The 57671-nt window shown below is 26.7% G+C and carries 50 protein-coding genes, 1 tRNA gene and 1 pseudogene (1 of these 52 running past the window's edge); 22 read left to right on the top strand and 30 right to left on the bottom strand.

The window, feature by feature from the left end; genetic code table 11:
* The 5 genes in view from Q0087_RS03060 to Q0087_RS03040 are tightly spaced (at most 15 nt apart) and all read left to right on the top strand, a layout consistent with a single transcriptional unit that may run on beyond the window.
* On the top strand, positions 1-126 hold the end of the coding sequence (locus tag Q0087_RS03060; RefSeq protein WP_297898205.1) for a head-tail adaptor protein. 222 nt of this gene lie to the left of the window's left edge; 126 of the gene's 348 nt are visible here — the last part of the coding sequence; its start codon lies beyond the left edge, outside the window; the stop codon is at positions 124-126.
* Between the two features lie 6 nt (positions 127-132).
* Positions 133-567 carry an HK97 gp10 family phage protein gene (locus Q0087_RS03055; RefSeq protein ID WP_297898204.1) on the top strand — a complete coding sequence of 145 codons (435 nt, stop codon included), beginning with the start codon at positions 133-135 and terminating at the stop codon, positions 565-567.
* The gene (locus Q0087_RS03050; RefSeq protein ID WP_297898203.1) at positions 564-1151 is read left to right on the top strand and encodes a hypothetical protein; all 588 of its coding nucleotides are present in this window, start codon (positions 564-566) and stop codon (positions 1149-1151) included. The genes Q0087_RS03055 and Q0087_RS03050 overlap by 4 nt, the downstream gene beginning before the upstream one ends.
* Entirely contained in the window at positions 1148-2320 is a 1173-nt protein-coding gene (locus tag Q0087_RS03045; RefSeq protein ID WP_297898202.1) for a hypothetical protein, read from the top strand. The genes Q0087_RS03050 and Q0087_RS03045 overlap by 4 nt, the downstream gene beginning before the upstream one ends.
* Positions 2321-2335: 15 nt before the next feature.
* Complete coding sequence (locus Q0087_RS03040) at positions 2336-2785, top strand: hypothetical protein (RefSeq protein ID WP_297898201.1); 450 nt, start codon at positions 2336-2338, stop codon at positions 2783-2785.
* Positions 2786-2949: 164 nt separating this feature from the next.
* Here the strand turns inward: Q0087_RS03040 and Q0087_RS03035 are convergent, their stop codons facing one another.
* Together Q0087_RS03035 and Q0087_RS03030 are read right to left on the bottom strand one after the other, a co-directional pair.
* Complete coding sequence (locus Q0087_RS03035; RefSeq protein WP_297898200.1) at positions 2950-3207, bottom strand: hypothetical protein; 258 nt, start codon at positions 3205-3207, stop codon at positions 2950-2952.
* A 44-nt stretch (positions 3208-3251) separates the two neighbouring features.
* The gene (locus tag Q0087_RS03030; RefSeq protein WP_297898199.1) at positions 3252-3506 is read right to left on the bottom strand and encodes a hypothetical protein; all 255 of its coding nucleotides are present in this window, start codon (positions 3504-3506) and stop codon (positions 3252-3254) included.
* Between the two features lie 76 nt (positions 3507-3582).
* Between Q0087_RS03030 and Q0087_RS03025 the strand changes: the two genes are divergently transcribed.
* From Q0087_RS03025 to Q0087_RS02955, 15 genes are all read left to right on the top strand, one after another.
* On the top strand, positions 3583-4227 hold the full coding sequence (locus tag Q0087_RS03025; RefSeq protein WP_297898198.1) for a hypothetical protein: 645 nt from the start codon (positions 3583-3585) through the stop codon (positions 4225-4227).
* Positions 4211-4405: a hypothetical protein gene (locus tag Q0087_RS03020; RefSeq protein ID WP_297898197.1), complete on the top strand. Its 195-nt coding sequence runs from the start codon at positions 4211-4213 to the stop codon at positions 4403-4405. Before Q0087_RS03025 ends, Q0087_RS03020 begins: the two co-directional genes overlap by 17 nt.
* Before the next feature lie 12 nt (positions 4406-4417).
* Positions 4418-6886, top strand: a complete 2469-nt coding sequence (locus tag Q0087_RS03015) for a hypothetical protein (protein ID WP_297898196.1) — start codon at positions 4418-4420, stop codon at positions 6884-6886.
* Positions 6887-6903: 17 nt separating this feature from the next.
* Entirely contained in the window at positions 6904-7608 is a 705-nt protein-coding gene (locus Q0087_RS03010; protein WP_297898195.1) for a hypothetical protein, read from the top strand.
* A gap of 4 nt (positions 7609-7612) precedes the next feature.
* Positions 7613-9895: a transglutaminase domain-containing protein gene (locus Q0087_RS03005; RefSeq protein ID WP_297898194.1), complete on the top strand. Its 2283-nt coding sequence runs from the start codon at positions 7613-7615 to the stop codon at positions 9893-9895.
* Positions 9892-10299, top strand: a complete 408-nt coding sequence (locus Q0087_RS03000; protein WP_297898193.1) for a hypothetical protein — start codon at positions 9892-9894, stop codon at positions 10297-10299. The genes Q0087_RS03005 and Q0087_RS03000 overlap by 4 nt, the downstream gene beginning before the upstream one ends.
* 24 nt (positions 10300-10323) lie before the next feature.
* Positions 10324-10749: a hypothetical protein gene (locus Q0087_RS02995; protein ID WP_297898192.1), complete on the top strand. Its 426-nt coding sequence runs from the start codon at positions 10324-10326 to the stop codon at positions 10747-10749.
* Positions 10736-11962, top strand: coding sequence for a baseplate J/gp47 family protein (locus tag Q0087_RS02990; RefSeq protein ID WP_297898191.1), 1227 nt, complete (start codon positions 10736-10738; stop codon positions 11960-11962). Before Q0087_RS02995 ends, Q0087_RS02990 begins: the two co-directional genes overlap by 14 nt.
* Before the next feature lie 17 nt (positions 11963-11979).
* The gene (locus Q0087_RS02985; RefSeq protein ID WP_297898190.1) at positions 11980-14802 is read left to right on the top strand and encodes a hypothetical protein; all 2823 of its coding nucleotides are present in this window, start codon (positions 11980-11982) and stop codon (positions 14800-14802) included.
* A 37-nt stretch (positions 14803-14839) separates the two neighbouring features.
* On the top strand, positions 14840-16204 hold the full coding sequence (locus Q0087_RS02980; RefSeq protein ID WP_297898189.1) for a hypothetical protein: 1365 nt from the start codon (positions 14840-14842) through the stop codon (positions 16202-16204).
* On the top strand, positions 16204-16548 hold the full coding sequence (locus Q0087_RS02975; protein WP_297898188.1) for a hypothetical protein: 345 nt from the start codon (positions 16204-16206) through the stop codon (positions 16546-16548). The genes Q0087_RS02980 and Q0087_RS02975 overlap by 1 nt, the downstream gene beginning before the upstream one ends.
* 100 nt (positions 16549-16648) lie before the next feature.
* Positions 16649-16816: a hypothetical protein gene (locus Q0087_RS02970; RefSeq protein WP_297898187.1), complete on the top strand. Its 168-nt coding sequence runs from the start codon at positions 16649-16651 to the stop codon at positions 16814-16816.
* The gene (locus Q0087_RS02965) at positions 16809-17543 is read left to right on the top strand and encodes a hypothetical protein (RefSeq protein ID WP_297898186.1); all 735 of its coding nucleotides are present in this window, start codon (positions 16809-16811) and stop codon (positions 17541-17543) included. The genes Q0087_RS02970 and Q0087_RS02965 overlap by 8 nt, the downstream gene beginning before the upstream one ends.
* A 232-nt stretch (positions 17544-17775) precedes the next feature.
* Positions 17776-18294: a hypothetical protein gene (locus tag Q0087_RS02960; protein WP_297898185.1), complete on the top strand. Its 519-nt coding sequence runs from the start codon at positions 17776-17778 to the stop codon at positions 18292-18294.
* A 141-nt stretch (positions 18295-18435) separates the two neighbouring features.
* Positions 18436-19032: a hypothetical protein gene (locus Q0087_RS02955; protein WP_297898184.1), complete on the top strand. Its 597-nt coding sequence runs from the start codon at positions 18436-18438 to the stop codon at positions 19030-19032.
* Between the two features lie 217 nt (positions 19033-19249).
* Here the strand turns inward: Q0087_RS02955 and Q0087_RS02950 are convergent, their stop codons facing one another.
* The 14 genes and pseudogenes from Q0087_RS02950 to polC form a co-directional block, all read right to left on the bottom strand.
* Complete coding sequence (locus Q0087_RS02950; RefSeq protein ID WP_297898183.1) at positions 19250-21100, bottom strand: AlwI family type II restriction endonuclease; 1851 nt, start codon at positions 21098-21100, stop codon at positions 19250-19252.
* Between the two features lie 10 nt (positions 21101-21110).
* Positions 21111-22016: a DNA adenine methylase gene (locus Q0087_RS02945; RefSeq protein WP_297898182.1), complete on the bottom strand. Its 906-nt coding sequence runs from the start codon at positions 22014-22016 to the stop codon at positions 21111-21113.
* A gap of 11 nt (positions 22017-22027) precedes the next feature.
* On the bottom strand, positions 22028-23167 hold the full coding sequence (locus Q0087_RS02940) for a DNA adenine methylase (RefSeq protein WP_297898181.1): 1140 nt from the start codon (positions 23165-23167) through the stop codon (positions 22028-22030).
* Positions 23168-23588: 421 nt separating this feature from the next.
* Positions 23589-24032, bottom strand: a complete 444-nt coding sequence (locus Q0087_RS02935; RefSeq protein WP_297898180.1) for a GNAT family N-acetyltransferase — start codon at positions 24030-24032, stop codon at positions 23589-23591.
* A 33-nt stretch (positions 24033-24065) separates the two neighbouring features.
* Positions 24066-24560 (bottom strand): nucleoside deaminase, encoded by a 495-nt coding sequence (locus tag Q0087_RS02930; RefSeq protein ID WP_297898179.1) that lies wholly within the window; start codon positions 24558-24560, stop codon positions 24066-24068.
* A 325-nt stretch (positions 24561-24885) separates the two neighbouring features.
* A complete protein-coding gene (gene trpA / locus Q0087_RS02925) occupies positions 24886-25659 on the bottom strand; it encodes a tryptophan synthase subunit alpha (protein WP_297898178.1) in 774 nt (257 codons plus the stop codon).
* A gap of 41 nt (positions 25660-25700) precedes the next feature.
* A complete protein-coding gene (gene trpB, locus Q0087_RS02920; protein WP_297898307.1) occupies positions 25701-26909 on the bottom strand; it encodes a tryptophan synthase subunit beta in 1209 nt (402 codons plus the stop codon).
* 57 nt (positions 26910-26966) lie between these two features.
* Positions 26967-27578: pseudogene (locus tag Q0087_RS02915) on the bottom strand (phosphoribosylanthranilate isomerase); the annotation flags it as partial.
* A gap of 101 nt (positions 27579-27679) precedes the next feature.
* Positions 27680-28483 (bottom strand): indole-3-glycerol phosphate synthase TrpC, encoded by an 804-nt coding sequence (gene trpC, locus Q0087_RS02910; protein ID WP_297898177.1) that lies wholly within the window; start codon positions 28481-28483, stop codon positions 27680-27682.
* 160 nt (positions 28484-28643) lie between these two features.
* Positions 28644-29654: an anthranilate phosphoribosyltransferase gene (gene trpD, locus Q0087_RS02905; protein ID WP_297898176.1), complete on the bottom strand. Its 1011-nt coding sequence runs from the start codon at positions 29652-29654 to the stop codon at positions 28644-28646.
* A 97-nt stretch (positions 29655-29751) separates the two neighbouring features.
* Positions 29752-30327, bottom strand: a complete 576-nt coding sequence (locus tag Q0087_RS02900) for an aminodeoxychorismate/anthranilate synthase component II (RefSeq protein ID WP_297898175.1) — start codon at positions 30325-30327, stop codon at positions 29752-29754.
* A gap of 51 nt (positions 30328-30378) precedes the next feature.
* Entirely contained in the window at positions 30379-31875 is a 1497-nt protein-coding gene (locus tag Q0087_RS02895; RefSeq protein ID WP_297898174.1) for an anthranilate synthase component I family protein, read from the bottom strand.
* A gap of 671 nt (positions 31876-32546) precedes the next feature.
* Positions 32547-34865, bottom strand: coding sequence for an anaerobic ribonucleoside-triphosphate reductase (gene nrdD / locus Q0087_RS02890; RefSeq protein ID WP_297898173.1), 2319 nt, complete (start codon positions 34863-34865; stop codon positions 32547-32549).
* Between the two features lie 797 nt (positions 34866-35662).
* Positions 35663-39196 (bottom strand): DNA polymerase II large subunit, encoded by a 3534-nt coding sequence (gene polC / locus Q0087_RS02885; RefSeq protein WP_297898306.1) that lies wholly within the window; start codon positions 39194-39196, stop codon positions 35663-35665.
* Positions 39197-39683: 487 nt separating this feature from the next.
* On the opposite strand from polC, the gene Q0087_RS02880 reads away from it, so the two are divergent.
* Positions 39684-39845, top strand: a complete 162-nt coding sequence (locus tag Q0087_RS02880) for a preprotein translocase subunit Sec61beta (protein ID WP_297898172.1) — start codon at positions 39684-39686, stop codon at positions 39843-39845.
* A 361-nt stretch (positions 39846-40206) separates the two neighbouring features.
* Here Q0087_RS02880 and Q0087_RS02875 read toward each other — a convergent pair whose 3' ends face one another.
* The 5 genes from Q0087_RS02875 to purB all read right to left on the bottom strand — a co-directional run bounded on the left by Q0087_RS02875 (position 40207) and on the right by purB (position 45688).
* On the bottom strand, positions 40207-41409 hold the full coding sequence (locus Q0087_RS02875; protein ID WP_297898171.1) for a potassium/proton antiporter: 1203 nt from the start codon (positions 41407-41409) through the stop codon (positions 40207-40209).
* 241 nt (positions 41410-41650) lie between these two features.
* Positions 41651-41914, bottom strand: coding sequence for a hypothetical protein (locus Q0087_RS02870; protein WP_297898170.1), 264 nt, complete (start codon positions 41912-41914; stop codon positions 41651-41653).
* Between the two features lie 86 nt (positions 41915-42000).
* On the bottom strand, positions 42001-42678 hold the full coding sequence (locus Q0087_RS02865; protein WP_297898169.1) for a DUF998 domain-containing protein: 678 nt from the start codon (positions 42676-42678) through the stop codon (positions 42001-42003).
* Between the two features lie 504 nt (positions 42679-43182).
* Complete coding sequence (locus Q0087_RS02860) at positions 43183-44025, bottom strand: pirin family protein (protein WP_297898168.1); 843 nt, start codon at positions 44023-44025, stop codon at positions 43183-43185.
* 313 nt (positions 44026-44338) lie between these two features.
* Positions 44339-45688 carry an adenylosuccinate lyase gene (gene purB, locus Q0087_RS02855; protein WP_297898167.1) on the bottom strand — a complete coding sequence of 450 codons (1350 nt, stop codon included), beginning with the start codon at positions 45686-45688 and terminating at the stop codon, positions 44339-44341.
* 499 nt (positions 45689-46187) lie between these two features.
* On the opposite strand from purB, the gene Q0087_RS02850 reads away from it, so the two are divergent.
* Positions 46188-47030: a hypothetical protein gene (locus Q0087_RS02850; protein WP_297898166.1), complete on the top strand. Its 843-nt coding sequence runs from the start codon at positions 46188-46190 to the stop codon at positions 47028-47030.
* Between the two features lie 140 nt (positions 47031-47170).
* On the opposite strand, the gene Q0087_RS02845 is transcribed toward Q0087_RS02850, so the two are convergent.
* From Q0087_RS02845 to Q0087_RS02805, 9 genes are all read right to left on the bottom strand, one after another.
* Positions 47171-49948 (bottom strand): HAD-IC family P-type ATPase, encoded by a 2778-nt coding sequence (locus Q0087_RS02845; RefSeq protein ID WP_297898165.1) that lies wholly within the window; start codon positions 49946-49948, stop codon positions 47171-47173.
* Between the two features lie 145 nt (positions 49949-50093).
* The gene (locus Q0087_RS02840; protein WP_297898164.1) at positions 50094-50540 is read right to left on the bottom strand and encodes a MarR family winged helix-turn-helix transcriptional regulator; all 447 of its coding nucleotides are present in this window, start codon (positions 50538-50540) and stop codon (positions 50094-50096) included.
* 192 nt (positions 50541-50732) lie between these two features.
* Entirely contained in the window at positions 50733-51965 is a 1233-nt protein-coding gene (locus tag Q0087_RS02835; protein ID WP_297898163.1) for an amidohydrolase family protein, read from the bottom strand.
* Between the two features lie 251 nt (positions 51966-52216).
* Entirely contained in the window at positions 52217-52609 is a 393-nt protein-coding gene (locus Q0087_RS02830) for a DUF126 domain-containing protein (RefSeq protein WP_297898162.1), read from the bottom strand.
* A gap of 31 nt (positions 52610-52640) precedes the next feature.
* On the bottom strand, positions 52641-53990 hold the full coding sequence (truD, locus tag Q0087_RS02825; RefSeq protein WP_297898161.1) for a tRNA pseudouridine(13) synthase TruD: 1350 nt from the start codon (positions 53988-53990) through the stop codon (positions 52641-52643).
* Positions 53991-54220: 230 nt separating this feature from the next.
* Positions 54221-54293 (bottom strand) — tRNA-Arg (locus Q0087_RS02820).
* A gap of 388 nt (positions 54294-54681) precedes the next feature.
* Entirely contained in the window at positions 54682-55143 is a 462-nt protein-coding gene (locus Q0087_RS02815; RefSeq protein WP_297898160.1) for a hypothetical protein, read from the bottom strand.
* 158 nt (positions 55144-55301) lie between these two features.
* Positions 55302-56708 (bottom strand): AIR synthase-related protein, encoded by a 1407-nt coding sequence (locus tag Q0087_RS02810; RefSeq protein ID WP_297898159.1) that lies wholly within the window; start codon positions 56706-56708, stop codon positions 55302-55304.
* Positions 56709-56966: 258 nt separating this feature from the next.
* A partial coding sequence (locus tag Q0087_RS02805; protein WP_297898158.1) for a DUF11 domain-containing protein occupies positions 56967-57671 on the bottom strand: 705 nt, incomplete at its 5' end.

Below are 57671 nucleotides of genomic sequence, written 5' to 3'. Positions count from 1 at the left end.
ACATCTAAGTTGAAGATTGATGGATATACTCGTTATTTTAGTGTTAATGGTGTTCCAGAAATTAGAAATACTCTTATTCCTCATATAAAATGTTATCTTGTTATTGAAGATCAAATTATGGATTGATTTATTTTGCCTACTGAATCTAGTGGTTGGGAAATATTTGAAGAATTAGAAGCAATTATTCCCAAAGCAATTAATTTAGCAATGAAAGAATTCGGCATAATATTACTCACTGAAATTAAAAAAGAAGCACCAGTTGGTGAAACAGGTTTTCTTAGAGCTGGTCATGGTATGAATATTCAAGATAATGTAGGGGAGATATTATGTAATGTTTTTTATTGGAGGCATGTAGTTTATGGACATCGTGTTTTAACAACTGATAAATCTCGTAAATGGTGGTTTTGGTATTTAAAAAATATTCTTGGAGGATCTTATCAAAGAAAAACTGATGGTCCTGCAGGTTATGTACCTCCTAATGATTATATTTTAAGAGCTTCTGTTAATGTTATGTCAAAGATTGATATGGAAGCTGTTTTTATGAAGTATTTAAGGAGTCTTTTATGAAATCTAAGATAAAAGCTTTAATGGTTGATTTATTTAAGGATAAAATAATCATAAATGGTGAAAAAGTTAAAATAGTAACTGAATTTCCACCTTCCACCAAATATCCATGTATTAGTATGAATAATAATGGTGGAAAAGGAGATATTGAAACATATAGAACTCCTAATGGTATATGGAAAGTTACTAATAAATCATTCATGCTCCATATATGGAGTAATTCTAATGAAGAAAGAGATGATATTGTATCTTTTGTTAAAAGAACATTTGAATTAGCTGAAATAAACCATTTTTCAACTTGTTCTAACTTTAATGAGAACATTTGTTCAATTAATAATAATATTTGTAAAGCTAAAGAATTAGAGATTACAAGATGTCCAATTAACTCATATAATGATCCATTTAATAATTATAATATTCGTAGAAATGAATTTGAAGTTAATGGAGAATCGGAACAAGATCAAATCGATTTAGAACCTCCAATTTATAGGACAGTTTTCACAATTGACTATAAAGAAGATAATATAGTTAAAATTAGGGAGAATAATTTTAAATTTAATGGCTTAAATATTGAGGTTGAAAAATGACTGATGAAAATGAACCTGGAGTAGAAAATGGTGAAGGATCTACTCAAGAAGAACAAGAAGAAAATGAAGGTGTAAATATGACTGAGGAATATACAAAAAGAAAAACTCCTACTTTCACAGTAAATGAATCTGCTGAACCAATGCCTCAAAGAAATACTGGTGGTAGAGATATTGTAATTTATGGAGATTCTGGGAAAACTAAAGATTTAACCACTGTTCATAATTTTAATAATTATGATGAAGCATTAATAGCTTTAGGTCCAGAAGATGAAGATAATAAATTATTAAATAGTATAAAAGAAGTATTAACTGAGGGCAGTACTTCAAGTGTTGATTCCAACATGGGAATAGGGATAATATATGCAATAAATGTAGGAACTAATCCTACTTTAGAGGATTATAAAACAGCTATTGAATCAACAAAAAGATTCAAAAGCATTAGACATGAATTATATCTTGATTTCTATGTATCAACAGAAACAAAAGAACTATTAGAAAACATATCTTCCATTATAGAAGAGTTAGAAGATAAAGGATTATATAGAATTGCAGGATTTACTATTGATAATTCAGCAGAAGATTTAAAAACAGCTGATGAAATAAAATTGTTAAATTCTGATGTTAAAAATTCAAGAGTTTATATTCATGTAGATCCTAAAATGCAATCAAAATTCATAGCTAAAACAGCTAGCTGTCCTTTCTTTATAAGCCCTGCATATGGAACATATAATTCTGTTACTAGTGAGGAAATTTTACCATATAATGATGATGATAGAGAGATTTTAGCTCAAAATGGATTTATATCTGATATGGAAGGTATAACTGATAGTAATAAGGCAGAACCTTGTATGGATTGGAGTACTAGTAGTTCTCTAAATGAAGCAGACAGTCGTTTACATGCAAGAATATTAGCTGATGAACATGCCTCTGCAGTTGATAAAATAATTCAAAGATATATAAAAGCTAATAATGAAGAGAATAATTTAATCTTAATTGAAGAATATTCTAAATCATACTTAGATACTCAAGTTGAGGATAAAAAATTAAAAGGTTATGGTTTTGAATTAACTCAAGATCCTAATGATTCTGATGGAATCATAGTTAAATTAAGTTTAAATGTTCTTGGAGCAATTATCAATGTTACTATAAATAGGAGAATTGAATACTAGAAGGAGGTTTAAAATATGGTAGATGTTGATTACAGTCAATTAAATGAAAATCCGATTAAAGCTGATTTAGTTTATATTGATGTTTTAGGTTCACCACTTCTTACAGCAGGATTTAAAATCACTGATCAATTTGAAGAAAAAACTGTTTATCATGGTGCAAGTACTGAAATGTTAGGCTCAATTATGGGTAATCATAAGGTTAGTTTTGAATTTACTGATGCTAAAGACCAACCCTACTTATGGGATTTATATGAAATGTCAAGAAAAGGCTTGAGATTCCCAATACTTATAATGGGTAAACTTGGTAATGATGGACAGCCATTTAGCTTACATCGTCTTGATGGTTGCAGTATTACTGAATGTAGTAGGGATTTGAAAGCTAAAGATGAATTTAAACCTACAGCTAAAGGTAGTGCTAGATTCAGTAAAGCATTAGGATTCCAAATAAAAGATAATATTTTATAAAAATATTATCTATAAAATCCTATTATTATATAAAAATTAATAAAAAAAAGAGTATAAATTCAATTAAATTTTTTTCTTTTAAAAAACTACTCTAAATAAGAATTATCTAGTGTAAAACCCTCAAAAAAGTATAAAAATAATAAATATTATTTATGATAAAAAATTCATATTGGCAAAAATTGTGCTAAATATATGAATGGAAGCCATAAAACAGCAAATATTAACCATTTTATTTTAGTAGGATTCCACACTAAGTACAAATCCATTAATAAAAAAGCAATGAAGTATATACCCCCGATAGTATGGGTTATATCTCTATAGCCAGCAATGGTAATTAATACCCCAATTAGTAAAATTATTATTATTACTCTTATGGTTTGTGTTCCATCACTATCTATTTTTACATCATTTACTTTTTCCAATGATATCCCTCACCAAGTTTTCTTATTATTTGTTTTATCTATAATTATAGAAACATAAATGCTATAAAAATAAAAAGAAGGAATTTAGCAAAAACTATCCCCCATATTAATAAACTAGGGTTTCTAAGAAGATATAAATCAATCAAAACAAAAATAATGAGGAGAATACAACCAAAAACAGCTTTTGGATCTGTATAATTTGTAGCTATAACAAAAACTGCACTTACAATTAAGATTAATAGAATAATCCTAAATATATCAGTTCCACTTACTACCTTTACATCTTTTAATTCTTCCATATTATTCTCTTATTATTTATATTATTTTTTATATTTAAAATTTTTTATTTAAAATTAATTATTGAGAGGAAATTTCATGACAGACACTAAAAATCCTAAAAATAAAGAAGAATCCGACATGATTGAAAATATGAGTGCTCCAGATATAAATATAGAAAAAGCTATTGAAATGGGAAAAGAGCACCATAAGGAAGAAATTAAATCAGAAATAGAAAATCAAGTACAAGAAGACCCTGAATTCGTTGAAATGATAGAAAATGAAGAAGAATTTCTAGATTTTTTCAATGAAGATAGATACAATATTGAATTCCAATATGACCGTGGTGATGGTAATAAAAAAATAATTAAGTGCAAAGTTAGACCAATAGAACCAGGAGACCAACTGGAATACACTAATTTATCAACTCTCCCCTATCAAGATTTCACCAAATACGAAAAAGGAATACTCGAAAAAGTAGAAAAGGACACAATTCTTAATAAAAGAGAAAAAAAAGCTTTAGAAAAACTCAATGAAAAGACAATTAAATATATGAAACCTCAATTGGATAATATGATTATTGAATTATTAGCTGATTTTGTAACTCCTCCAGACTTCAATGGAGATAAAAATAAAAGAAGAGAATTTTGGAAAAAAGCTGATTATGTAATGAGAACTGAGCTAGGCGATAAAGTCATGCACGTTTTAGGAATCGACCACAAGTCGAATGTATCCTTTCTTTAAGTTTTGTGAATCAATAGAAGCAGAAATAATAATGAGGATATGGGAAAAATCAGGAGGAAAATACACTCCTGAAGAAATAATAAAAAGAAAGTACACACCAAATTTCAGATTTCTTTTTAGAATGGAATATATCCGACTAAAAAGAAAATCTGATGAAATTGAAGATCTAAATAATTAAGGATGTTTTTTTATGGGAAAAATGGATATTTTAATAAAATTTGTAGGTAATGATTTAGTTACTGATATCCTGAAACAGATGAAAAATCAGGCTTCTGAAACTAAAAAAGCTAATGAAGAAGTAACTCAACCCTTAGAAAAATTCAATCCTACAGGGCTTAATAAAATAAATGAAATGTTAAAAGGTGTTTCTGAAAAAGCTTCTCAAACATCTTCAAATGTTACAAATAGCTTAGACAAAATAAACAATTTAGATTTTACTAAAATTTATTCTAAATATAAATCAGCCACAGATAAAATTGTCAGTGATGCAAAAAGTGGAGCAGATGGAGTTTTAACTAATCTTAATAAAATTAATATTCTTAGTTTTGATGGAATTGTTAATAAATTTAAATCTGCTATTGGACAAATGACCAATGATGCTAAGTCAGGAACCAGTAGTATAAGTAGTTCTTTTAGTAATATGGATTCTATTACTGCATTAGCTAGTGCTACTGGTGGGTATATGGGACTTAATCAATTATTTGAAGAAGGCCATCAAAAAACAATGCTACAATGGAGATTAGGAAATACTAATTCTCAAGGAGAAGCTTCCGCAATAACCAATGCATTTAAAAATTATGATATTAGTTCTGCTAGATCTGATTCAGATTTAACAACTATGATGAATTTATTAACTAATTCTAGAGACTTAAATAGTAGTAATACTTCAAGATCTTTAGCTGTTTTAGATGCAATAAGTGCAGATGCAGACCCATTAAGACAAAGAGGATCTATGTATGGATTTGGATCATACTTATCTTCGGGTTATGATTCAGCAGCAGGTAAATTAAGAGATGAAGGTTTATCTGAATCTCAAATAGATAGATTAAAATCTGCCAAGACATATCAAGAGAGACTTAATGCTGTTCAAGAAATAGGAATAGAAAAAGGAAAATTGCAAGTTGATGCTGCTGGCAATGTCACTGGTGCTTATAATACTATGGAAGGAGAACTTGGAGGATATAATAGGGCTTTAGCAATATTTGACCAGATTTTACAATCAGCAACAGATGGTTTTATGGGGTTAATGAATTTTATAAATCCTATTTTAACTGCAATTCAAGGAGCTCCACAATGGATGTGGGATTTTGCAGGAAAAGGAGTAGTTCTAGTAGGTATATTGGCTGCTTTAGGAGGAGGATTCCAAATATTAATGGCTGCATTATCTCCTGTTCGAAGTGTTCTTTCAAAGATTCCAGGATTAGGTAAATTAATGCCTAATAAAAATATTGCTGCTAATCATGTTACTGTAAATGGTAAAACTGTTAATGATGGAGGATCAAAAGGAAATAAAAAAACTCCTGAAAATTATGACCCTAACTCAAAAAAAGATAAATGGAATAGATCCAATTCTGGAGGTAGTGTTGGTGAACCAATGAAAAATAAAAAAGGTGTGGGGGCTAGGATTAAACAAAAAGTTAAAAGTATAACTGGAACTATAACTACTGGAGCAAATAATGCCTCTAAAAAAGTCAAAAACACTGCAAATAGTGCTAGTAGTTTTATAACTTCAAAATTTACTAGTGCTGGAGGTCGTGTTAAAAATACTTTAACTAGTGTAGGTACAACAGCAGGAGCTATGGGTAATAAAATTAAAAGTGGAGCTACTCGAGGCATTGGTGGATTGAAAAATTTAGGAGGTACTCTTAAAACTCAAATTATAGGGGGTTTTAAAAGTGCTGGAGGAGTTATTAAAACAGCTATCTCAAATTTAAGAAACTTTTCAGGTGCAGCTGTAACAGCTCGTGCCAGATCAATAGCATTAGGAACAGCTGAAAAATTAAGAGGAGTATGGACTGCAATAACAACAGGAATAACAAAAGGAGCCACAATAGCTCAAAGAGCTTTAAATCTTGCATTATCAGCTAACCCTATTGGTGCAGTTATAACTGTTGTAATGATACTTGTAGGAGCATTAATCTATCTTTGGACTACTAATGAAGGATTTAGAAAAGCAGTTATTAATGGATGGAATGCTATACGAAATGGTGTTCAATCGGCCATACATATAATTATGGGTGGACTAGACTGGCTAATCGGTGGTTTAAATGCAGTTTTAACTCCACTTAGGCAAATATGGTGTATGGTAATGGGCTGCAGTCCAGGACTTATTCCTGCATTTAAAAAATTTGGAAATGTTGTTCCTGGAGATATAAATAAAGTTGGATCTTCACTTAAAGGATTACATAATAAAATGAGTAAAATGCCTGAAAGCTTAGAAATGAATGCAACAGCTTCATCCAAAATTGATAAAAGTGTCATGAAAAATAAAAATAAGAAAGGAGGTCGTGGTGGAGGTTCAGGTGATTCTAAAGATGGCGGAGATGTTCACTATCATAAACATGAAAATACTTTTGAATTTAAAGATAAAAGCAAAGAAGAAGTAAAAAAGATTTTAATTGAAATATTTGAAGATGGAGATAAAACTCCAATGCTCTAATAAAGAGGTTGAAGATTATGGTAAAAATTCTTTCAATTAAACAACAACAAACTTGGCTCAAATCTATTAAAAATAAAAAAGGCAAAGCTTATTTTTCAGGTAAAATCACAGGTAAAACTAGTAAAGATTTTAAATCTGCTGTTAAATCTTATCAATCATATTTAAAATCCAAAGGTTGGTATAATAAAAATCTTGATGGTGATTGGCAGAAATATACTCAGGCAGGATATTTAAAAGATAAAGCTTACAGAGCTAAACTTAAAAAAACTAATTCTAAAAATGCAAGTAAAAACACTACTAAATCCACTACTTCTACAATTAAGCCTGCAACTTCTTATATCCCTCCTGTTGTTGCAGATATTAATAACCCAGTTGTTATTAATAAAAAAGGTTTATATGCTTTTGACATTGATTTAGAAACTCCTACAAAAGAACAACAATATGCAGAAATAGAGATAGAATCAGAAATGACTAGATATTACAAAACAAATATTAAAGGTAGGGCAATGAGTTTTAAAGCCCCTATATTTTTGACTTCTACTTTAACTAGACAATCAACAATATCTTGGATAAATTCAATAAATGGAAAACCTATTGATTTTAGCAGTATCTATATTGGGTCTTTTAAAGCTTTATGTAAAGCTAAACCTATTTTTGAAGATGGATTTCCAGATTTTATTTCAGTCGAGATTAGTGTAATTGAAATTACCGAGGTGTATTAGTCTTATGGTTTATAATTCTAAAATATGGAATAACGACTCTAATTTAATAAATCTTGTTAATAAACAGAGAGCTAAATTCGCTCCACCTAATGGATCAGAGTTTCATGTTAGGTTATCTATAAGGCCTTATAAATCAACTAATCCTGTTATTTATATTAATGATTTTAATTATTCTAAAGATACTTCTGATATTACATCTTCTGGAACTTTTATCACGGATTATAGTAAAACTAAATGGAAAGCTTTAAAAAAATGGACTAAGTTATTAATTCAGTGTTCATGGGTTAAACCAGGAGGGAAAATTGAATGGGTGGATTATGATACAGTTTATGTTAAAGATATTAATTCACAAAGAACTAATATTGAGATTACTTTTGTTGGTGAGGGAGTTTTATTAGAACATGAAGCTGATGCAGGAATTAATCTTAAAGGATATAGTGTTAAAAATGCAGCTGAAATTATTATAGCTAAAGCAGGACTTATTCCAGATGTTCATCTTCCTAAATGGCTTAATAAAGTTAAATTAGATTTTAATCCTATTTTAGAAACAGAAGCTCAAGAAGAATCAAGTGAAGATCAATTAAATACAAGTAATTCGAGTTCATCATCAAATAGTAATACTGATGACGTTGTTTCTGGTAGGTGGAAACCTACTTGTAGTTATCATTGTGGTTCATGGAAGTATTATAGTAGAAGCTGGAAAAATTACTGCCCTCTTTGTGGAGCTTCTGGAAAATTAGACGGAAGTAATCCTAAAGGTGCAGATGGTGGAGAGATAACTTGTACTGCATGTGATGCTGATTATTGTGGTAATTGTGGCCGTGACAAAAATGGAGGAGGTTCCAGAGGAAGATTGACTAAGGCCAATGCAGTTTCAAATACTAATAATACCAATACTTCAACTAATAGTAAAACTCCTTCAGTTAGTAAATCACTTAAAACTAATTATGGTCCAGTCACTGGTGCAGGTTATCCTGCTACTAATGACAAAAATAAGGTTTATGAATACAGAATTTATAAATCAACAGCTAAAAATAAATGCCCTGTTTGTGGTAAAAAAGGGCATATTGTATGGATTCGTGGTAAAAATAATGCTAAAAAATATGGTAAAAAAATATCATCAGCACTATATAAAAAAGGAATTTTTGTTTGTTCTAAACAATCTGGAGGATGCAATAGTCAATTTAGTATTGATGGTAATAATGTAAATCCTAAGAAGAAATCAAAAAAATTGACTTTATTATCTCCTCCAGTTTTTTATCCTAAAACAATTAATTTAGGATTGCCTTCTGATTATTCTCCAGATACTTTAGTTGTTACTTCTCAAGGTAAATATAGTAGTGATAGTGATGCTAATTCTTGGTATGATGCTTTATATGCAACAATACTTCAAAGAAATTTTAAAGAAGTTTTAGTTGATGTTAGATTAGGGGTTTGCACTATTACAGAACCTCCTGATAGGAAAACAGTTAAATGTTTAGCTGATGATCAAATTAATATTAAAAAAGAAGGAATAACTCTTAAAGAACCAGAACCTCGGACAGTAAACACTATTGTTGTGTTTTATGGTAGTAAAAACAAGCCTAAAAAATTTAAAGCTAGACTTGAAGAAGAGGTTAGTAAATATGGGGAGATTAGAGGAGCTAATATTTATAAATATAAATATAATTCAGTTGCAGCAAGACAGTTAGCATTTGAAGAATTGTATAAAAATGTTTTAGATAATGGTTTTCAGATTGAAGTTACTTGTATAGGAACACATTATTTTTATACTGGAGAATGGTGTGGTGTAAAACATGTGGGGATGAATATTCATACAAATATGTTTATAAATTCACTTAATTTGAAATATACTGTGGGAGAGGTTCCTACAATTGATTTGGTTGTAGATAGGTATATGAATATTGCACAAGTAGCTAATGAAAATGATAATGGTGAAGAAAATCCTGGTTCTACTAGTGGTTTTACAACAGCTAAAGCACTAGGAAAAGCATTAAAAACTCCGCATGCTTGTTTTATGTGGGTTAGGAATAATATTTCTTATACTAAATATTATGATCATAAAACTGGTCGCGAACCAGATAATCTTGTTAAAAACCCTCAACCTGCTAATTGTTATGATCAAGCAGGATTATTAATTGCTTTACTTCAAGGAGCAGGTTATAAAGCTTCAAGAAGATGCGGTATAACATGTGGAATCACTGCGCATTGTGATGTTCGTGTTACTATTAATGGAAAAGTAAAATATGCAGATACTAGCTGTCCAAAAAGGGGATTGACATTATGACTGGAAAAAATGTCACAACAGTTACAGATAAAAGATTAGCAAAATCAATGAATAATTTTTTAAAGATAAATATTGACTCGAAAGTGGGATTTGCAGGAGGAGGACCTACTAATGATTATAATCTTAAAATGGTTATAATAAAAGAATTTAGGATTAAAGATAAAACTGTGATTGTATACTTACGTGATACTTATGTTGAAGATCCAAACAATAATAATGGGAAAATGCAGGAAGTAATAGCTTATTTAACTAAATCTGCATTACCTTATCCAGAAGGGGAATTAATCAATGATTATGATAAAGGTCCTACATTAATTCCCAACAATGATATATTGGGAGTTATTCAAGCTATTGATGGATCTCCTCAAGATAAAGGGTACATTTTTGTTGATTATTTATTATAAAACTATTAATAATGGAGTTTTTAAATGAGTGATGATGAAACTATTGGAATGGATTTTACAAGCTTAAATAAAGACATTAATATGAAAAAAACCATTAAAGGAACATATGATAGAGAAATCATTAATAATGATTATGTTATTATTGAAGGTCCTGCATGTGTTGAACAAGCCACTACTATTAAATTATTAACTATTTATGGTGAATTAAAGAACAATCCTATTTTTAAGGTTTTTGGAGATAAAATATTTATGCTTTTTAAAACAACTGAAAGTGAATTATTAAACATGACTGCAAAAGAATATATTCAAGAATTATTACTAGAAATTAGGAGAATTAGTGAAGTGAAATCAATAAATATTCTAAGAAATAATAATGATTCTTTAAATATTTTTTTTATAGCTACTTTAATAGATGGCTCAGAAATTTCAAGTTCAATTGAAGGAGGTTGATTTTCCAATGATTATTGATGAAATCGATGATACAATTAACATACAATTTAAAAGTTTTGAAGATATTTTTTTATCATTACTTACCAATTTATATAATTCTGGAGCTTTAAGTGATGATAGTAAATTTTTAGAATATGTCCAATCAGATCAAGATCTTGAAAGTATTTTAATAATTGAGGCAAGTGTTTTAGCTATTGAAATTTCAGAATCTTATGACTCAATGAAAAAAGTGTATGATTCAAAGAGTATTAAAACAGCTGTTGATGAAGATTTAGATGAATTAGGAGCTATGTTTTTTGAAAGAGAATCTGCTGAAGCTTCGGTTGTTCTTATTGAATTTGAACCTGAGGGTGATGTTGAATTTCCAATAATAGTTCCAGAAGACTTTTATGCAAGCACTGATTCAGGAGTTAGTTTTAGAACAGTTGAGTCTGCTATAATTAATGATTCTGATTCAAGAGTAGAATTAAAGTCTGAATGTACAGAAGTAGGGGCAATAGGTAATGTTCTAGAAGGAACTATTATAAACATGGAAGAAGAACTTCATGGAATTGCTAGTATTATTAATCAATCCAAAGCTTATGGGGGTAAAGATGAGGAAACTGATGAAAATTATCGTAAGAGACTTCTTAATTGGAAATATTCATTAGAAAAAGGCACTTCTGATGCAATCACTAATGCAATTTTAACAGTTAAAGAGGTTGATTCATATTATCTTGAGCCATATTGGCAAGGACCAGGAACAGGTAGAATTATTATTGATCCTCCTTTTGATGAAGTTATTAATAATGTTGCAGAAGTAGTTGAAGATGTAAAAATATTAAATGAAGATATAACAATTGAAGGAGTGAATTATCTTAATTTCACCATGGAAATAGTTTTAAATGTTTTATTTGTTAATGAGTTAAGCTTAACTGATAATGAAAAAGAATTATTACTGCAAAAAATTATTAATTATATTCTTGTTTATTTTAATGGGGGTTTTAATTTTGATGGTTCAACTAACAAAGGACTTGGTTTAGGGGTGGATTTTATTCCTTTTGAATTGGCTTATTATGTTCGTTCACAAGTAGAAGAATTAAGATCATTAAAAATTGAGAGTTTGACTGTTGATAATGAAGAAATTCATATAAATGAAGATAATAGTGTGATTATTCCTCCATCAATGAAAGCTCATTTATCTAAAGAAAATATTAATCTTGTTTTATCCTAATCACAGGAGGTTATTATTTGAATATTTTAGACAAAATGCTTAAAAATTATCCTCACTTTATGGATAAATCAGTTGGAAGTAACAATTATAAAGTAGTATCTAGTTTTTCTAAAACAATCCAATCATTAAAAAAGGATATTCTAAAATTACAATTAAGTTATATCTTAGAAAGGCCTTTGAAACTTTGGAGGGTACAATCAAATCCTTATGAATATTCTATTAATTTTCATGTAAAAATTCCAGACATTAAAAAAATCAGCATATATTCTCAAAGGAATAATGAAGAACTAATTACTATTTATAATGAAGAATTTGAAAGTGGAATAGATGAATTTAATGATTCTATTTTGTTAAATGTAAATGAAGATAATGAAGCGGTTATTCCTAAGACAAAATTCATTTTAGAGATAATTGATTTTAATGATAATCATTTTTTAAAGGGTATTCCTGAAAATGATCTTATTGAGAATAATATTTTTGATCATGATAATAATCTTGATAATATTGGTTCCAATCTTGGTGTTAATAGAAGATTATTAGAAATTTTTAATGATCCCTTAGAAAAAGATAAATTTTATAATACAATACCTACTTTTTTTAATCAAGCAACTGAATCGGATTATGATTATGAAAATAGATTAAAAAAGATAATTCAAATGAGAATAAGTGAACAATTTGTTCAAGTTGAATTATTTGAGCATTTTAATGTTAATTCTGAATTAAAAAGAAAAGATAGAAATGAGATAGAAATTATTGAAGAAGATAATTCTGAATTAATTAACCCTCATGATTCAAATATTTCATTAATTTTCAAATTACCTTCTTCTAAAAATAATGTTCGAGATTTTATATTTGTTATAAAAGACTTTCCTTTTAAATCTATTAAAAATATTAGGGATGATTTTAAAAATCTTGAATTTTATTCTAATAGTTCCTGTAATCTTAAAGATAAATTAAGTCATAAAATAATTAGTAAGGTAGGTTATAATCTATTATTGCTTAAAATACCTTATCTTAAAAAAGATGAGCGATTTACAGTTTATTCAAAAATAAGTAGTACTGTTAATAATGGTGATAGCAGTTTATATCTTAATCGATTTGACTTTACTGGGCATGATGAAACTATCTATTTTGTACCTGATGATATTAATAACCTTAATGGGAATCATCATTTTAGTAATTGTATTGATTTAATCCTTAAGGATAATGTTAAAGTTACTAAAATCACAGTTAGGATAGTTAATACTTTAAATTATCCTTTTTCTGAAAATGTTAAGATAATATTTAATAATAAAGAAGATTTTAGTTCAGCTGAATCATCTCAATCTGAGTTTGCAGGAAAAATTAGTCATTTTTTTGTTTTTGATGTGGATATATCTTCAAATGAAGTTAAAAAAGGAATTGATGTTATATTTGATAATATTGATATATCTCTTATTGATGAAATGTTTCTTAAATTAGAATATGAAACTGAGGAATATAATAATCCTTACAGATTATTAGATGAAACTAATTTTACAGATAATTCGAAAGTTATTGTGAATAATGCTAGTATAAGAAATTCTAATAATGAACCTATTCTTGAGATTAATAGTGAAGGATCTTCAGGATTTCCAATTAAAAATAAAGATCATCAGATTTATACAATATTTAGAACTAGCTCTTTTAATAATTATTTCTTATCTGATTATAGTAATGAAATGGATATTAAACTTAACAATATTAGTTTAAATAATATTGAAATGAATAAAGAAGATCTAAAATACACATTAGGAAAACAAGGAGATTTAGCTAACAGAACAATATTAGATAATCTCGGTTTAAATGAATGGGAATTAGTTAAATTACAATCATTTGAAGATTTTTATTTTTATAATGATAAAAAATATAATGGAAATTATAATAAATTAGGGAAATATTTGCAATTTCTTAAAACTAAATATGGTCATTTGGATGTTGCATTAGTATTAGAGTTAGCTAATAATGTGTTTTGTGAATTTGAGAATAAGGTTATAAGCTATCTTAATCTCAATCCTGCTTCAAATAGCACAAATTTCATAATTGAAGATTCAACACTATATAAAACTAATAATAACAACATGATTATTAGTCCTATTTTAGTAGATTTTTATAATAATCCTTTAGCTAATAAAAACATTAATATAGAAATTCCATTACTTGATATAAATCTTAATCTTTTAACTAATAGTTTAGGAAGAGTCTATCTAAATTTAGATGAGAATATAGCAGATGGTACTTATTATGCGATTGTAACATTTTCTGGGGATTCTATATATAGTAGTGTTTCAAAAAGTTTCACAATTAATATTGAAAGTGGAAATATTGCTAGTATGTATGAAATATTAATAGATAAGGATTTAATTCCAGCTAATATTAAGTATGTTAGTGAAAATAATATTCAAAAGACTATTAATAAGATTTTCCCTTTTTGTAGTCTAGTAGATGTTATATTCTATGAAAAAGAAGAGTATATTTCTAATAATATTGAAGAAAATTCAAATAATATTAGTATAGATAAAATTAAAAATTCTCTCCTTTCATTTGGAGTAAAATATGAGGAAATTAATTTTTATTTGAAAGAACAAACTGTTAAAGATTATCTTTCTTTTAATGATACAATTTATTCAAGATTTAATGATAATAATAATTCTCTGCCTTTAACTTCAAGGTTGAAACAAAAAATTGATGGGTATTTTTTAATTGAGATTAAAATAAAAGATGAAGATCTGATTTTAGCTTATAATAAAATATTAAATATAATTTCTAATGATATTAGTTTTAAAATTACAAATGGGAATTTAACTTATCCTTTAGAATAATAAATGAGTGAATTTTTTTTAAATAATGGGTGTAATTATGGTTATTTCAAAAGATCCTAAAGAAAGTTTTTATAAAGATGACTTTGATATAAGTAGGGAAGCAATCAATGGCATAATGGCTATGATAATAGCAGGAGATAGTATTTACAATATAAAACTTCCTGAACAATATCCTCATAGCATATTTCCTAATAGTGATAATGAAGAATTAGTTAATGGTAGTTTAATAAGTTTAAGTGGGCAGTTTATTAATAATAATCAAACTATTTTAATGGATGCTGGAGAAGAATTAATATTTAATGTTAATCCTAACATGGAGCCATTTAAAAAATGGTGTATAATTAAAGTTAAAACTAGTGTGATTAATAAAAGTTTAAATTTATCAATAAAAAAGGCTATTGATGGAACAGAAATTTTTAATCAAACATTAAATACTTCTGGAGACAATGAAGCTATTTTTGATTTGAATGAATATAATATTGAATTAGAACCAATTTTGATTAATATAACTGCAAATACAAGCAATACAGAAATTACAAATATCATTTTCACTTATGATTTAACTCCTGATGAAACAGATAAGATATTTAAAGGATTAGCTACAGCTATTCAAGGGTTAAAAGCAGATAGTGCAATTCAATCTGGAAAAATAGGAGATATTTCTTTTACAAAACAAGATACAGAATTATCACTATCTGCTCAACAATTATTAAATGTTATTAAAACTGTTGATGGAGTAAGTTCTGGCTTAGACAGTGAATATCTAGGGGGACAGAGATATGATAAATTTGCTTCAAGAATTCAATCAGACACTAAAAAATTTTCAGAACTTCATAATGGAGATTATATTGTTGGATATAATCATATCGGTTCAATAAGTGGAAAATTTGTTACTATAAATCTTGGAAGTGGAGATTGGATTAGTCTTGATGGTTATGATTTTTCAAGTTCTGAAAATTTTGAAGGAGCGTTTAATGGTTCTTATGTTAGTTCAGGCATGAGTACTTCTGAAATTGATTCTTGTTTCACTTTTGAAGTTCAAAGACAAACTCCTCAAGACTTGATTGATGTTAAAAAAGAAATTTTTGATAATATTGATAAAATAAAAATAGAAACTTACAATAATGGGTTTAGAATTAAAAAAAATGGAGTATATATTTATAGTAGATGTTTTGGTAGTGTAGAAATGACAACAACAGGTAGTAATGGAAGTACATATACAACAGTTAACTATCCGTTCACTATGACAGGATCTATTAGAGTAAGTATGGCTAATGCTATGGGTGATCCTTTGAATGTTGGGGCAAGTACAGATCAGACAGATGTTGATTCTGTACGACTTACGCTAAAAAGAGTTTCTGCAGGATCTTCTTCTGTTAGGTGGTCTGTGGAGTCAATATAATGGTTAAGTTAAGTTATAATATAAGTAACATTGAGAAAAAAGAGATTTTTTTATGCCATGAGCCAACAAGTGGAGAAATAGAAATTGAATTAACAGAAGAAGAATATAATGAGATCGTTCAAGATCCACCAGTACCACTGAAATTAAATGATGACGGTAAAATAATTGTAGATGAAACTAGATTAAGAATAGCTGAAATATATCAAGAATTAGAATCTACAAAGTGGGTTGTTGATGAAGTAAATGAGTATCATGCTAATCAAGAAGAAGTTCCAAGCGAATTATTAGATATTTTAGCTCAAAGGAAAATTTTGAAAGATGAGTTAATTGAGTTAGAAAATTAAAATTTTAAATATTTTTTTTATTATATTACTATTTTTTTTATTAAATTTGAATAAGTCTTAGCGTTAGCTATCAACTATTTCTTTTTTTGGGAGGAGGCTTATGAGTTTAGAATCTGAAATAAGTAAATATAAAACTGAATATAACCGATTAAAAATAGATAAATTTTGTAATAATAATTTTAAAGATCATGAAAGATTAAAGATTGTTGAAAAAAGATTAGATGAATTAAGAGAAAAAGAAAAGAAGGAGATGATTAATTATGGTTGATTGGACTAAAAAAGAAATATTACTACCTATCCTTAACCTTGAGGATATGTACAAAAGAGGAGTTAAATATTCAAAAGAACACCCTAAAGAAAAAGAATTCAAAGTATATGTAAATTTCAAAACTAAAAAAGATTACATACTATGGTCTAAAGTCAAAGAACTTAAAAAAGACTTAGCTACAAGAATAGAAAAATATAGAAAAAATAATAAAGAAGAGCCTCATAGTGTTTGGGTTAATAAACCTAAAACTACAGCTACTGTTAAAAAAGATCCTGAATGGATGAAAAATAAATATATATTACAAGTAGCTAAAAATATTGGTTCTTGGAGAAATGGTAAAGAATTTGTTGAAAAAATAAGGGCCTATGCTAAGAAAAAAGGAGGACTATACAAATACTACCTAGACAGCAAACTTTTAGGCACTCAAAAAGAAATAGACGGCCTAACAAATGGTTTACTTGGTAATTGTGTAGACTGGTCACAATTAGGTTATGCAATGTTTAAAATCATGGGTTATATAGCTAGATATGCTCAATGGGCATGTACAAATGTAACACACTTAACTGTTGAAGTTTATAAGCTAATATCTAATAATTATAATGTAGTTGATTTAGCTGCTATTGTTGATGCAAATTCTAGAAGATATGAAATAGGGGAACATTGGTGTTCTAATAAGAGAGTAGCTACTAATCCTAACTGGATGTTTGAAAAAGGAGCAGTAGTCTAAAAAAGGATTATATGTTATTTTTTTTGGGCTATGACCTGAAACTTGAAAAATAGATAGTAAGAGAGCTGATTAAAATATAAATTATAAATTCGTAAGTTAAAAAAAAATTTAGGGAGGAATCTTTGTTGATCTGCTCTCTATTTTTTTTCTAAAAATTTTAAAATATAATTATTAATCATTATATTTATATATTAATAATATCTAATATACTCTTAATGGAGGTTGTTTTTTTATGAAAAATAGGAATTTAGCTATTTTAATAATATTGGTGATTATTGTTTTTGCAGGAGTTATTGGTGGTTTATTTTATATGTTTAATTCATCATTAAACTCTTTAGTAAGTGTTAGTTCTGAGTTTGATACTTTAGCTGATAGTGCTATGAAGAATGAAACTTTTGGGGATGTTAAAATTTCTGTTCCTGAAAATATTACTTTTAGATTATCTAATGATTCTACTGAGTCTAGTGTTCCAAGGGGTTATGAGTCTGATATTGGGATTTATATTCTGATATATAGTGATTATATTACTAAAGATAATATTAATTATATGACTCAAAGTTATGTTGAGGCGAATAATTTATCTGAAATTAAATTAAATGGTCTTTCTGCAAATGCAAAAGCCTATAAAAGTCCTTATGGTACTATCGATGTTATTGTTACTAATGATGAAGGAAATAAGGTAGTTATTTTAACTGTTCCTGTGAGTGATATTTTAGCTGTTAAAATGGCTAATAGTGTCACTTTCACATAACCTAAATTCTTTTAATTATGTCATATATCTCTGAATAATTATTTTCCCCCTTGAATGACTATGTTGTTGTTGAGGGGATTTTTTTTATTTAAATATTTAATAATTAAATTTACTAATATAACAATCTAAGGTACTATTATAATGTCTGAAAAAAATAATATAATTATTCCAAAACCTTCTGAAAATGAATTAAAACGATATTTAGTGAAATGGAATACACTAAAGAATTATGTTGAGCAGGAAAAGGCACTCAACAAATTATTTTTAGAAACATATCCAAAAAACACAGATAAAAGAGATATTTTAATTAAAACAAGCTCTTTAAATGATTTTTATAGTACAAATATATTTTCAATTTTTCCTGTTGCAGAAAATATATTCTCATTAGAAATCGACTCAAGATTAGAAAATAAAGATTTAACTTTAGTAAATGATATTGCAAAAGTTAATATAAATGGAAAAGAAAAAAATTTCTATTCTTTTGCTTCAAAATATTGTTCACATCATTTCCCTTATATATATCCTATTTACGATTCTTATGTTGATAAGGTACTAATACATTTTAGAGATACAGATGAATTCCTGAAATTTAAAAATAAAGATTTAAGAGATTATGAAGAATTTTTTCATATTTTATGTGAATTTAAAGAATTTTATTCAATAAAATCTAATTTAAAAGATTTAGATAAATATTTATGGTTGTTAGGAAAGGATTTTTTCACTAAAAAATATAAATGAAACATTTGAGAAATTAATTTAACCCCTTGACAACTATATTATTGTTAAGGGGACTTTTTTTATTTTAATTAAAAGTTAATTTTAGAAGTTTATTTTAATAGATTTATATTAAATTTTTAATAAATTTATTAGAATTTATATTAATTTTTTTATATATTATTAATAGATTTAAGAGGTAGGTCTTCTTTAGACATATATCTGTTTTTTAGGTGTTATATTAAATTAAAGAAGAATCCCAACTATTAAGACATTCATTAATTGTATCCATCCATTGTGGGGATTCAACTTCTGGGTTATGAGGTACTTGAGATAACTTTTCGAATAAATTCTCTAAATCATTACTATCAATAATTTTTCCATCAATCCTATACTTATCAATAATGTTTAAAATGTTTATGTATTGATTTAAAGTTAAAGGAATAATATTTTGTTTTCGTCCCTCATAACCATAAAGAACAAAAGGCCAAAAAGTATTTAAGGTATCTCTGTGTATAACAGGAGCAATAAACAAACAATAAAATTTTTTATCATATTTATCTTCTAAGCTTCTTAGGTGTCTCATAACTGGCTGAACTTCAGCTTCTGTTTGACTTCTATTTTTCATCATTGTAACTTCTACAGATAAATTAAAATTTTCATAAAAACATTCAATATCTGCTTTGTTTCCAGGGGCAGTAAAAGTAGGCTCGCCATCATCTCCTATTTTTAAGTTAGGTTTTATTTTTTCAGCGTCATCTATAGACATTAAGCTTAGGGAAGTATACCATTCCAATTCAATCGGTTCTTTAAAATTTGATTTAGAAGGTTTTAATCCACCTAACCTTCTAAGTTCTTCTTTATATTCGTTTAAATTGTTTTTATTTTTCTCTCTAATAAAAATAAATTGTTTATTTATATTTTCCACATTGTTTCTTAAATTATTAATGATTTTTTTAAGATCAATAGTATTAATGTTTGTAATGTTAATATCCAATGAATAATCATTTAAAGAAACATTGGGGTATTGATTAATAATATCAGCTTGTTTATTCTTAATATTAGTGTTTAATTGTGAAAATATTTTCTCTAAAGTTTCTCTACTTTCCCATGGCAATTCTGGAGAATGAATATCTGACAAATAACTAATATATTCTTTTTTATTCTCATAATGTGATGAGCTTACACCTATTTGAGATATTATATCCTTCGATTCTTCTAAACGATTAGGATTAATATCAATAAATCGTTTATATCCTCTGAAATTTATGTAACCAGTAATTCTGAAATAACGAATTGCAGAATCAGCATAATCTCTTAAATTATTTAATGATTTAGTAATCTCATATTCTTCAGAAGGATTAATCTCAAATGTTTTACATATACTTTCGATCATTGATTTTTCTTTAAAAGATGATTTATTTTCAGATTTTTTCAAACAATCTCTGTAATTAATTATATCTGAAACTGCACCTTCAATATCGAGATAATGTTTAATAGGAATAACATATTGCTTAAATTCTTCTATACTAATTCCTTTTTCTTTATTACCTCTATTTTTTTCTACCTCATTAACTTCATAGATAACTTTTAAAGTAGCAATGAATGGCTTTATATCAAAATCTTTCATACCTTTATCTATAGGATTTGGCAGTTCCCATTTTAAACAAAATTTGAACATGAATTCTTCAAAACTAACATCTCCATTTAATAATAATCTTCCGAGTTTTGTGATTTGAAGTTTTTCATTTTTCCCCCATATTATAAGGCCTGTTTTTCTTAAAGGAGCTAAAGCAGTCCGACCTCTGCCACTCTTATCGAACTTTTTGCCAACATAAGAATCATATATTCTATCTGTGCTGCTGTCATCAAAGACACCATCGAATTCATATTCCATTATAAGGTCTTTTGGAGTATTTCTAGGTTTATAAAACTTATTTTTTATCAAGGTCCAAAAATATTTAGCTTGATTTTCAGCAGTATTTTCCATTCCTTCAAATTTTTCAATAGCTTTTAAATTATTTAATATCCTAATAGGATTTCTCACTGAAGTATTAAAACTCCATACTTTTCCCTTAGTTCTTTTTGCCATAGTATCTACTCTAATAATTGCATATTAAAACTTCAGTAGTTTTATTCTTTTTTTTAATTTGATAATTTGAATTTGAATAATTATAATTTAAGTGATTAACATTATATTTTTTAGACCATCTTAATAAAATTTCATTAGTTTTTCCCTTACTTTCTATAACATTAGAAAGTGCAAATTTTATATTTTCTGAATCAACCCAGTCAAGCAATTTTAATAAGTCTTTTTCATTTTGTTCAGACCAACCATTTTGCTCATTATAAGAAGCTAATGTTATTAGATATGGTGGATCCAGATACAAAAAATCATTTTCATCAAAGTTGTTTAATTTAATTTTTTTAAAATCGGATGAATTAAATTGAATATCTTTATCTTTAATTTGTTTGGAGAAATTCATTAAATTATTTCTAGAATTTTTGTTAAAATCTCTTTTTCCCACAGGAACATTGAAAAGACCTTTCTTGTTAAACCTAATTTGATTGTTAAAAGAGAAAATAATCAATGTGTAAAAATATAAGTATTTATCAGACCCTTTTAAAAAATTTTCTTTATTAAAATCATCACGCAACTTATTATAAGATTTTTTGTTGTATTGAGCAAGACCTTGATTAGAATTACATTTATAAAAACCATAACCATTCACATAAGTATTTGATAATTCATATTCTTCAATTATATCTGTAATTTCATCAGCTAAAACATCATGGTTCGTATTTTTAATGAATTTAAATAAATTTATTATTTCTTTTTCTATGTCATAACAATAAATTTTTTTTGCATTAATATTTAAAGAAACATTACATCCTCCACAAAATAAGTCAATGAAATTATTTATATTTTTAGGAAATAGGGGTAATAATTGGTTTAATAATTTATATTTCCCTCCAGTATAATTAATGCATGATTTGATTAGTTCCATATTTATCCCAATTATATTTCACAAAGATATAATAATTCTTTATGATCTGATATATCACTTTTACCAGTAGTATATGCTTTATAATCACAATCAAAGATTTTCACGTTTCCTTTATTCTGTAATATTTCTAAGATTTCATTATAACTTATTTTTGCATTTGATCTACCTACACCTTTTTCTCCCATATTACTATATGAAACTAAGATATATTTAGAATCAATATTCGCAATTAGCTCTTCAAATGCCGATGGAGCTTTTACTGTACAGTATTTACTTTTTGTCTTAGATCTATCTTTCATTTTTTTAGCAATGCCTACAACTTCTGGTTTTTTCCATTCAGCTAAGTTTTCTAATAAGTGATATGTATCTCCATATTGTCTAGAATTATAAGGAGGGTCTATATAAACTAAATCTGCATTGATAGATTTTACTAAATCGTTTGAATCCATACAATATATTTCATTTGCATTGTTATTTTGATTTAGATTAGGAATCATTAATTCAATTTTTTTTTTAGTATCTAATATTCTTCTGTAAGCGTCATAATGTCCACAAGTATTGGCTACTTTATCTGTAGCGTATATTAAACTTGTGATTAATATGCATCTTTCTCTAAAATTTAAACCAGCAATACTTTCTATTTTTTCCCTAATATATCCTATTTTTCTAGCATTTTCATTAGTAAAAAATGAGTCACCAAATTTTTCTGAAAAATAGTTATCTTCTTGCACAGCAGTACTATTAAAATGTTCAATGAGGTTTTCTAATTTACCCATATTAATTTCATCATTAGAAAAAAAGGTATTATATATCAAATAATTAGATTTTAGAATATCATTTACAATTATTTTTTTATCATTATTAAAGTAATCAGCTACTATTCCAGTTCCTGCAAAGATATCTGCTATAGTTTCAATTTTTGAGGGTATATTAGAAGTAACATAGTGAATAAATTGTAAAAGTTTATATTTACTTCCCAAATAACGTCTGTTTTGTATATGGAATTTATTTTGAGAATTATTCTTATAATTAAACTCATACTTATTTAAGTTAAAATGAATAGTTTTTTTATTATCCTTATTAATATTACCTATATTCCTAGGAGATATTTCATTATTAATCATTTTCAAGCTAGCTTGCCTTTGATTCATCATAAATAATCCTCAATATATAATTAGCTTATCCAAAATATGTTATCTAATTTAATATTTTATTTTTAATATTATATAAGTATTATCTTATATGAGTATATTTTGGAGAAATACATTATATTCTTTAATTTTCGAGAGAAAATAATTCTTTAATAAGTTATTTCTTAATTTTTTATATCTATTTTTTTCATTTGAAATTATTAGTCTTGTAGCTGCAAGTAGTGTTTTTTCAAGTGTAAATACTATTTTTTATATATTTTTTATATTTACTTTATAAGCTATTTTTCCAACTGTACGATATTTCCGAGCAGTTGATTTTTTTTATTATAATATTTTGTTGATAGTTATTGAAAAGTAATGTTTAATAGGTTAGTTCAATATATTTATTAAAAAATAGTATTTTGTTCAATATAGTTATGTTTCAATTTTTTTTTCCAAAAAAGTAAAATTTATTAGTATGGCTTAACATATTTCTATTTGTATTTTTTCTAAAAGTGATGAAAAATACACTTACTCCTGTCACTAATACCGCAAAATCATGATTTTGTTTTTTAGCTTCTTTTTCTAATTTATTCATTATGAAAGTAGCTAAACCATTATTTCTATATATTTTTTTGACAAAAACCCTCTTAATTTCTACAGTATCATTAGATAATTCTTTAAAACTTCCACAAGCTATTGGAGTATTACAATCATCATCCTCATCAAAAATAAGAACTACAAAATGTTCTCCTTCGAGATTATTAACTTTTTGATATTTATCTACATTACATCCCGCATTTTCATAATATTCCTCCCAAAGCTCTTTAGATAGATTGATAAAATCTTGGTTTTTCTCATTGGTGCAAAAATTACTAAATTTCATGATAAAACCCAAAATAAAAAATATAATGGTAATTTAATTTGTACTAGTGTTATTATCTACTTTTTCTAATTCTTTTTTCCATTCTTCTGAATTTTCATTTATATATGTTTGTAAAAGTTCCTTACATTCAGGATTATTTAAACTAACGACCTTTACGCCATTACTCATAAGTAGATTTTCTGCACCAAGAAGTGTTTTATTTTCACCAATAACCACTTTTGGAATTTTATAAAGAATTACTGCTCCAGAACACATAGGACAGGGAGATAAAGTAGTGTAAAGAGTAGATTTTTTATAATCTTCTCCATTCAACCTACCCTCTTTATTAGCATTTTCAATAGCATCTAATTCTCCATGCAAAATAGCTGAATTATTTTGAATGAGTTTATTATGGCCCCTACCTATAATTTCGCCATCTTTAACTAAAACAGCCCCAATAGGTATTCCACCATCATTAAAAGACTTTTTAGCCTCCTTAATAGCTTCATTTATAAAATAATTATCATTGACTTTATTTATTTCATCCATTAAAACACCCAATACAAATGATGATGATTAATCCCATATATTGTTCTTACATATAATATTTAACTATTTAAAAATTTATATATTATTTTATTTATTGTTTTGTATATTATTTTGATAATGTAAATAATTACTAATATTATTTATATATATATAGTAAATCATTAAAAAAAAAATGAATGAAAAAAATATATGAATAAAAAATAATAAAGTAAAAAATAATAAAGTAGAAAATAATAAAGTAGAAAATATAAAAATAATAAATAAAATTAAAAATATAAAAATTAGAAAATAAAAGATAGAATTAATAAAAAATAAGTATTACTAATTAAATTATAGTTGAATTCTTCATAGCTGTTACATATTTTTCTATATGTGGTCTTGCATTATCTCCATGTTCTTCTATGATTTTAACAATAGCACTACCAACTATCACACCATCAGCAATTTTAGATATATTTTTAGATTGTTCCGGTGTATTGATTCCAAAGCCAACAGCTACTGGAATGTCAGTCTCGCTTTTTATTTCAGAGATAATTTCATTTAAATCAGTTTTAATTTCACTTCTAACCCCTGTTACTCCCATTGATGAAACAAGGTAAATAAAACCTGTAGCATCTTTAGCTATCATCCTTATTCTATCTTTTGAAGTTGGAGCTATCAAAGAAATTATATCCACTTCATAATTTTTTGCAATATCTGATATTTCGCCTTTCTCTTCATAAGGTAAATCAGGAATAACAATACCATTTATTCCAACATCTTTACATTTTTTAAAGAATTTTTCATACCCATAATAAAAAACAGGATTTATATATGTAAGGAAAACTAAAGGAATATTTGATTTTTCTCTTACAGTAGTAACTAAATCGAAAATATCATCGGTGTTGATTCCTTTAGATAAAGCTCTTATATTAGCATTTTGAATAACTGGTCCTTCAGCTATAGGGTCAGAAAAGGGAATACCTATCTCTATAATATCTGCACCTGCTTTTTCCATAGCTAAAATATATTCTATTGTTTTTTCTTTTGAAGGGTCTCCAGCAGTTAAAAACCCAATAAATGCTTTTTGATTCTTGAAAGCCTCTGTAATCTTACTCAATTTAATCTCTCCATATTATAATTAATATTATAAAATTTAACTTAGCTAACCTCATTATGTTCGTTGATAGGATTTAATTTAGCTAATTTATATTTTTGAATAGATTCTACATCTTTATCTCCCCTACCAGAGAGACAAACAACAATAATATCATCTTTATCCATTTTTTTTGCCATCTTTATGGTTTGAGCTATGGCATGAGCACTTTCGATTGCACATATAATTCCTTCTTGTTTAGCTAAATATTCAAAACCTTCTACTGCTTCGCTGTCAGTAATTGGAACATATTCTGCTCTTTTGATATCATGAAGATAAGCATGTTCTGGGCCGATACCAGGATAATCCAAACCTGCAGAAATTGAATAAACTGATGCAATCTGACCATAATTACCTTGACAAAAATAAGATTTCATTCCATGAAAGATCCCGATTTCCCCTTTAGTGAGAGATGCCGCATGATATTCAGTATCAATCCCTTGCCCACCAGCTTCACATCCTACTAACTTTACATCTTTATCATCTATAAAATTGTAAAAAGATCCAATTGCATTACTTCCACCACCAACACATGCCACAACAGCAGAAGGCAATCTTGATTCTATTTTATATAATTCTTCTTTTATTTCTTCACTTATAACACTTTGAAAATCACGAACAATCATTGGAAAAGGGTGGGGACCCATAACAGATCCAAAAACAAAGTGAGTATCATGAACTCGTGTAGTCCATTCCCTCATTGCCTCATTTACAGCATCTTTTAATGTTTTTGTTCCACTAGATACTGGATTAACTTTAGCACCTAACAGTTCCATACGATAAACATTTAATGCTTGTCGTTCAATATCCTCTTCACCCATGAAAATTTCACATTCCATGTCTAAAAGTGCTGCTGCTGTTGCTGTAGCTACACCATGCTGACCCGCCCCTGTCTCTGCTATAACTCTTGTTTTGCCCATTTTTTTAGCCAACAAAACCTGACCAAGAACATTATTAATCTTATGAGATCCCGTGTGATTAAGATCTTCCCTTTTTAGATATATTTTGGCTCCTCCCAAATCATTACTCATATTCTCTGCAAAATATAAAAGTGAAGGGCGACCTGCATATTCATTTAGTAAAGTATTGAGTTCCTCCATAAAATCAGGATTATTTTTATAAAAATTGTATTGATTTTCAAGATGGATAAGTTCATTCATTAATGTTTCAGGAGCGTATTGTCCCCCATATAATCCATATCTTCCATTTTCCATATTTTCACATCTTTTATTATTTGATTTATTTATATTATTTAATTTATTAATAATTTTATCTATCTTTTTAGAACTTTTAAATCCATTTTCTTCAGTACTAGAGCTTAAATCTATTGCAAAAGGATTGATCTTTGAAACACCATGAATATTATCACTATTTATGCCTCCAGCTAAAAAAAATGGTTTTTTGATATTACCTATTATTTCCCAATCAAAAACTTTTCCTGATCCTTTTCCACTATCCAGCAATAAATAATCAACATCAGAATTTTCCCACTTTTCAATAGTATCCCTAATTCTAATTTTAGAATCTTTATTTTTAATTTCAATAGATTTTATAACTTTAATATTATTATCAAATTCTTTTAACTTAATTATATAATCTTCATCTTCGCCACCATGAAGTTGAACAGCATCAATAATATTATTTTTTATAAGATGGAATATATCTTCAATATTTGAATCAACAAAAACTCCTACACTAATAATATTATCATTTAAAACATTTTTTATATTTTGAGCTTCATCAAAACTTACTTTTCTTTTACTATCTGCAAATACAAATCCTATATAATCAGGATTATATTTATTTATAATTTTAGCATCTTCAATTCGCCTTAATCCACAAATTTTAATCTTAATATTTTTATTTGAATCGAGGTTTTCCATATTAATACTTTTTATATTAGAATTTTTTTTAGCTTTATCTTCTTTTATTTCATTTTTCATTATTTCATACTCATTAAATAAATATACAATATATTAAAAAACTATATCAAAGATGTTAAATCATCCATAGCTAACTTTTTATCCTTATTTTTCATGAAAAACTCACCAATCAAAACAGAATCAATATTATTATCATTTAAAATTTTTATGTCTTTAGAATTCTTTATACCACTCTCAGAAACAATTATAAGAGATTTCTTCAAATCATCGGAGATGTATTTTTGTAGATTTATAGTATTATTAACATCCACAGTAAAATCCTTCAGATTCCTATTGTTAATACCGATGATATTTGCTCCTGCATCAATAGCTATGTTAATCTCATCCAAATTATGAGTTTCTACTAATGGAAATATATTTAAACTATTTGAAAGTTCTATATATTTTTTTAATGTTTTAGGTTCTAAAATAGAAACTATAAGAAGTAAAGCAGAAGCCCCAAGTAATTTTGACTCATAAATCATGTATTCATCAATTATAAAATCTTTTCTTAGAACTGGAATATTCACATTAGATATGATATCAGAAAGATATTTATCATTACCTTTAAAAAATTCGGGTTCTGTTAAAACTGAAATAGCAGATGCCCCTGCATTTTCATACTCTTTAGCTATTTTCACATGGTCAAAATCATTGCAAATAATACCCTTAGAAGGAGAAGCTTTTTTAACTTCACATATGAAAGATATTTTATCTTCTTTTAAAGCTTTCTCAAAATAATTACTTTCAGATTTAATATTCTTAAATTTATTATTTAATCTTTTTTTTAAATCTTTAAGAGGAATATTCTCTTTTTTATCAGCTAATCTTTTTTCTGTTGATATTAAAATTTCTTCTAGAATCATGCCAAACTCAACCAAATTCAAATTATATAAATTAAAAAACTATTTAATTAATCTAAATTAAAAAACTATTTAATTAGTCTAAATTAAAAAGTGATTTAAATTAAAAAACTACTTAAATAATATAAATTAAAAATTATTTAATTACTATTTATTTTATAATTTAAATATTGTTAGACATATAAACAAAATTATCTAATTTTTCCTTAGCTTTACCACTATCAATAAGTTTTTCAGCCATTTTTATGCCTTTTTCTAAATTACTTACTTTACCTGAAATATAAAGTCCTGCTGCCGAATTAAGAACGATAGCATCTCTTTTAGGACTTTTTTCACCATTTAGAATATTTAATGCAATTTGAGCATTTAAAGATGAAGAACCTCCAGTTATTGAAGACTTTGAAGCAAATTTAAAGCCATAATCTTCAGGGTTTAAAGTATACTGGGAAAATTTCCCCTCTTTTATCTCACAAACGGTTGTAGGAGCAGAAATAGAAATTTCATCTAATTTATCTTGACCATAAACAACCATTGCATTTTTAACACCTAAATTATGAATAACCATTGCAATTGGAAGAACAAGAGATTCATCATATACCCCAATTACCTCCATGTTAGCACCAGCAGGATTTAATAAAGGACCTAAAATATTAAAAATCGTTGGGATTCCCAACTCTTTTCTAACAGGAGCAACATATTTCATAGCTAAATGATAGTTCTGAGCATATAAAAAGCAAATACCTATTTTTTCAAGTAAAAATTTGCTTTTCTCTGGTGAAATATCTATATTTACACCTAAAGCTTCTAAAACATCAGCAGCACCACATTTACTTGAAAAAGCTCTGTTTCCATGTTTAGCTACTGGAACTCCTCCTGAAGAGATGACAATTGAGGATACTGTAGAAATATTAAATGAATTTGATCCATCACCACCAGTCCCTACAATCTCTAAAACATCCATGTCAGTTAATAATTTAACACAATGATTTCTCAAAGAAGCTGCAGATGCAGTTATCTCATCTATAGTTTCGCCTTTCATAGATAAAGCTGTTAAATAAGAGCTCATCTGCACTTTACTAGCTTTACCCATCATTATTTCATTCATTGATTCTTCGGCAATTTCATAAGAAATATCTTGATTTTTAGTTAATTTTAAAATAGCTTCTTTTATCATATTTTACCTCTCAAATTAGCCAAATAAGTTAATAGTAAATATTTATTATATATTAATATTTCCTATTTTTCAATAATCAGCATATTAAAATTTAAATCTAAGAATTAACCTCCAAGAAATTTTTAATAATAGCATTACCATTAGGAGTCAATATTGACTCTGGATGAAATTGTAATCCATAAACAGGATATTTTTTGTGAGAAATTGCCATTATTTCATTATCATCATCGGACTTAGCTATTATAGAAAGATCTTTTGGAATTTTTTCTTTATTTGCAGAAAGTGAATGATAACGACCTACAGAAAATTCTTTTTTTAAATTTTTAAATAAAATATTATTAGTATCAATTTTGACATTAGAGGATTTTCCGTGAACTAACCTTTTTGAATATGTAACTTCTCCACCAAAAGCTTCATAAATAGACTGATGGCCTAAACAAATCCCTAGTATTGGTATTTTTTTATAAAATTTCTTTACAATATCTATTGATATTCCTGCATCAATCGGCCTCCCAGGCCCTGGAGAAATGACAATAAATTCTGGAGAAATTTTTTTAATATCAGATATAGTAAATTCATCATTTCGAATAACATTAATATCAGGATTCAATTCTCCAATCATTTGATATAAATTATAAGAAAAACTATCATAATTATCTATAAGTAAAATCATTTTATCACCATATATTTTGTAAATTAAAGAATGCTTTAAAAATTAAAATAATCATAAATTAATATTTTCCGCCGACTTTAAAGCATTTAATACTGCTTTTGCTTTATTTATAGACTCTTCAAATTCTAATTCAGGAATACTATCAGCAACAATACCTGCACCAGATCGGATGAAAACTTTATTTCCTTTAGTAAAAGCAATTCTGATAGCTATACATGTATCCATATTACCGGATAAACTAATATACCCAATTGCTCCACCATATATCCCTCTTTTGTTATTTTCCAATTCATTTATTATTTCACATGCCCTAATTTTGGGTGCACCTGAAAGAGTACCCGCAGGTAAAATCGCGTCTATAACATCTAAAGCATTATTATCCTTTTTTAATTTACCAGAAATAGTTGATCCTATGTGCATTACATGAGAAAATCTCTCAATAGTGAGATATTTTTCAACATTTATAGAACCAAATTCACTAACTTTTCCAAGATCATTTCTTCCAAGATCAACTAACATATTATGTTCTGCAAGTTCTTTTTCATCAGAAAGAAGATCTTTTTCTAATTTATCATCTTCTTTTTTAGTTTTACCCCTAGGTCTTGTTCCAGCTAAGGGAAAAGTATATAATTTGTCATCTTGAAGTTTAACAAGAGTTTCTGGAGAAGCACCTGCTATTTCAATGTCATCACTAGAAAAATAAAACATATAAGGAGATGGATTAGAAGTTCTAAGGATCCTATATGTATCCAATAAACTACCCTCTATTTTACAAGACAAAGGGTTAGATAAAACAACCTGAAAAATATCTCCTTCTTTTATATGAAACTTAGCTTTTTTTACTATTTTAGAAAACTCTTCTTTAGAAAATAAAGGTTTAAAATCACCTAAAAGTTTTAACCTATTATCTTTTCCACTTATTGGAACTCCATTAGTTATAATATCTTTCAATTTCATTAATTTAGATTTAGCAATCTCATATTCTTTTTCAAAATTATTTACCTTTATATTGACAATTAAAAAAATCTTCTGTTTAAGATTATCAAAAACGATTACTTTATCAAATAACATTAAATCAACATCTTTAAAAGATTCTCCATTTTCAGAGTCATTAGATGAATCTTCAATTAGCTCAAGAGATGGTTCAACATATTTAATGTAATCGTAGGCAAAATAACCCACAAGACCCCCTGTAAATGGAGGAAGTTCGGATATTTTAGGACTTTTATTTTCATTTATTATTTGATTGATGTATTTTTTAGGATTTTTAGTTTTTTTATTAATATTTTTATAACCTTTTATGTTTAGAACATTATTCTCACAAGTAATTTCTAATGTTGGATCAAATCCCAATATTGTGTATCTCCCCCAATTTTCCAAATCTTCCATACTTTCCAATATGAAGCAATGTTTACTATTATTTTTTAAAATTTTGAGTACTTCAATTGGAGTTTTTATATCTGATAATATTTCACAACTAATAGGGAGGACTTTATAGTCCCCATTATCAATTATCTCTTTTGCTTTATCTATTGGTGGGAAAAACATGCTATAACTCCTTTTGTTAAATAATGATTATTAAAATTTCAATTTTATTTTTCTTCAATTTTATTTTTCAAAATAAACTGTTAATTAGATTAATATCTCCTAATTTAATAAATAATTGATAAATTAAGAATTATATATAAATAATTAATAAAATACGAATTAATTTGATAAATATATACTAATTAAAGATTTTTATAGGTTTAATTTAAATATTAACCCCAAATAATTAGATTATAATATTAAAAACTTAATGTTAATAATTCAATTTTAAGAACTTTATCGTATAAATAGATTATATACTGTACTATTTAAACCTTTGTAGTACATTATTGTACTATTAAAATATTTGTAATTATTAGTAAATATATATTAAAATTACTAAAATAAATAAAATAGATAAAATAATTAAAATAATAAAAATAATGAGATAACAATAATATTAAAATAATAATAATAATAATAGTTAAGATAGTAAAAATAATTAATAATGTACGAAATAATATTAAAATAAAAAATTATTAGTATTATATGTTAAAAATAAAGTAAAATAAAGGAAATAATTAAAAAATAAAATATTTTATATATAACAAATTTAGTAAAAAATAAAAAGATAATATCAAATAAAAGAAGATATTGATAAAAATATAAAATTAGGTTTAAAAATATACTTATTAACTATTTTCAAACCTTTTCCTATCTGCAAGTTCTTGTTTTTTACCGGCATTCCATCCTCCAGAGGAAGATTTAGCCCTACCTACTTGTTGAACATATCCTGTTATCCTATCATACCATTCAACATCATCACGCTCACCACAAGTAGGACATTGATCGTTTAATCCTTTCATTAAAGTTTTACATTTAATACAAAAACTTAATGCTGAACTGTAAGCCCAAAACCCAATGTCAGATTTTCTAGCTATCTTATTTGTTAAACTCATAAGAGATTCAGGATCAGAATAAGATTCACCCATAAATGCATGGAAAATATGACCTCCACCAGTTAGAGGATGATATTTCTCTTCAATTTTAATTTTATCTACCAATGACACATCTGAATTGACTGGAACATGAGAAGAGTTAGTGTAATAATTAGCCCCAGATTCTCCTTGAGTAATTACCTTATCTGAAAATTTTTCTTTATCAAGAGTTGCAAATCTATATGCAGTAGATTCTGCAGGAGTTTGTAAAATAGTCCAACGAAGACCTGTTTCTTTCTTCAATTCCTGTGCTCTTTTATTCATATATTCCAATATTTTAACACCAAATTTATTAGAAGAAGGATCATCAATTCCAGAACCAAATAATGAGGCAAGCATCTCATTAAGTCCTACAAAACCAAAAGACATTGTAGAATTTTCAATTCTATAATAAACATCATCTTCAACACCTTGATTAAGGAAAGGAAGAAGATTAAAGTTATTTAAACAATTAAGACCTTGTTCTCGCCTAATATTTAATGCTCGAATACCCAAATCCATATAAGAATCTATGTATTCGAAAACTTCAGATTCATCCCTAGATTGATAAGCAATTCTTGGAAGATTTAAAGTAATATATGCCAAATTACCGGTTCTTAAACAATCTTGACTCCAGTCTCCAGTCCAGTTATCTTGAAGACATGTTCTACAACCCATATAATTAGCCATATTGCCCCTGTAATCAGGCAACATATTTGCAAAATAGGCAGAACCATATTTAGCAGAAAGTTCATGAACTTTAAGTAAATCTTCCGCATATTCATCTTTTAATGATTCTTTTCTAAGAGTATAAATAGTATTAGGGAACAGATGAGGTTTTCCATCTGCATCTCCTTCAAGCAATATTTCAGTAAATGCCCTTTGGAGCATCCTAGTTTCTTCTTCAAAATCACCATAGGTTCCAACTTCTTTACCTTTAGGACCATAAGCAATTTCATCTTGAAGGAATTTAGGAACACTAAATTCTAGATTCATGCTAGTAAAAGGAACTTGAGAACCTCTAGCTGCATAAGCCATGTTAAGATTATAAATCAACATTTCAACAGCTTGTTTAACTTTTTCATAAGGAAGTCCTCTTGCAAAAGGAGCTACGAAGACATTCCAAAGAGACATACCCTGTCCTCCAGACATGTTTTGCTGTGCTGCAAGCATTATTTCCCCAGTATGATTCATTAAAGTTTCAATATGATTAGGAGCCCCAGCTACAGAAGTATGATCACCAGTACCATCCACTTTAAGTCCATATTTAATAAAGGTACGAATATCATGTTGCATACAATTTAATGGCCTTCCTGCAAAAAATTCCAAATCATGAATATGTATATCTCCAGACATATGTGCATCCGCTAAGTCTGATGGAAGCATCTGAAGTAAAGCATATTGTTTTAAAGCTTCATCAGCAACATATTTATGAACACTTTCAGGATTGTGAATCATATTAGCATTATCACGAGACCCATTTTCTATTAAAGAAGTTATATTATAAACAGGAATACCTAAACGAGTGTATCTACTCCTTAAATCTTCTAATCCATGTTCAACAAGTTTAGTATTAACTATTTCCCTTATCATTGGAGCAGTTAAATATTCAACATTTAGTTTTTTAAGTTCTTTCCAAACTTGAGATGCAATTTCAAAAGCTGTTTCTTGTGAAGCGCCAGTTTCTTCAATTAGAGTATTAGCAATTTTAGCAAGATCAAAAGACTCAATTTTATCCCTTGAAGTCCTGACTTTCAAAGTAGTAACTGCCAAATACTTATTAGCACTTTCTTCATCAACCTCAGATAATAATTCATAGACTATTTTTTTTATTTCTTTTGTTGAAACTCCATCATAAATAGATGAAACAACAGTAGAAAGAATCCTATCAGACTCAAAATATGGAGCTTCAACCATTACTAATGATCTTAAAAGTTTTTCATAACTAAAACGCTCCATTATCCCATTGTTCTTTTTGACACAGATTTTAACCTTGTTTGACAAATTGTCTGTCATCTTTGTCTCGTTTTGCATTGCCAACACCCTTGATAAATTAAATCTAATTAAATTGATTAGAATAAATGATAATAAATCAAATAATTTAAATTTTCAATTTAATATTGATTTTTAATTTTATTTATAAATTAATTCGTAAGTTAATACATATTTAAAAATATAATTAAAATATTTAATAAAACGTTTTGAATTTAAAAATACAATTAATAAAAATGTATTTAATTTGAAAATACATTTTTAAAATAACATAGCTAAACTTATTTATCAAAAATTATTTTCTTATTATCTATATAAATATTAAATAATTAAGTATAACTAAACAATTTTTAAATTTAATTTTTAAATATGAATTCTTTGGAATTATTAATATATTTAGATAAAGAAATATATAAATATTCGTACCATATCAAACAAAAAATAAATAATATGATTAAACAAATGAAGAATTTACATACTACCTTATGAATTAACAAGTAGATTAATAATTCATTGTTAATTTATTTGTAAAATCTTACATATATAACTTCCTAAATTTTTATTAAAATCGAATTATTCTTATAACTTGCAAATAAATGATAATAATCAAAAATTAGAGAATAAGTAAATTAATTAAACAAAATATAAAAATAAATCTTAATTTTAAACAAATCAAGAAGCCTATAAAAAGTAACATTATAATTAAATGTAAATTAAAAAATAATTTAATAAAATAATTAAAAAGTTATTTTTAAAAAGAAGTTTATAGAATAATAAAAAATAATTTAAAAAAATATAGGTAAAAAATAAAAAATAAAGATAAAATATAGCCAAAATTGCTATAAGAAAATATCAAGAGAACTTTGTTTAGATTTATCACTTTCAAAAAGGGATTCTATCCCGAATTCTTGTATTTCTAATCTTTGAATTAAATATTCACTTATAGGATATTTAGACGCCAAATCCCTTGATATTTCGAGATATTTTGTTACTCCACCTTTTGAAACACTCAAAACTAAATCCGAACCACATTTACATTTTCCTGTTAGAGGAATTCTTCTGTATTTAGCACCGCAAGAAGTACATCTAACTTTTTGCTTTGAAAACGCTCTTACATTACCCATAATATCTGGAAGGAAATGAGAACTTAAAACACCTTCAACAACTCCCCTTTGATCCACAGCTCTTATTTTTTCAGCCAATTCAATCTGAGATCCAACTTTTTCTTTCATAGAAGGTAATGTTTTATATAAACATATATTAGGACCTGCATGAATACTTGAAGTATTATGAGAAAACATTATATCTTCATATTGTTTAGATGTTCCAAGATGCATTGAAACATTATCAACCAAATCTAAAGCTTCTGAAGGTTTAACTTTCTCATAAGTTTTTTCAAAAAAGTTTTCTGAAAAATTAGGCAAAACATCTATATTATGAGATTCATCATCTATTTCTTCAGGGTCGATTCTGGAAGATAAAACTAAAGGGGCATCCATACTACCTCCACGAGTACTAGGAAGGTAAGATTTTGAAAAATTAATCAATGCATCTAAAAGTAGCATTACAGAATCTTCATCACTATCACAATTCCTTCTTTTTGCAGAATGGAAGTAAGGATGAGCATAACAAGCTAAAGCCCTTGTAAAACCTACAATACGACCTAATACCCCAGCAGATGTGTGTGGAGCTAAACCCACGATTAAATTCCCAATTAAATCTTCTTTTTTCTTTACATTATAAAATCTATCCATAGAATAAAATTTATCAAGAAGATCATCTATGAAATTAGCTACATTGACTAAATATTCACCACAATTATTAGATATTACTACATCTTGAACTTTTAACTCAATTATCTGATCTTCATTTTTAATAGTGTTTCCATATGCATCTTTATCATAGCCCATTTCAAGCAATTTTTCTACAGTTACTCCAACTTCTTTAGGAATAAAATGAGTTAAAGGAAGATCTGTTGAATCATGCCTAATAGTAGCATCTTTAAATGTAAAAACACCATTTTTAGCCCTTAAAACACCTTTTTCAAGAGGTTCTGGAATCTTTGATTCTGAAATCATTCCAACAACCCCCTTAATTTCATCAACTCTCCTATATGAAACATTGTCAGAAGCTTTTCTTAAAAGGCCAGACAAATTTATGTTTTTACGGCCTGCAGATCCTATTTCAGTTGTAGCCCCACAATGGGGACATATTGAGTTAAATGAACTCAATTGACACTGAGGATTTGTACAAACCCTCCTAGATAACTCAACAGCAATCTTTCCCTTCTTAGCAGCTTCAGCTACAAGTCTTCTATTTCCTCCAAAATTCCCAATAGGGAATAAAACATGAGGAGCTGGCCTCATTAACCTCTCTTTAGATTTTTCAGGCCTTCCAACCCTAGTTCCAATATATACCGGAGCTTTATCCTTTATTTTAATGGGAGAAATGTTATTTACTACTTCAAGAGTAGATATATCAGAATTATTCATATCTTCATCAGAAATTCCTTTAGATAAAGTATTAATAAGAGCATAAGCATCTTCATAATTTAATATAATTTTAACATCCTCATTTTTATCTATTCTACCTTCAACTCTATGAGGAACACCAATTACTTCTAATATACGTTTTTCGAAAGATAAATCGAGTATAAAATCGTTTTTTTCGTTTTTAAAATTGTTAAAATCATTATTAAACTTATTTAACCATTTTATCAGAGAATTTAATTCAGTGATGGAAATATCATTATAGCAATATGTATATAATGGATGTAAAGGCACATCATATTTTTTTGATATTTCAAAAGCTTCTTCGGCAGAAATATAACTACATTGAGGATTTTCTAATTTTCCAAGATTTTCTATAGTTAAATTAATATTTGATTCTAAAATAGGAGAATTAAAATCAAAAACATCAGAGTTTTTGATTGTTTCAATCCACCATTCTTCACACCATGCAGAAGGAAGAAGAGCTTGATTGTTTCTTAAAAATTCTCCAAAAGCAACTAACATATCCCCTAAAAATAGAATTTCAGCTACTTGGCCCTTAACTGATTTTGCTTCTTTAACAGAATTAATTTTAATTACATCTCCATTTTTTAACTTAACTAAAGGCCCTTCAATTGAATCTACAGGAACAACACAATTGCCTTTACCAGGCCTTTCAATTTTTAATTGAGTTCCAACAGCTAAAAATTCAAGAAGTTGCATTGTAGCAGGATTAACCCCCATAGCTGCAAGTCCAGTATTTCTACTCCTACCATAACGTAACCTAAATCCTCCTTTTTCTGAAGGGTATCCTAATACAGGACGTCCTCCAATAATATCCTGAATATATTTAGCATTCTCTTTAGCAGCTTCGTGTTTAGATTTTTCATCTTTATTTTGCTTTTTTGAATTATTTATTTTAGCAGGATTTTCTAATTCAGATCCTGGAATATTATTTTGATTATCTTTTTCTTCATTTTCGGTTTTTTCATCTTTTTCCTTTGAATAACCTTCTAACCAATCCCAACCATCAAGTTTAAGAGTATGAGAATATTTTAATATTTTTGCAGATTTTTGAATAATACCTTCAACCATCGCAAGTAATGCTCCACCACGAATATTATTGGTTTCAACACGCTCTAAATCCCTATGAGAAACTTCAACTTGATCAGTTGGTTCGCCAGTAACTTCAACAGGAAGATTATTAGCTGCAAGACGAACTTCTTCTGGTTTTGGAGAATATTGAAGGTTAGTAACTTCAGACTCATAAAGTTCAACTTCTTCCACATATCTTTCAATTTCAGCCTCAATTGGTTTATAATTAGTGAGATTAGTTGCTACCTTAATACAATCACCAATTAAAACTGCGAGTGCTGCAGCAGTTCCCCCAGCACTTCTAATTGGGCCTGCAAAATAAACAGCCAGATATTCAGTTCCATCAAAGTTTTTTTTAATTCTTACTTTAGCTATGCCTTCTATAGGGGCTGCTACAACACCTTCAGTTAAAATAGCTAAAGCAGTCCTTAAAGCCTGATCAGCGACTTGTTCTCTTTTTGAATCAAATATCTCCCCAAAAGATTCATATACCTTTTTTTCCTTCCCCCTAGTATTAGGAACATTATCTTCTTCAATATTTTGAGAAGAAATTTCAGCAGCTAATTTAAAGGCAATTTCTTCACGAGACCAATTAGGATTTTTTTCTTCAATTTCTTTCATTCGCTTAGCTACACCCTCTGGACCAACAAGCCCCTCAACTCTTTCAGCTAAATCCTTAGCTAATGGGATTTCAGTGGTTGTTTCAACATCAAATCCTTTGGAACGAGCCTCATTAGCTATTTTGTAAAGATAATTAGTTTCTTTTTCTAATTTTTCAAAATAATCCATTTTTATAGTGTTTTCAGAGTCTTCCATCTTATAATACATCCTTCAATTGACTTCAAATAAAAAAAATAATACACTTAAAAAATTGCACAAAAAATAATATTTAGAAAAAATAATATTTAGATGGGTGTGCAAAGTTTATTTTCTTGTGTAATTCTTTGTTAAAACTAGTATTTATTCTTAAGGGTAAATTTTTTAATTTTATAAATATCAATTAATAGTTAATAAAAATAATATTAAAAATTTAAATAATATTTAAATCAAATATAAATAAATTAGAGGCAATATAAGATAAAATAAAGATAATATAAGATAAAACAATATGCAATTGGATAAAATATTTTGTATAAAAAATTATTTACTAAATGTTAAATTAGATTATGAAAAAACAATAATTTGTAACTATAAATCCTGACTATAAGTATAAATATGAGAAATAATATAATATATTTATTAACGATAGAATCATATTTAATTATCTGGTGATAAAATGGCAAAAAAAGATCAAGGAAGTATGCTTCCTCCAACAGGAGCAGGATTAGTACGATACTTTGATGAAGAGAGCACTGGACCTAAAATTTCTCCTGAAGGTGTTGTTATTGTAACAATAATTTTAGGGATTTTCTGTTTTATACTTAACTTCTCAAATTAAAACATTCAATTTAAAATTTTTCAATTTTCAAAAAAGTACCAATATAATTTTTCATTTTAGTATTCTTAATACAACTCTACAAATAAATTAAAATTATAACTATTAATTTAAATAATTATTAATAGACTAAATTATCAAAACATACATTATTTTTATTTTTAATCATTTAATAATTAGTTATCTAAATTACTTTTCCATATTATCGATTTTTGATTAATAAAATTTCAATTATAATCTCTAATTAATATAAAAATTAAAAACTTATTTTAAAGATTAACATAACCCCTCAAATTCATGCTAAATATTTTAAAATTAAAAATATATTATAAATTTTTAAAATTAAAAATTTGAACTAAATAATTCATGAATTGGAAAGTAAATCAAGTTTTTTTGCAACAAATTTTATTGTTCCTCCCTGTAAAATTACTGAGATTATCGTGATAAAAAATACAACATTGAATATTGTGTAAGCTTGAGGTATTCCAGCAACTAGTGGATATGTTGCAAATACAATTGGGACTGCACCTTTAATTCCTGTCCAAGATAAGAATACTTTTTCTTTCAAACTCGACTTAAATGGGGCTAAAGATACAAAAACCGCAATAGGTCTAGAAATCAATATTAAAAATATTGCTATAATTATACTAATTCCTGCAGTCTGTAGCAGTTGATTGGGAAAAATGAATAACCCCAATACTAAAAACATTATAACTTGCATAAGCCATGCCAAACCTTCAAAAAATGTCGTACTCGATTCATGAGATATTTTAGCATTTTTTATCATTTTTGCATTTCCTACCATAATACCTGCGATATAAACTGCTAAAAATCCATTTGCACCAGTTATTTCTGAAATTGAAAAAGTCAAAACTGCAATAGAAACTAGAAGAACTGGATAAAGTCCTTTTACATCCAAATTAATATTTTCTATTAATTTTGTAGACAATTTACCAGAAATAAGCCCAAAAACTGCCCCAAGTATTAAAGATTTTAAGAATAAAAACACAATTCCTTCAATAGAAGTTGTTGGATGTGTTAATAGTTGCAAAAAGGTAATTGTAAGGACATATGCCATTGGATCATTTGCCCCACTTTCAAGTTCAAGAGTTTCAGCAAGATTGTTCTTTAACTTTATCTTTCCAGATTTGAAAATTGAAAATACTGCTGCTGCATCGGTTGAAGAAATAATTGAACCAATAAGCAGAGAAAGCACTATATTCATGCCCAATAAATAATGAATAAGCAATCCGACTATAATAGCCGTTATGAAAACGCCAAGAGTAGCTAAAACAGCTCCCCTAGAAGCTATTGGTTTCATTTTCTTAGTATCGGTGTCTAAACCACCAGAAAACATTATAATAATCAATGCAAATATACTAATATATTGAATATATGCATAATTATTTAAAGAAGGAGTAAATAACGTGTTGCCATTAAAAAAAAGCCCAAGCAACAAAAAAACTATTAAAGTTGGGACACCAATATAAGAAGAAAGTTTACTTAATAATACTCCTGTTAAAAGCAAAGAACCTATAGCTAGGAGTAAAATCTGAATATCAATCATCTTAAATTTTCCGTATTCCTATAATTATATATAAAAATTTTAATTTTAATATTAGTTTTAAATTTTTTTATTAATTTTAAATTTCTTGGTTATAGTTTCTAATAATATAAAAATATGTGAAATATTAAAGTTCAAAATAAGTTAAAATAATATTTATAATGTTTATATTAATACATTATTATCTAATTTTTTTATTATATAAATTTTTTGGGTTAATTTTGAGAAAATAAAATAATAAAGGTTATAAATTTATATCTTCAATATTTAAGATAGATGTTGCACTAACTGCTTCATTACCTATATAAAAACGGATATTGCTTTTGTCAAATTGTAACTTGTTAAATGCAATAGTAACATTATTAATAAATAAAAAATGAATTTTTTCAAATTTGTAATAAAATGAATTATTATCTCGAGTAAATGTTGGATTTAAACCATCTTCTACTTCATTAGATTCTATAATTCCAAATATATTAATTAGTTCATTGCTATTCAGTTTAAACACCTTTAATAGATAATAATTATATGAAAAATTATGAATAAATAAAAAATCTTTAATATTATAATTTAAGTTTTAATATAAGATATGGATTATCTCTGCCTTAAAAAATATAAAGAAATCATAAAGACCCAAAAAAAGCTTATAGTAAATGTTATTTTTTCTAGAAGTCCAGCATAATTCTCAACTCCCATAAAATTAGAGAAACCTAAATTAGTTACAAAGAAAATTATTAAAATTATTATTCCAGATAAAAAAGAATATATTAACCAAACTAGATTTCTTTTATAAGTAAAATAATTTCCAAAAATAAAACATGCAATTGGTATCCCAAAGAAAAAAATTGTTAGAAAAATTTGGTTTAAAATACTATTTAACAACTGATTAGTAGACATATTAAACTCAGAATATCCATTAATATATCCTGTAGTAAAAAATCCAGCCCCAATTAAAGAAATACCACAAATAATTAGTATATAATAAGACCATTTAGAAATAGTTTGGCACTCTATCTTATTTAAATTAAAGATACCATATGCAAATAAAATTAGAAGTAATCCAGTTAAAATAAAAGTAATTGATTGTATCCAACCTAAAGACCCAACTGCCAATGAACTTATTGACATAGACAAAGGATTATAAGAATCTTTAAAAATTTCTTGAATAATCCACGACAATGTGAATATACATGCTGCAATAGCCCCAAATGAAATAAACCATTTATAATTTATATTTCCTAAATTTTTTCCTTTAATATTTTTATTTGTCATACTATTCCCCAATAATCGAAAATATACAATATTATATAAAATTAATTAAAATATTTTCCATAACGAAAATATTTAAAATATTCATTATATAGCTAAATTATTTAAAACATTATAATAATTAAATTAATAAAAATAGCACAATTCAATTTTAAATTTTATATTTATAATATCCATTGTTATTTAAATTTATATATTTAAATTATATGTTTAAATTTATAATATTTTAATTTGTATACTTGAACTTATATATCTAAATTTATATATTTAATTTATTTATGTATTTGAATTTAATAATTACAAATAGTATAAAATTATTAAAGATATCTAATGTTATCATAAACCCATATTTTATTTATAAAATCATGAAAATTGAAAAATAGTATTGGAACTAATATAAAATCAACAAAATGAATATAAGATATAAAGATTTATCTTAAAACAAAGTATAGGGCAAAATAAATAATCTAATATAAAAAATAAATAATGTAAAAATTCAATAATAAGTTATTTAATAAATGTTCCAAGCCTTAATTCCCTAAAAGCATCGTCTAGTTCTTCATCAGTGTTCATCACAATTGGTCCCCCCCAAGCAATTGGTTCATTAAGGGGTTTACCAGAGAATAACATGAAACGAATGCCATTTGCACCAGCTTTGGCTTTAAAATTATCTCCTTCATCAAAGATAGCTACTGATTTATTATCAACAATAATATCTTCTTTTTCACCAAAAAGACCATTACCTTCAAATATATAAATAAATAGATTATTTTTTTCTTTAACTGAAATTTCAAATTCATTTCCAGGGTTTAAGCTAATATCAAAAATATCAACCTGAACATTTCTAGTTTTAACCCCTTTAAACTTTCCATATTCCCCAGATATAACCCTTATTTTCCCACCATTATTAGGAATAACTACCGACTTAATCATGTCCCCATTAATATCAAAATAAGCAGGATCATTCATTTTAGATTTTTTTGGCATGTTTAACCATATCTGAAGCCCAAAAAGCCTATTAGAATGTTGAGGCATTTCTTCATGGATGATTCCACTTCCAGATGTCATCCATTGGGATTCTCCTCCTTCAATCGTTCCAACATTTCCCAAACTATCTTTATGATTAATTTTCCCATTTATAAGATAAGTAATTGTTTCAATACCGCGATGAGGATGCATTGGAAATCCTAAAACATAGTCTTCAGGATTTTCACTATCAAAAACATCTAACATTAAAAAAGGATCAATATCATGTATATCACTAGGTCCAAGAACCCTTATTAAGTGAACACCTGCCCCATCAATTGTCGACCGGCCTTTTATTGTTTTAAGAATATTTCTTGTTTTCATGCAAAATTTCCCCTATATTTATAATATTATATTTGTGTTTAATAGATAATAAAAATTTGGATTTTATTATAAAGTTGAGAAAATTGTGAAAAAAATGAAAATCTAAAAAAAATAAAATGAACAAAAAAATGAAAAATTATTAAAAAATTTGGTTAAATAATAACAGTAAGAAAACTCAAAAAGATAGATAGATAAAATATATATAATAATAAAAGTGGAAATAAAAAAAATTAAATAGAAAAAAGAGATAATAAGAGAAAAAAGTAAAATAAAAATTTTAAAAAATAAAAGAATTATAAAACTCAAGTCTCAATTAAAACCAATTTTTAGATGACTTTAAAACTTCATCGACAATTTTTTCAGAAGACCCTAAATAGGTATGAGGATCCATGATTTTTTCAACATCTTCTTCAGAAAAGAATTGTTTAACCTCATCTTTTGTTAGAATAACCTCTTTAAGAGGTTTATTTTCCTTATTAGCTTTTATAGCACATTCCCTAACAATTCCATAAGCAGTTTGTTTTCCCATACCTCCTCTAGTCAAGTCAGCCATAAGACGTTCAGCCATTATTAACCCATTGGTTAGATTTAGGTTTCTTTCAATATTTTCATTGTAAAATACTAGATTACTCATTAGTTTTATAGTTAAATTTAAAATATAATCAGTGAGAATACAAGCTTCGGGGAAAATAATTCTCTCACAAGAAGAATTAGTTAAATCCCTTTCATGCCATAAAGGATTATTCTCCATAGCTGCAACAACATAAGATCTTATAACACGAGAAACACCACAAATTCTCTCAGCAGTGATTGGATTCATCTTATGAGGCATTGTACTACTGCCTACTTGTTTTTCGGGATCGAAATATTCACCAAGTTCCATAATCTCAGTACGTTGAAGATTTCTAATTTCAAGAGCTATTTTATCGAGAGTAGTAGCTATATTTGCCATTACCATCATGAACTCAGCATGATTATCCCTTTGAAGAACTTGATTAGTTATTTTAGCTGGAGGAAGATTTAGAATTTCTGCAACTTTTTTATGTACTTCCCATCCAATTTCACCAAGAGCAGCAGTAGTTCCAACAGCACCATCCATCATAGCTACACATAAATTTTTTTTTGAATGCTCAAGTCTATCATATTGTCTTTTGAGTTCATCTGCCCATATAGCAAATTTCATTCCATAAGTAGTTGGAAGTGCATGTTGTCCATGAGTACGGCCTATACAAACGAGTTTCTTATTTTCATCAGCTAATTTTAATATAATATCGGTTAACCTTTTGATTTTTTCTTCAAGAACATCTATAGACTCTTTAAATAAAAGTGATTGTGAACTATCAACAATATCATTAGATGTAGCACCAAAATGAACATATTCCCCGGCATCACCTTCACATTGTTCACCTAAACCTTTAACAAGAGCAGCTATATCATGATTTGTTTCTCTCTCAATCTCATTTACTCTTTGAAGTTTTACATAATTGGTGTTTGCTTTAATCTTTATTTCATCAGCTACTTCTTTTGGTATAATCTCAAGTTCAGCTTCTGCTTGAGACAATGCAGATTCAACATCTAACATTTTTTGTAATTTATTTTCAGATTCCCAAATATTTTTCATTTCAGGAGTCCCATATCTAAATTCAATAGGATGAATAGCCATTTTAACTCTCCTTTATTTTATTTATAAAATTTATTAAAATTTATTTTATCAGTTTGTAAATTATTTATTTAAAATTATTTTAAATGTTAATTAATTTAATAGTAAACTATCTCAAATATTATATTCTAGTTAATTCATTATAAATATATTATTTATTTATGATATTTTTTTAGTTAAAAATTATTATATTTTAGTGATAAAAATTAAAATTTTTTAGGGATAATCAATTTAAAATTTCATTATTGAATTATAAATTTTAATAAGAATTTAATTCTTTATTAAATTTTTTTATTAGAAAAATATTATTATTAAAAAATACAGAATTAAAAATATAATTAAAATAATATTTAAAATAATATTTAAAATAATATTTAGATAATATTTAGATATTTAAAATTTTTTGGATATTGAAAATGTTTAGAATTTTATAATTTTTAGAATATTTAAATATTAAATGAAATTAATGAAAATAAAATTATTTTAAAAGCGGAGGCATTAAATGACAAAGTTAAAAAATCTAAAATCTATTGATTTGTCATCAATTACTATAATTGGCACATCAATCAGTTTTATTTGGAGCATTATCTTTTCAATAGTCATAATGGCCATATTATCTATGATAATAGGTAGATTTGATATTAGTTTTGCGATTATTGGAATAGCCATTATATTTGGAACATTGATAGTGAGTATATCTAAATATTTTGGTGTTTCATTTTTGTATAATTTCCTTATAAAAAGAATGAAGGATGTTAAATTAGGTATTGATAATATGGAAAGTATTAAAAGTGTTTCTGTAGTATCTTTATCTATAATGGTCGCAGTTATATCATTAATTGTTTCAGTTATAATTTATCCAATTATATTCTTAGCAATATCATTTGTAACTATTTTATATTCATTATTACAAGCAATTAGTCTACAAGGATTTTCATGGTTAGTTTATCCATTTGGACTTGCATTCGATCCAACATTCATTTTATACTCATTTATAATTGGCCTTGTATTTACAGCAATAGGCTCATTTATATTCAATAAAATAAGTCCAAAAATTGGTGGCTTAAAAGTATTGTTAACTCAGGAAGACAACATGATTTCAATAGATTTTATTAGTCCTAAGAGTGCCGGCATAATTACAGGAGTTATTTGTTTAGTATTTGGTTTAATTTATGGAGTAATTTTTAGTATTATCTCTGTTAGCCTTCCAGCTAATTTATTACTGATTATATTTTTAACTGTTGGAGGTTTAATTGGTGGATTTATATATGGATCTATAAGTGCCTATTTATACAATTTCTTTAGTAAAAAATTTTCTCCTGTAAAAATAGAACTAAAAGATTAGTTGAAAAATTAACTAAAATGGTTATAAAAACTAACAAAAAATAACTAAAATATTAAAAATTAGATAAAATAATCAAATAATTAGTTAAATAAAAATTTATGATTTTTTATCAAATTTTTTTATTTTTAATATTAAAATATTTATTTTTTAATAGGAGATGTTTTTTTTATAGGGGGTATATATCCTCTTAACATTAAAGAAAGAGAAATCACAGTGACTGAACTTAATGCCATTGCTAAACCAGCTAATTCTGGCCTGAAAAGTATTCCAAAAAATGGATACAATAAACCTGCAGCTATTGGGATAAGTATTACATTATATGCAAATGCCCAAAATATATTCTCTTTAATACGATTCATTACTTTATTAGAAAATTGGATAGCAGCAACTACATTTTCCAAATCTCCTTCCATGAGAACAATGTCACCACTTTCCATAGCTATATCAGTACCACTACCCAAAGCCACCCCAACATCAGCTTGTGAAAGAGCTGGAGCATCATTGATTCCATCCCCAACAAAAATAACTTCTTTAGAATTCTTTTTTATTCCTTCTAATTTTCCTTCAATATTCTCAATCTTTTTTTTAGCTTTTCCTTCATTTTTTCGATTCAAAATTTCATGATTTTGAATTTCAACAATTTTATCTAGTTTTTCGTTAGGCAAAACATTAGCCATTACATTATCTATTCCAACAGATTTTGCTACATTTTTAGCTGTTTTCTCATTATCCCCTGTTAGCATATAGGTAACTATGTTCATTTTATGAAGTTCATTTATTGTTTTCTTAGAGTTATCCCTTATTTTATCTACAAGAGTTATTATTCCTTTAATATGATTATCATAAACTAAAAAAATTGCAGTTTTACCCTGATTAATAAATTCATTATATTTTTGCTGAGCATTGGAATATATAACAATATTTTCAGAACTAGAAATGTTTTCATCATCAAGGAGCAAATTATTACCCACAATAATTTTCTTACCACCAATTTCACCTTTTAATCCTTTTCCAGTTATATTTTCAAAATTATCAACTGAATCAAGATTTAATCCTAATTCATCAGCTTTTTTAACTATGGATTTAGCTATAGGGTGATTTGAATTATTTTCTAAACTTGCTATAAGTTTAATAATTTCCATTTCCTTTTTTTTCTTTGAATCATTCGATAGTTTTTCTAAACTTTCAAGTTCTACATTAACCTGTTTTCCAGGAATTGATGGGTCTTCTACAACTATCCAATTTCCTTCAGTATTTTTTATTACTTCATTCCTTTTTATTAATGGCTCTAATTCATCAATAATAAAAATATCTTCTACTTCAGGTTTTCCTTCAGTAATAGTTCCAGTTTTATCAAAAGCAGCAACATCAATATTTCCTGAATTTTCCAAAGTATTCCCATTTTTAATTAAAATTCCATATTCAGCAGCCCTTCCAATCCCTACAGTAACAGCAGTAGGAGTAGCCAAACCTAAAGCACAAGGACAAGCAACAACTAGAACAGATATAAGAGTAGTGAGTGCAAATAAAAGGCCTGCATTAAAAATGAAATACCAAGATATAAACGAAATGATAGCAATGGTTAAAATTGTAGGAATAAAATATTTTACAACCCTATCAGCAATTTTCTGGACAGGAGGTTTAGAAGATTGAGCTTTTTCAACTAAATCAATAATTTGAGATAAAACAGTCTCTTTTCCAATTTTTTTAGCATTAATCCTTAATATACTCTCTTGATTAATAGTTCCAGCGAAAACATCAGCCCCTTTCGTTTTAAGTTTCGGTATTGGTTCACCAGTAATCATTGATTCATTAACATGGCTATTTCCACTATGTACAACTGAATCTGCAGGAATTTTATCCCCAGGGCGAACTAAAAGTAAATCATTGATCGATATATCCTCAATTAATATTTCTTTTTCATTATAATCTTTAATTTCACCGGATTCAGAATCAACTTCCATTTGATTTAAATTGAGATTATCAGGATTTTTTTTCACTAACAATGTAGCAGTCTTTGGTTGTAATCCAATCAACTCTTTAATAGAATTAGATGTTTTTCTTTTAGCTCTTGCTTCTAAAAACCGACCCAACATTAAAAATGAAGATAGCATAATAGCAGTTTCATAAAAAATGAAACTTGAATCAAGGATTATGTTAAAAGTACCCAATAAACTAGATATAAAAGCAACTAAAATACCCATAGTATACATTACATCCATGTCTAAATTTTTATGGATTAAAGAATTAAAACCTGCCCGAATAATAGGATATGCAACATAAATGAATGGAATTATAGCTACTATAAGTGAAAGCATAGACATAGAAATTCCAATATCATGAAATATCATATGTGGAGCAAACATTATTCCCATTAATATTCCAGAAAAGATAAAACCAACGATGATCCTATTACGTTTATCTTTTAAATCTTTTTCATATAATTTATCATCCATATCTGCATCAATTTGATCAGCTACACCAACAAAATCAAACCCAAGGCCTTCAATAATTTTCCCCATATCCTCAATAGAAACAATATTATTATCATAAATAACCAATGCTTTTCCTGAACTCAAATTTACAGTTGCATTAATAATGCCATCTAATCCATTTAATGCTTTTTCAATATTTAAAACACAATTAGCACAATGCATGCCCCGGATTTTAAGAGTGACTTCTGATTTACGGACATTAAATCCTGCATCTTCTACTCTTTTATCGATATCTTTCATTTTTACCTTTTTAGGATCATATTCCACCCTAGCTTTGTTATTATTTATATCTACATGGGCTTTAGCACCATCTAACTTATTAATAGAATCTTCAACATTTAATGCACAAGAGGCACAATGCATTCCCTCAATAGGAACTTCTACCTTTTTAATTGTTTTTTTACCTGATTTTTTATTAGACATAAAATCCACTTTTAATTGTAATTAATATATTCATTATTCTTCTTTAATTTTTTAATGATTTTAGATTATTTTTTTATTTATTAAGGTTTATTCCCATTGATTTCCTTTAATTTCCTTTATTTCTTTTTATTAATTTTAATTAATGTCAATTTATTAATTCCAATTTAGAAATTATCCTTAATAATTCTTTTAAATCTTCTTCGCCCAAAAAATCCTTAAATTTGTCTTGAACTTTACTCCATAATATAGTTCCATTATTAACAGCAGACTTTCCATTATTAGTTAGAATTAATTTTCTGTTTCTTTTCCTATCTTCTGAAATATCTAATATGTATCCCCTATTTTCAAGGATTTTAAGAGTTCTAACTACAGTAGTCCTATCCAATTCCATTTCATTAGCTAAATCTGTAACATTTATTGGTTGAAGTGTTTGTATATGTTTAAGTAGTCCAAATTGAGTTACTGAAATATTAATCGGTTTTAAAGCATTAGTATATATATTAGTAACTTTTTGAGAGGCTTTTCTCATATCTAAGCAATAACATGTTGGGTTATTACAATACTTTACTTTAGTTTTGCTATTTTTTTTCATAATATATTCCAATTCGTGTATATACACTATTTATTTTTAAAGATATATAAATGTTCCTAAAATCAGGCACCTCATAAAATTTCTAAAATTAAAATTTCTAACATATTGATAGAATAAAAATTTTAAAAAGTAGGAATAGTATAAAAAATAAAAGGTTAGAAAAAAAAGGTTAGAAAATATTAATTAATTAAATTATCTCAAATTTTTAATAATATCCCCATCTTGTATGACTGTTAAAATATTGTTTGGGTTGGATAAATGCCCTATATCTTCTAAAGGATTCTTAGATACCATTATAAGGTCGGCAGATTTTCCAACTTCGATTGAACCAACTTCATTATCAATTTCTAATGCTTTAGCAGCTTCAATTGTTCCAGCAGCAATAGCTTCCTTTGGAGTCATACCTATATTACATAATAGTTCTAACTCCTTTAAATTATTTCCATGAGGAATAACACCAGAATCAGTCCCCATAAGCATTTTAACTCCTTCTTTATATGCTATTATCATATTATCTTTATGAACTCTCTCAGTTTCCAAGCCATTTTTAGCATTACGTCCTTTTATTATTCCGTTATTAACCTGTTCCACTACACCTTTCATCACAGTACAAGTTGGTATAAGATAAGTTCCTTTTTGAACCATTAATTTAGCTGTTTTTTGATCTAAAAAGGTTCCATGATCAATAAATTGGATTCCTGCTTTTAAAGAGTTTTTAATACCCTGTAAACCATGAGCATGGGAAGATACTTTTGCTCCTCCCCTCATCTTTGCTTCTTTAACAATAGCTTTTAGCTCTTTTACATTGAATTGGGCAAATTCGGGAGAATCATTATCACTAATAACCCCACCTGTAGACATTACTTTTATAAAATCAGCTTGAGCCCTGAAAATTTCCCTTGTTTTAGATATTACTCCTTCAACACCATCACAAACAGGTAAAGGAAATCCTGGATAATTTATTACAGTGTCAATCCCTGAATTTAGAGCAAAATCAAAATGACCACCAGTTATAGAAAGAGGCATTACACTTATTTTCATTTTTGGAGCAGAAAATATTTTATTTTCTACAGCCATTTTCACCCCAATATCAGCTAATCCACAATCACGAACATATGTGACACCTGCATCAATAGTATCATTCATATTTCTTACAGCTTGATAAAAATAATTAGCTAATGGATTGGTTAAATCATCTTCTTTTATAAAACCATTTGCCATTAAATGGACATGCATATCAATAAAACCAGGAAGAATAAAATTATCCTCCCCATCTATAATTATAGTTCCTTCATCAATATCAATGCAAGTAGATTTACCAATATCTCTTATCTTACCATTTTTAATAAAGACAGATATATTTTCCAATGGTTCATAATATGTAGGATCGATAACCGTGACATTTTTAATTAAAGTAGAAGTCATAAAAACAACTCAATTTATTAAACTATAATATTACTACAATATTTGTTATTGTTTTATAAAAAATCAAAAATCGTTTTATATATATATATATATATAATTTTTAAAGTATATTATCATATCATTTTTTATTATTAATATTGTTAGACATCTAATCAAAAAATAATAATTTTGATTTATTGATATAATGTTATGATATATCCTATCAATACATCATAATTCAAAAATTAAGATTAAAAAATAGCTAAAAAGTATTATATTAATGTTATTTCACCATTATCACTATCAACTTCCACTTCAATACCATCAAGAAGTTTATCAGTAGAATCTGGAGAGTCAACCATTGGAATATCAGATATTATAGCCCCAGTAGCTATTATAGGTTCAGCATTTAAGCAAATAATAGCAAGAGGAGCAACATTGTTCTTTTTCATTTGGAAAATAACATAGGAACCAACAGTAGAACCTTTTCCTCCAGGAATAAAAAGTATTTTGTCATTTATAAATTTACCTTTTAATTCATGATTAGGATCAATCACTTCCCCAGTTTTAGGATTAACTCCTCCTAAAAAGCTAAGCAATTCATTACTTACAATTAATTCACCTTTAGCTTTTCCTTTTGAAATAGTTCTGCATTTAATAACCATAAAATCAACCTTAATTTATAAATTTCTTAAATTAAACAACTTCATTTTTCATAACTTCTCTTAAAACTGCAGTTGCATATGAACCCTTATTTATTGAAAATTCTGTCATAACTCCATATTCAGTAGCTTGGGCACTTGCATCCCAAACTTTAAAACGCATCCCTCTTCTTAAGCCATGACTCCCTAATTTAGGAGTTTTAGGACATTCAAAATCTTCTTTTTTCAAATTTTCATTTTTTAAAACATCTTTTTCCATTTTTCCAACGATTCCCTCAGCAAAAGGAACTTTTGTACCATACAAAGGAGAAGTAGGATTTGCTTCAAAATTATTTATCATTTCTTGAAGTTTTTCTGGAGATTCATCATGAATAAGATGTTCTTCAGTATCAATAATAATATCTCCCTCAATATATTTATTGATGCCCATAGCTACCCTGTTACTAACTGTTTTATTAAATAAAAATGATTGATAAGCATGGACAAACATTCTCTGAAGAGGTTTTGGAAGAGTGAAAATAGCTTTTTTATAAGATTTATCTGTAAGTTCAACATTATCCAATTTGTCAGAGTTATAATCAGGAGAATCTTCATTAAAATCAGCCCTAATGGATTTTTTCAGCTTATTTTCATCTTTTACAAGCTCTTTTAACATCATACGTTCATAACGCATACCTTTCGGCATTAATTCAAAAGATTTTTCGATATTACCCTCATCATAAGCTTTTCTAGCTAATTTAACTTCATATGGCTCTTCTTCATATGGGTTCCCTATATATAATCTCACAGCTTCTTTAATATTATTATCAACTAAAGCTTTTCCTACAAGATGAGTATTTGTTCTAGGTTTTCCAAAACGTTGCCATCCAAAGTAATTAGGAACACCTATAATTTCTAATTTTTTAAAAATGTTGTTTGCAGCATCAGCTGCTTCTTTATATGTTGAAAATTCAGGATTAATATCTTTAATGAGTATTTTAAATTTGTTACCTTCAAGTTGCCCCATTCTAAGCTTTTTTTGCCCTCTTACAACTTTTAGAAATTTTGTATTATATATTTCCCCATTTAATGCTTTAACTTCTTCAAGTTGTTCTTCACTATCCATATTACTTATACATATCCATTGTCTAGTGATAGCTTTTTTATCTTTCATCCCTGCAAAGCCCATTCTCTTTCTACTTATGTGAAGATCTCTTGAAATATCCATCAAAACATCTAAAGTTGTTCTTCCAATTTTTTCAATCCAAATCCATACATTTGGGCCTTCATCAAGAGGCAAAAGACTTTCAATTGGAATTTCTTCAACATAAAAATCTTCATAACGATTTCTTATTGTGCCACCAATTCCTTTTTCTTTTGTAACATAGGTTTCAGCATTAAGCATTATAATCTTTACCTTAATTTAGATATATACTGTATTAATAAATCAAATTAGATTCTTATTTATATTTAATAAAAAATTCATTATTAATATTATAAAAACAAATTCAAAAACAAAAAATTTTACAATTAATAAAATAGCGCTTATTTTAAACTTATAAAAATAAAGAAATTTTATAATTAGTAAAAAACTCATTTTTATATTATAAGAATGAAAAATATAAATAAATTTAATGCCCTGACCGGGACTTGAACCCGGGGAATAGGATCCGCAATCCTACGTGTTATCCAACTACACTATCAGGGCTTATAATTAAAAAAAATCAAAGATTATGTAAATTAGTTTTAATTTAATATTTAATTTAATAATTATAAATGATGTTAATAATTGTTTTTTGAATAAACTACCTTAAAAAAGTTTCTATTAAATATCTCTATTAAATAACAATAATTCTTTGAATAATTTTTATAATTATTATATAATCTTTTATTAATTATAAAATTAGAGATATGTTCATATTGATTAATTAAATCCAGAAATTAGCCTATTTATATAATTCTATTAACTAATAACATGATTCTTTAAATAGTAAATATTAATTTTAAAATATTAATTTTAAAAATTATTGAAAAATTATTGAAAAATTTTTTAAAATAAAAGTTATTAAATTTAATAATAAATTAGAAAATAATAACTAAAAAATAGATAATGTAAAACTATATTTACCTATATTACGAGTAGAGGAAGATAAATTTGATGCATCATTTATATCTCCTTTAATTGCAATAATTTCCCCATTTAATATATTATTTTCAACTAAAATGTAATTTTTATTAGGAATAAGTTTATTTAAGAAATTTTCTACAATAGAAGAAATATAAGTTTTAGTATTATAATTTAAATTATTATTATTTTTTTCTAATATTAATACAATAAAAGTTAATAAAGAATAATTATCACTTTCAGATATCATTAATTCCATTATATCATTTACTAATTTAGATTCATGAATATTTCTATCATAATTTGGATTTTGAAAATCAGAAAAAGAAATAAAAGCCATTAAAACTATAAAAAGCATTAAAATAGCAAATATTCCCTCCAAAAATATGAAATATCCCTCTTTATCATTTATAATTTTTTTATCTAAAATCATTTTTACACAATAATATAGTTTTGTTTTAAATAAGTGGTTTAAACGGTTGAATTTGTTAAATATATATTTTAAAATAAATTTTATTAAATATAACAAATATTAGAAATATAAGGTAATATAAGGTAATATAAAGATTAATATTGATATTTTAAAAAATATCAATTTTTACCATTAATATATTCAATGGCTTTATTTTTCTTCTTTATGGAATTATTTGCTGCTTTTTGAACTTTTTCCTTCATTATTTCAAAATCTTCAGGAGTTGTTTCACCAACTAATTTCTTAATTTTTGTATATGCAGCTTCCCTAAATAATGGTTCTAAAATTTCCTCATTACCTTCAGAATTAATCATTCTTGGAACACCAGTATTATCTACAGTGCCAATTTCAGAAATTTTAACTCCTACTGATTCAATGGAATTTTTTATATCTTTAACCATATCTTCTGGCGCAACAATCATCAAAGAATCAATAGAAACTCCCAATGGATCTATATCTAATGTTTCAAGCATTTTAAGAACTTTTGGAGTAATCATTTTCTTAATATCTTCTTGATAAAACTCTAATCCTAATCCAGTAGTAGATGAAATCTCATGAGCATCCCCTCTAAGACCACCATTTGTAACATCAGTCATTGCATGAATATCTTTAACTAAATCATCCTGAACTAATGCATTAGAAGCTTTAATAAAACTAATATCCATAGTCTCCCAAATAACATCAAAAAATCCATTATAAATCGCAGTTGTTGTTATAGTTCCTCCACCAGATCCTTCTGTAAGAAGTATTATATCTCCAGGTTCTGCCCTTTTTCTAGCTGTTGGAGGATAATTAGAAACACCAATAGATCCAACTGCACTAACAAGTCTATCTCCAAGTACCATATCGCCCCCTACACGTAGAGTACTTCCTGCAACAATTGGAACATCTATTAGTTCAGAAACTGCAGCTACCCCTGCAGTAAAATCAAATAATTTACCAACATCCCCATCATCGGCTAAATGGATATCACTTATAATAGCAACAGGTTCTGCACCCATAACACAAACATCCCTAAGAGAAGCCCTAGCAACATGAAAACCTCCAAGAAATGGATATTCACTAAGACGAGAGTGAATTCCATCAACAGCAGTAGTTATATAAACATCTTCATCTTTAGATCCTGATATAGGAGATTTTACAACACCACCATCATCTTGAGCTTCTGGATTTACAAGTGAAGAAGATTTTGTACTTGCTACTATTTCAGCTATTTTTCTATGTACAAAAAAATCACCAGCTCCTCGAGAACCAACCCCCATTTCACCCATCCCAATATTTGCTTTAGGAACATCCATAATATATTTTAAAAAAGAATCATCCGAATCTTGAATTTTAAGAGTATTTTGAACTTCTTCAATAACACTTTTAGACATTAAAAGTGCATTATTAAACGGAATTTCTTTAAATTCCATTATCCTTTGAGTTAAGATAGATTCCAATTCTTTTTGAGCATTAATTTCTTTTTTTTTATCATTATGATTAATATCAGACAATTTAACTCGAGTATAACCCTCTATATCCATATTCACACCCATTGTTAATTATTATAATATATAAATTGGTTTCAAGTAGTATTAATAATTTTATTAATAATATTAATATAATATATAATCATATAGCCAATAATTTAATTCCAATATTTATACCTATTTATTTTTAAAATATTGAATAAAATTCTATAAAATAATTGGTATAGTAAAGTACTTAAAATTTGCTGAAATTAGAAAGTATAGAAAATAAAAAAAGAAATATGAATAATAAAAATATGAAATGTGAAAATTTTAATTTCTTTTAGTCCCCCTAAATATAGCGAAACAGGAGAAAAGTAGGAGAAAAATAGGTAAAAATGGTACTCCAGTATTTTTCATCTTTGAAATATTGATATTTAAATAATGATTAGTTCCTTTAGAATCAATTGATTTATTTGAATTATTATTAGAGGTTGAATTTTTAACAAGAACTTTGAAATAAGAATAATTTAACCCTTTATTAAATTCAGAAATACTAATATATGCAAAATCATAAAACAATCCTCCCTTATTGACAGAAACATTAATAAATAAAAGAGCAGATTCTCTAACTGTTAGATTACCAACATTCCAAATACCATTATTAAAGTTGAAATGGCCTTTAGAAATATAAAATCCATTTAAAATCCATTTAGAATTTAAAATATTATGAACAATAACATTACTCGCATTATTTAAGCCAAAATTAGTTACAGATATAATAAAAGTAACTTTGCCTCCTTTATAAATCACAGAAGTATTAGCTACTATATTAATAATAACCGTAGTATTTAATCTAATAAATAAACAATTAGCAATATTACTAATATTACCAGTATAATCATAATTAGTGTTCACGACAGCATAATAATTAAAACTCCCAATATTAACTATTTTATAATTATAATAAGCAACACCCAAAGCATTAGTGGTTCCATTTCCAACATTCACACCATTAATATAAAACTTAACCAAAAC

This window comes from uncultured Methanobrevibacter sp. (assembly GCF_937881195.1).
Lineage (GTDB): Archaea > Methanobacteriota > Methanobacteria > Methanobacteriales > Methanobacteriaceae > Methanobinarius.
The sequence above is the reverse complement of the archived record's forward strand: the minus strand, read 5'-3'. Positions and strand labels throughout refer to the sequence as shown.

Coding starts and splice junctions, on each gene's coding strand:
- Q0087_RS03050 (WP_297898203.1), top strand. CDS start 564: ATGAAATCTAAGATAAAAGCTTTAATGGTTGATTTATTTAAGGATAAA.
- Q0087_RS03045 (WP_297898202.1), top strand. CDS start 1,148: ATGACTGATGAAAATGAACCTGGAGTAGAAAATGGTGAAGGATCTACT.
- Q0087_RS03040 (WP_297898201.1), top strand. CDS start 2,336: ATGGTAGATGTTGATTACAGTCAATTAAATGAAAATCCGATTAAAGCT.
- Q0087_RS03030 (WP_297898199.1), bottom strand. CDS start 3,506: ATGGAAGAATTAAAAGATGTAAAGGTAGTAAGTGGAACTGATATATTT.
- Q0087_RS03025 (WP_297898198.1), top strand. CDS start 3,583: ATGACAGACACTAAAAATCCTAAAAATAAAGAAGAATCCGACATGATT.
- Q0087_RS03020 (WP_297898197.1), top strand. CDS start 4,211: ATGTATCCTTTCTTTAAGTTTTGTGAATCAATAGAAGCAGAAATAATA.
- Q0087_RS03015 (WP_297898196.1), top strand. CDS start 4,418: ATGGGAAAAATGGATATTTTAATAAAATTTGTAGGTAATGATTTAGTT.
- Q0087_RS03010 (WP_297898195.1), top strand. CDS start 6,904: ATGGTAAAAATTCTTTCAATTAAACAACAACAAACTTGGCTCAAATCT.
- Q0087_RS03005 (WP_297898194.1), top strand. CDS start 7,613: ATGGTTTATAATTCTAAAATATGGAATAACGACTCTAATTTAATAAAT.
- Q0087_RS03000 (WP_297898193.1), top strand. CDS start 9,892: ATGACTGGAAAAAATGTCACAACAGTTACAGATAAAAGATTAGCAAAA.
- Q0087_RS02995 (WP_297898192.1), top strand. CDS start 10,324: ATGAGTGATGATGAAACTATTGGAATGGATTTTACAAGCTTAAATAAA.
- Q0087_RS02980 (WP_297898189.1), top strand. CDS start 14,840: ATGGTTATTTCAAAAGATCCTAAAGAAAGTTTTTATAAAGATGACTTT.
- Q0087_RS02975 (WP_297898188.1), top strand. CDS start 16,204: ATGGTTAAGTTAAGTTATAATATAAGTAACATTGAGAAAAAAGAGATT.
- Q0087_RS02970 (WP_297898187.1), top strand. CDS start 16,649: ATGAGTTTAGAATCTGAAATAAGTAAATATAAAACTGAATATAACCGA.
- Q0087_RS02965 (WP_297898186.1), top strand. CDS start 16,809: ATGGTTGATTGGACTAAAAAAGAAATATTACTACCTATCCTTAACCTT.
- Q0087_RS02960 (WP_297898185.1), top strand. CDS start 17,776: ATGAAAAATAGGAATTTAGCTATTTTAATAATATTGGTGATTATTGTT.
- Q0087_RS02955 (WP_297898184.1), top strand. CDS start 18,436: ATGTCTGAAAAAAATAATATAATTATTCCAAAACCTTCTGAAAATGAA.
- Q0087_RS02950 (WP_297898183.1), bottom strand. CDS start 21,100: ATGGCAAAAAGAACTAAGGGAAAAGTATGGAGTTTTAATACTTCAGTG.
- Q0087_RS02945 (WP_297898182.1), bottom strand. CDS start 22,016: ATGGAACTAATCAAATCATGCATTAATTATACTGGAGGGAAATATAAA.
- Q0087_RS02940 (WP_297898181.1), bottom strand. CDS start 23,167: ATGAATCAAAGGCAAGCTAGCTTGAAAATGATTAATAATGAAATATCT.
- Q0087_RS02935 (WP_297898180.1), bottom strand. CDS start 24,032: ATGAAATTTAGTAATTTTTGCACCAATGAGAAAAACCAAGATTTTATC.
- Q0087_RS02930 (WP_297898179.1), bottom strand. CDS start 24,560: ATGGATGAAATAAATAAAGTCAATGATAATTATTTTATAAATGAAGCT.
- trpB (WP_297898307.1), bottom strand. CDS start 26,909: ATGGAAAATGGAAGATATGGATTATATGGGGGACAATACGCTCCTGAA.
- trpC (WP_297898177.1), bottom strand. CDS start 28,483: ATGATTCTAGAAGAAATTTTAATATCAACAGAAAAAAGATTAGCTGAT.
- trpD (WP_297898176.1), bottom strand. CDS start 29,654: ATGATAAAAGAAGCTATTTTAAAATTAACTAAAAATCAAGATATTTCT.
- Q0087_RS02900 (WP_297898175.1), bottom strand. CDS start 30,327: ATGATTTTACTTATAGATAATTATGATAGTTTTTCTTATAATTTATAT.
- Q0087_RS02895 (WP_297898174.1), bottom strand. CDS start 31,875: ATGTTTTTCCCACCAATAGATAAAGCAAAAGAGATAATTGATAATGGG.
- nrdD (WP_297898173.1), bottom strand. CDS start 34,865: ATGCAAAACGAGACAAAGATGACAGACAATTTGTCAAACAAGGTTAAA.
- polC (WP_297898306.1), bottom strand. CDS start 39,196: ATGGATTATTTTGAAAAATTAGAAAAAGAAACTAATTATCTTTACAAA.
- Q0087_RS02880 (WP_297898172.1), top strand. CDS start 39,684: ATGGCAAAAAAAGATCAAGGAAGTATGCTTCCTCCAACAGGAGCAGGA.
- Q0087_RS02875 (WP_297898171.1), bottom strand. CDS start 41,409: ATGATTGATATTCAGATTTTACTCCTAGCTATAGGTTCTTTGCTTTTA.
- Q0087_RS02865 (WP_297898169.1), bottom strand. CDS start 42,678: ATGACAAATAAAAATATTAAAGGAAAAAATTTAGGAAATATAAATTAT.
- Q0087_RS02860 (WP_297898168.1), bottom strand. CDS start 44,025: ATGAAAACAAGAAATATTCTTAAAACAATAAAAGGCCGGTCGACAATT.
- purB (WP_297898167.1), bottom strand. CDS start 45,688: ATGGCTATTCATCCTATTGAATTTAGATATGGGACTCCTGAAATGAAA.
- Q0087_RS02850 (WP_297898166.1), top strand. CDS start 46,188: ATGACAAAGTTAAAAAATCTAAAATCTATTGATTTGTCATCAATTACT.
- Q0087_RS02845 (WP_297898165.1), bottom strand. CDS start 49,948: ATGTCTAATAAAAAATCAGGTAAAAAAACAATTAAAAAGGTAGAAGTT.
- Q0087_RS02840 (WP_297898164.1), bottom strand. CDS start 50,540: ATGAAAAAAAATAGCAAAACTAAAGTAAAGTATTGTAATAACCCAACA.
- Q0087_RS02835 (WP_297898163.1), bottom strand. CDS start 51,965: ATGACTTCTACTTTAATTAAAAATGTCACGGTTATCGATCCTACATAT.
- Q0087_RS02830 (WP_297898162.1), bottom strand. CDS start 52,609: ATGGTTATTAAATGCAGAACTATTTCAAAAGGAAAAGCTAAAGGTGAA.
- truD (WP_297898161.1), bottom strand. CDS start 53,990: ATGCTTAATGCTGAAACCTATGTTACAAAAGAAAAAGGAATTGGTGGC.
- Q0087_RS02815 (WP_297898160.1), bottom strand. CDS start 55,143: ATGATTTTAGATAAAAAAATTATAAATGATAAAGAGGGATATTTCATA.
- Q0087_RS02810 (WP_297898159.1), bottom strand. CDS start 56,708: ATGGATATAGAGGGTTATACTCGAGTTAAATTGTCTGATATTAATCAT.